Source organism: Pseudomonas sp. E1MeOHC2 (assembly GCF_058745025.1).
In genome coordinates this window covers 2,158,616-2,214,405 of sequence record NZ_CP196675.1, presented here as the reverse complement: position 1 = coordinate 2,214,405, position 55,790 = coordinate 2,158,616, and the positions used below count along the sequence as shown (strand labels likewise).

Annotated in this window: 52 protein-coding genes, 1 other RNA gene and 1 pseudogene (2 of these 54 running past the window's edge); 34 read left to right on the top strand and 20 right to left on the bottom strand. The window is 62.7% G+C overall.

Translation table 11 applies throughout. The features are described from left to right. Positions 1-450, bottom strand: the 5' end (the start) of a protein-coding gene (gene lysA, locus ACSSU5_RS09870; protein ID WP_264311060.1) for a diaminopimelate decarboxylase. The gene continues 798 nt to the left of window position 1, outside the view; only the first 450 of its 1,248 coding nucleotides appear in the window; its start codon is at positions 448-450; the stop codon falls past the left edge of the window. 9 nt (positions 451-459) lie between these two features. Further along, positions 460-675 carry an LPS translocon maturation chaperone LptM gene (lptM, locus tag ACSSU5_RS09865; protein WP_264311061.1) on the bottom strand — a complete coding sequence of 72 codons (216 nt, stop codon included), beginning with the start codon at positions 673-675 and terminating at the stop codon, positions 460-462. A gap of 191 nt (positions 676-866) precedes the next feature. Between lptM and cyaY the strand changes: the two genes are divergently transcribed. The 3 genes from cyaY to rnk all read left to right on the top strand — a co-directional run bounded on the left by cyaY (position 867) and on the right by rnk (position 1,956). Further along, positions 867-1,199, top strand: a complete 333-nt coding sequence (gene cyaY, locus ACSSU5_RS09860) for an iron donor protein CyaY (protein ID WP_264311062.1) — start codon at positions 867-869, stop codon at positions 1,197-1,199. A 1-nt stretch (position 1,200) separates the two neighbouring features. Beyond that, positions 1,201-1,413: a DUF1289 domain-containing protein gene (locus tag ACSSU5_RS09855; RefSeq protein ID WP_264311063.1), complete on the top strand. Its 213-nt coding sequence runs from the start codon at positions 1,201-1,203 to the stop codon at positions 1,411-1,413. Positions 1,414-1,545: 132 nt separating this feature from the next. Continuing rightward, entirely contained in the window at positions 1,546-1,956 is a 411-nt protein-coding gene (rnk, locus tag ACSSU5_RS09850) for a nucleoside diphosphate kinase regulator (protein WP_264311064.1), read from the top strand. 123 nt (positions 1,957-2,079) lie between these two features. Here rnk and ACSSU5_RS09845 read toward each other — a convergent pair whose 3' ends face one another. Further along, positions 2,080-4,938 (bottom strand): class I adenylate cyclase, encoded by a 2,859-nt coding sequence (locus tag ACSSU5_RS09845; RefSeq protein ID WP_492561082.1) that lies wholly within the window; start codon positions 4,936-4,938, stop codon positions 2,080-2,082. Between the two features lie 196 nt (positions 4,939-5,134). Between ACSSU5_RS09845 and ACSSU5_RS09840 the strand changes: the two genes are divergently transcribed. Beyond that, positions 5,135-5,590, top strand: a complete 456-nt coding sequence (locus ACSSU5_RS09840) for a YaiI/YqxD family protein (protein WP_492561081.1) — start codon at positions 5,135-5,137, stop codon at positions 5,588-5,590. 65 nt (positions 5,591-5,655) lie between these two features. Here the strand turns inward: ACSSU5_RS09840 and elbB are convergent, their stop codons facing one another. Then, positions 5,656-6,324, bottom strand: a complete 669-nt coding sequence (gene elbB / locus ACSSU5_RS09835; RefSeq protein ID WP_264311067.1) for an isoprenoid biosynthesis glyoxalase ElbB — start codon at positions 6,322-6,324, stop codon at positions 5,656-5,658. Positions 6,325-6,436: 112 nt separating this feature from the next. On the opposite strand from elbB, the pseudogene ACSSU5_RS09830 reads away from it, so the two are divergent. Next, positions 6,437-7,063: pseudogene (locus ACSSU5_RS09830) on the top strand (sterol desaturase family protein); the annotation flags it as partial. A gap of 501 nt (positions 7,064-7,564) precedes the next feature. Here the strand turns inward: ACSSU5_RS09830 and ACSSU5_RS09825 are convergent. Next, a complete protein-coding gene (locus ACSSU5_RS09825; protein ID WP_264311068.1) occupies positions 7,565-8,209 on the bottom strand; it encodes a DedA family protein in 645 nt (214 codons plus the stop codon). Between the two features lie 216 nt (positions 8,210-8,425). Between ACSSU5_RS09825 and ppk1 the strand changes: the two genes are divergently transcribed. After that, positions 8,426-10,693, top strand: a complete 2,268-nt coding sequence (gene ppk1 / locus ACSSU5_RS09820; RefSeq protein ID WP_492561080.1) for a polyphosphate kinase 1 — start codon at positions 8,426-8,428, stop codon at positions 10,691-10,693. On the opposite strand, the gene ppx is transcribed toward ppk1, so the two are convergent. Beyond that, positions 10,680-12,182, bottom strand: coding sequence for an exopolyphosphatase (ppx, locus tag ACSSU5_RS09815; protein WP_264311070.1), 1,503 nt, complete (start codon positions 12,180-12,182; stop codon positions 10,680-10,682). The two genes, ppk1 and ppx, sit on opposite strands and share 14 nt — an antisense overlap. A 244-nt stretch (positions 12,183-12,426) precedes the next feature. Between ppx and trxA the strand changes: the two genes are divergently transcribed. The 7 genes from trxA to ACSSU5_RS09780 all read left to right on the top strand — a co-directional run bounded on the left by trxA (position 12,427) and on the right by ACSSU5_RS09780 (position 18,518). Continuing rightward, a complete protein-coding gene (trxA, locus tag ACSSU5_RS09810; RefSeq protein WP_012274768.1) occupies positions 12,427-12,753 on the top strand; it encodes a thioredoxin TrxA in 327 nt (108 codons plus the stop codon). 228 nt (positions 12,754-12,981) lie between these two features. Beyond that, positions 12,982-14,241: a transcription termination factor Rho gene (rho, locus tag ACSSU5_RS09805; RefSeq protein ID WP_003253661.1), complete on the top strand. Its 1,260-nt coding sequence runs from the start codon at positions 12,982-12,984 to the stop codon at positions 14,239-14,241. Positions 14,242-14,454: 213 nt separating this feature from the next. Next, entirely contained in the window at positions 14,455-14,775 is a 321-nt protein-coding gene (locus ACSSU5_RS09800; RefSeq protein ID WP_264311071.1) for a type II toxin-antitoxin system RelE/ParE family toxin, read from the top strand. Beyond that, the gene (locus ACSSU5_RS09795) at positions 14,772-15,104 is read left to right on the top strand and encodes an addiction module antidote protein (RefSeq protein WP_264311072.1); all 333 of its coding nucleotides are present in this window, start codon (positions 14,772-14,774) and stop codon (positions 15,102-15,104) included. Before ACSSU5_RS09800 ends, ACSSU5_RS09795 begins: the two co-directional genes overlap by 4 nt. Positions 15,105-15,186: 82 nt before the next feature. After that, positions 15,187-16,653: a 4-hydroxy-3-polyprenylbenzoate decarboxylase gene (gene ubiD / locus ACSSU5_RS09790; RefSeq protein ID WP_264311073.1), complete on the top strand. Its 1,467-nt coding sequence runs from the start codon at positions 15,187-15,189 to the stop codon at positions 16,651-16,653. Further along, on the top strand, positions 16,653-17,621 hold the full coding sequence (locus tag ACSSU5_RS09785; RefSeq protein WP_264311074.1) for a CDP-6-deoxy-delta-3,4-glucoseen reductase: 969 nt from the start codon (positions 16,653-16,655) through the stop codon (positions 17,619-17,621). Before ubiD ends, ACSSU5_RS09785 begins: the two co-directional genes overlap by 1 nt. A 246-nt stretch (positions 17,622-17,867) precedes the next feature. Next, entirely contained in the window at positions 17,868-18,518 is a 651-nt protein-coding gene (locus tag ACSSU5_RS09780) for a gamma-glutamylcyclotransferase (RefSeq protein WP_264311075.1), read from the top strand. Between the two features lie 141 nt (positions 18,519-18,659). Here the strand turns inward: ACSSU5_RS09780 and ACSSU5_RS09775 are convergent, their stop codons facing one another. Continuing rightward, a complete protein-coding gene (locus ACSSU5_RS09775; protein WP_264311076.1) occupies positions 18,660-19,637 on the bottom strand; it encodes an NADPH:quinone oxidoreductase family protein in 978 nt (325 codons plus the stop codon). 157 nt (positions 19,638-19,794) lie between these two features. Here ACSSU5_RS09775 and ACSSU5_RS09770 point away from each other — a divergent pair, with 157 nt between their 5' ends. Next, positions 19,795-20,199: a flagellar basal body-associated protein FliL gene (locus ACSSU5_RS09770; protein WP_264311077.1), complete on the top strand. Its 405-nt coding sequence runs from the start codon at positions 19,795-19,797 to the stop codon at positions 20,197-20,199. Here ACSSU5_RS09770 and ACSSU5_RS09765 read toward each other — a convergent pair whose 3' ends face one another. From ACSSU5_RS09765 to ACSSU5_RS09750, 4 genes are all read right to left on the bottom strand, one after another. Further along, positions 20,200-21,312: an ABC transporter permease gene (locus ACSSU5_RS09765; protein WP_264311078.1), complete on the bottom strand. Its 1,113-nt coding sequence runs from the start codon at positions 21,310-21,312 to the stop codon at positions 20,200-20,202. It abuts the gene before it with no gap. A gap of 1 nt (position 21,313) precedes the next feature. Continuing rightward, a complete protein-coding gene (gene rbbA / locus ACSSU5_RS09760) occupies positions 21,314-24,034 on the bottom strand; it encodes a ribosome-associated ATPase/putative transporter RbbA (protein WP_492561079.1) in 2,721 nt (906 codons plus the stop codon). Continuing rightward, positions 24,031-24,990, bottom strand: a complete 960-nt coding sequence (locus ACSSU5_RS09755) for an HlyD family secretion protein (protein WP_264311080.1) — start codon at positions 24,988-24,990, stop codon at positions 24,031-24,033. The genes rbbA and ACSSU5_RS09755 overlap by 4 nt, the downstream gene beginning before the upstream one ends. A 95-nt stretch (positions 24,991-25,085) precedes the next feature. Beyond that, positions 25,086-25,535: an EVE domain-containing protein gene (locus tag ACSSU5_RS09750; protein WP_492561078.1), complete on the bottom strand. Its 450-nt coding sequence runs from the start codon at positions 25,533-25,535 to the stop codon at positions 25,086-25,088. Between the two features lie 178 nt (positions 25,536-25,713). On the opposite strand from ACSSU5_RS09750, the gene ACSSU5_RS09745 reads away from it, so the two are divergent. After that, positions 25,714-25,866 (top strand): hypothetical protein, encoded by a 153-nt coding sequence (locus ACSSU5_RS09745; RefSeq protein ID WP_167334468.1) that lies wholly within the window; start codon positions 25,714-25,716, stop codon positions 25,864-25,866. A 19-nt stretch (positions 25,867-25,885) separates the two neighbouring features. On the opposite strand, the gene ACSSU5_RS09740 is transcribed toward ACSSU5_RS09745, so the two are convergent. The 4 genes from ACSSU5_RS09740 to ACSSU5_RS09725 all read right to left on the bottom strand — a co-directional run bounded on the left by ACSSU5_RS09740 (position 25,886) and on the right by ACSSU5_RS09725 (position 27,259). Beyond that, a complete protein-coding gene (locus tag ACSSU5_RS09740) occupies positions 25,886-26,494 on the bottom strand; it encodes a 5-formyltetrahydrofolate cyclo-ligase (RefSeq protein ID WP_264311082.1) in 609 nt (202 codons plus the stop codon). A gap of 68 nt (positions 26,495-26,562) precedes the next feature. After that, a non-coding RNA gene (gene ssrS, locus ACSSU5_RS09735) (6S RNA) lies at positions 26,563-26,742 on the bottom strand. 17 nt (positions 26,743-26,759) lie between these two features. Beyond that, on the bottom strand, positions 26,760-27,080 hold the full coding sequence (locus ACSSU5_RS09730) for a cell division protein ZapA (RefSeq protein ID WP_264311083.1): 321 nt from the start codon (positions 27,078-27,080) through the stop codon (positions 26,760-26,762). Beyond that, positions 27,077-27,259 (bottom strand): TIGR02449 family protein, encoded by a 183-nt coding sequence (locus ACSSU5_RS09725; protein WP_264313999.1) that lies wholly within the window; start codon positions 27,257-27,259, stop codon positions 27,077-27,079. The genes ACSSU5_RS09730 and ACSSU5_RS09725 overlap by 4 nt, the downstream gene beginning before the upstream one ends. Positions 27,260-27,440: 181 nt before the next feature. Between ACSSU5_RS09725 and ACSSU5_RS09720 the strand changes: the two genes are divergently transcribed. The 10 genes from ACSSU5_RS09720 (at position 27,441) to gcvP (ending at position 39,792) form a co-directional block, all read left to right on the top strand. Continuing rightward, complete coding sequence (locus ACSSU5_RS09720) at positions 27,441-27,995, top strand: YecA/YgfB family protein (protein ID WP_099430753.1); 555 nt, start codon at positions 27,441-27,443, stop codon at positions 27,993-27,995. Between the two features lie 21 nt (positions 27,996-28,016). Next, positions 28,017-29,351, top strand: coding sequence for a Xaa-Pro aminopeptidase (pepP, locus tag ACSSU5_RS09715; RefSeq protein WP_264311084.1), 1,335 nt, complete (start codon positions 28,017-28,019; stop codon positions 29,349-29,351). Next, the gene (ubiH, locus tag ACSSU5_RS09710) at positions 29,348-30,547 is read left to right on the top strand and encodes a 2-octaprenyl-6-methoxyphenyl hydroxylase (protein ID WP_264311085.1); all 1,200 of its coding nucleotides are present in this window, start codon (positions 29,348-29,350) and stop codon (positions 30,545-30,547) included. The genes pepP and ubiH overlap by 4 nt, the downstream gene beginning before the upstream one ends. After that, positions 30,544-31,026, top strand: coding sequence for a DUF4442 domain-containing protein (locus tag ACSSU5_RS09705; RefSeq protein ID WP_264311086.1), 483 nt, complete (start codon positions 30,544-30,546; stop codon positions 31,024-31,026). The genes ubiH and ACSSU5_RS09705 overlap by 4 nt, the downstream gene beginning before the upstream one ends. A 9-nt stretch (positions 31,027-31,035) precedes the next feature. Beyond that, entirely contained in the window at positions 31,036-32,253 is a 1,218-nt protein-coding gene (locus ACSSU5_RS09700) for a 2-octaprenyl-3-methyl-6-methoxy-1,4-benzoquinol hydroxylase (RefSeq protein WP_264314000.1), read from the top strand. 116 nt (positions 32,254-32,369) lie between these two features. After that, a complete protein-coding gene (locus ACSSU5_RS09695; RefSeq protein ID WP_264311087.1) occupies positions 32,370-33,371 on the top strand; it encodes an extracellular solute-binding protein in 1,002 nt (333 codons plus the stop codon). Between the two features lie 152 nt (positions 33,372-33,523). Then, positions 33,524-35,140, top strand: a complete 1,617-nt coding sequence (locus ACSSU5_RS09690; protein WP_492561077.1) for an ABC transporter permease — start codon at positions 33,524-33,526, stop codon at positions 35,138-35,140. Between the two features lie 129 nt (positions 35,141-35,269). Then, complete coding sequence (gcvT, locus tag ACSSU5_RS09685) at positions 35,270-36,352, top strand: glycine cleavage system aminomethyltransferase GcvT (RefSeq protein WP_264311089.1); 1,083 nt, start codon at positions 35,270-35,272, stop codon at positions 36,350-36,352. A 51-nt stretch (positions 36,353-36,403) separates the two neighbouring features. Next, the gene (gene gcvH / locus ACSSU5_RS09680; protein WP_492561076.1) at positions 36,404-36,787 is read left to right on the top strand and encodes a glycine cleavage system protein GcvH; all 384 of its coding nucleotides are present in this window, start codon (positions 36,404-36,406) and stop codon (positions 36,785-36,787) included. 131 nt (positions 36,788-36,918) lie between these two features. Then, positions 36,919-39,792: an aminomethyl-transferring glycine dehydrogenase gene (gene gcvP / locus ACSSU5_RS09675; protein ID WP_264311091.1), complete on the top strand. Its 2,874-nt coding sequence runs from the start codon at positions 36,919-36,921 to the stop codon at positions 39,790-39,792. A 29-nt stretch (positions 39,793-39,821) separates the two neighbouring features. Here the strand turns inward: gcvP and ACSSU5_RS09670 are convergent, their stop codons facing one another. The 3 genes from ACSSU5_RS09670 to ACSSU5_RS09660 all read right to left on the bottom strand — a co-directional run bounded on the left by ACSSU5_RS09670 (position 39,822) and on the right by ACSSU5_RS09660 (position 42,325). Next, entirely contained in the window at positions 39,822-40,136 is a 315-nt protein-coding gene (locus ACSSU5_RS09670) for a DUF2388 domain-containing protein (protein ID WP_264311092.1), read from the bottom strand. A gap of 89 nt (positions 40,137-40,225) precedes the next feature. Continuing rightward, positions 40,226-41,911, bottom strand: a complete 1,686-nt coding sequence (locus tag ACSSU5_RS09665; protein WP_492561075.1) for a GspE/PulE family protein — start codon at positions 41,909-41,911, stop codon at positions 40,226-40,228. A 108-nt stretch (positions 41,912-42,019) separates the two neighbouring features. Further along, entirely contained in the window at positions 42,020-42,325 is a 306-nt protein-coding gene (locus ACSSU5_RS09660) for an ACT-like domain-containing protein (protein WP_264311094.1), read from the bottom strand. Between the two features lie 126 nt (positions 42,326-42,451). On the opposite strand from ACSSU5_RS09660, the gene ACSSU5_RS09655 reads away from it, so the two are divergent. Continuing rightward, the gene (locus ACSSU5_RS09655; RefSeq protein ID WP_027592247.1) at positions 42,452-42,922 is read left to right on the top strand and encodes an Lrp/AsnC family transcriptional regulator; all 471 of its coding nucleotides are present in this window, start codon (positions 42,452-42,454) and stop codon (positions 42,920-42,922) included. A 69-nt stretch (positions 42,923-42,991) separates the two neighbouring features. Here the strand turns inward: ACSSU5_RS09655 and ACSSU5_RS09650 are convergent, their stop codons facing one another. Next, positions 42,992-44,368, bottom strand: coding sequence for a CYTH domain-containing protein (locus ACSSU5_RS09650; RefSeq protein WP_492561074.1), 1,377 nt, complete (start codon positions 44,366-44,368; stop codon positions 42,992-42,994). 114 nt (positions 44,369-44,482) lie between these two features. Between ACSSU5_RS09650 and argE the strand changes: the two genes are divergently transcribed. Together argE and argA are read left to right on the top strand one after the other, a co-directional pair. Beyond that, the gene (gene argE / locus ACSSU5_RS09645; protein ID WP_264311096.1) at positions 44,483-45,625 is read left to right on the top strand and encodes an acetylornithine deacetylase; all 1,143 of its coding nucleotides are present in this window, start codon (positions 44,483-44,485) and stop codon (positions 45,623-45,625) included. Positions 45,626-45,749: 124 nt separating this feature from the next. Beyond that, entirely contained in the window at positions 45,750-47,048 is a 1,299-nt protein-coding gene (gene argA, locus ACSSU5_RS09640) for an amino-acid N-acetyltransferase (protein ID WP_264311097.1), read from the top strand. A gap of 150 nt (positions 47,049-47,198) precedes the next feature. On the opposite strand, the gene ACSSU5_RS09635 is transcribed toward argA, so the two are convergent. Further along, positions 47,199-48,575, bottom strand: a complete 1,377-nt coding sequence (locus ACSSU5_RS09635; RefSeq protein ID WP_264311098.1) for a glutamine synthetase family protein — start codon at positions 48,573-48,575, stop codon at positions 47,199-47,201. Between the two features lie 574 nt (positions 48,576-49,149). Here ACSSU5_RS09635 and ACSSU5_RS09630 point away from each other — a divergent pair. From ACSSU5_RS09630 to ACSSU5_RS09605, 6 genes are all read left to right on the top strand, one after another. Beyond that, positions 49,150-50,508, top strand: coding sequence for a glutamine synthetase family protein (locus tag ACSSU5_RS09630; RefSeq protein ID WP_264311099.1), 1,359 nt, complete (start codon positions 49,150-49,152; stop codon positions 50,506-50,508). 48 nt (positions 50,509-50,556) lie between these two features. Continuing rightward, complete coding sequence (locus ACSSU5_RS09625; protein ID WP_264311100.1) at positions 50,557-51,918, top strand: aspartate aminotransferase family protein; 1,362 nt, start codon at positions 50,557-50,559, stop codon at positions 51,916-51,918. Between the two features lie 170 nt (positions 51,919-52,088). Continuing rightward, entirely contained in the window at positions 52,089-53,186 is a 1,098-nt protein-coding gene (locus tag ACSSU5_RS09620) for a polyamine ABC transporter substrate-binding protein (RefSeq protein ID WP_264311101.1), read from the top strand. Positions 53,187-53,345: 159 nt separating this feature from the next. Further along, positions 53,346-54,440: a polyamine ABC transporter substrate-binding protein gene (locus tag ACSSU5_RS09615; protein ID WP_264311102.1), complete on the top strand. Its 1,095-nt coding sequence runs from the start codon at positions 53,346-53,348 to the stop codon at positions 54,438-54,440. Positions 54,441-54,512: 72 nt separating this feature from the next. Further along, on the top strand, positions 54,513-55,655 hold the full coding sequence (gene potA, locus ACSSU5_RS09610) for a polyamine ABC transporter ATP-binding protein (RefSeq protein ID WP_264311103.1): 1,143 nt from the start codon (positions 54,513-54,515) through the stop codon (positions 55,653-55,655). Then, a protein-coding gene (locus tag ACSSU5_RS09605) for an ABC transporter permease subunit (protein ID WP_264311104.1) crosses the window boundary here: on the top strand, positions 55,652-55,790 show its start. 782 nt of this gene lie beyond the right edge of the window; 139 of the gene's 921 nt are visible here — the first part of the coding sequence; its start codon is at positions 55,652-55,654; its stop codon lies off the right edge, out of view. Before potA ends, ACSSU5_RS09605 begins: the two co-directional genes overlap by 4 nt.

The following is a 55,790-nucleotide window of genomic DNA, read 5'->3' as shown; positions in this document are numbered from 1 at the left end:
GACCCGCAGCGAGACCGGGGCAACCTTGCCCATCTCGGCGGCCACCACTTGCAGGCGCTCAAGCTCGTCGGTGGACTCGACGTTGAAGCAATGCACGCCCACTTCCAGGGCACGGCGCATGTCTTCGCGGGTCTTGCCGACACCCGAGAACACCACGCGATCAGCGCGCCCGCCAGCGGCCAGCACGCGCTCCAGCTCACCGCCGGAGACGATGTCGAAGCCTGCGCCAAGGCGCGCCAGGACGTTCAGCACGCCCAGGTTGGAGTTGGCCTTGACGGCAAAGCAGACCAGGCTCGAAATACCTTCGAGGGCGTCGGCGTAGCTGCGGTACTGGGCCTCGATGTGGGCGCGCGAGTACACGTAGGTGGGGGTGCCGAAACGTTCGGCGATGGCCGTCAGGGCCACGCCTTCCGCGAACAGTTCACCGTCGCGGTAGTTGAAAGCGTTCATCTGATTTCCTTACTGCGCTGGCGACTGCTCGGGCTCGGATTGCAGCTCAGGCTGCTGTTCTTGCGTCTGAGCCGGCTTGGCTTTCGGCTGGTGCTGGTGCGTTTTGCGGGTGTCCTTGCCGTCCTTGCCGTCTTCTGGCAGGTACAGAGGGCCTTTCTGGCCGCAGGCAGAAACGAGGCAGGCAACAGCGACCAGCGCCGCGAGGGAGGAAATCAGGCGCTTCATTGGGTGAAATCCTTTGAAATATGCAGTATTGCGCCCGAGTATACCGAGCGACCGGCGGATTGCCTATGCAAGGGCCGGCCCGCCGGGCGGGCTATTCTTACCGCCTTCAATGGCTAATCTTTGCATTCGGCGCCAAGCGCCCGTATCTTGCCCGCCTTGCCTGTAACGCAGCCAATTTCGAGGTTCCTGCAATGAGTTTGAGCGAAGCGCGTTTCCATGATCTGGTCGACGCGACCCAACAGGCGCTGGAAGACCTGTTCGACGAGAGCGGCATGGACCTGGACATGGAGAACTCCGCCGGGGTCCTGACCATCAAGTTCGAAAACGGCAGCCAGCTGATCTTCAGCCGCCAGGAGCCGCTGCGCCAGTTGTGGCTGGCGGACAAGTCCGGTGGTTTTCACTTCGACTACGACGAAGAGAGCAAGAAGTGGGTCTGCGAGAAGAGCGATGAGCTGCTCGGCGAGATGCTTGAGCGCATCGTCTGGGAGCGGGCCGGCGAGAAGCTGGACTTCGACGAGATCTGAGATGAGTGAGCAGCCGCGGCCGCCCAAGCCGCTTTACAGCAATGTCAGCCCCGCAGTGAAGTCGCCGTGCATCAGCGTTTGCCGGCTGGACGAACAGCGTGTCTGTACCGGCTGCCACCGCCCTGTGGAGCATATCCGCGAATGGCGCTCTGCAGACGACGAGCGGCGCCGGCAGATCTGCCGCGAAGCCGAGGCCTTGCGCGCGCGGGCTTGAGTATTTACCCGGCTGTGGTAGTGTCAGGTTCTGCGTCGGTGACGCCAAAGTCATCATAAACCCCGCCCTTGGGCGGGGTTTTGCTTTATTTGCCCGACGAAAATCGCATGTTCAAAGGAGTCTGACTGGATCATGAGCACCAAGCCTTCCCTCATCCTCACCCGATTGGACGTACAACGTCTCGAGCGCCTGATCGAGAGCCTCGACGAAAGTACGCCGGGTGTGCTCGCCCTGCAGGACGAGCTGGACCGCGCCGAGCAGGTGGTCGGTCACGAGGACGTCCCGGCCGGGGTGGTGACCATGAACTCGCGCGTGCATTGCCGTGAAGAGGCCAGCGGTAAGGACTACCACCTGACCCTGGTGTACCCGAAGGATGCAGGGCCAGAAGGCAAGGTATCGATCCTGGCGCCGATTGGCTGTGCATTGTTGGGCCTTTCGGTGGGTGAGCAGATCGACTGGCCGGCGCCGGGTGGCAAGACCCTCAAGCTGAAGCTGTTGGAAGTCGAATACCAGCCGGAAGCGGCGGGCGATTTCGACCTCTGAGTCTTTAGGGCCGCTGCACGCCCCATCGCCAAGTCTCCTGTGGGAGCGGGCTTGCCCGCGAATGGAAGCACGCGGTGCATGGCACCGGCTTTGCCGGTGTTCGCGGGCAAGCCCGCTCCCACATCATCTCCCGACCGCTGCCTGCAACTGCTCCAGCCCTTCATTCAGCGCCTGCTCCAGCTCCCGCTTGTAACGCAGATACAAGACCGTCGCGCCCAACTCATCACCCAGCAGCTCGGACAAATCCAGATCGGTAATGTAGCAGCGGTAATTGCCGGCACTGCGGCGTTGCCCGATGATCTGCCGGGCGACTACCGCATAGAGCTGGTCGCCATGCTCCAGCTCGGAAAACTCCTGTTGGTCACAGTACAAGGTGACATGCACGGCGCCTGCTGTACCGGCCTGGATGATGGCCTGAACCTCGTAATAAGGCTGGCCGCTACCTTCCACCGGCGCAGACCGCAGCTCGATGCTGCGTGCCTTGCCAGCGCCTGAAGGCAGCAACTGCCCGTACTGGATATCCAGCGCAGCGGGCTGCAGGCTGTCGAGCGGCAGTTGGGCATCACGGCGCATCAGCACTGAGCGCAGAAAGCGCTGCAGCGGCAGCAACAAATGGGCTTCATCCTGCAGTGGCAGGTGCTGCTGCCACAGCGCGTTGTACTCATCCAGCACGTACAGATCAGCCCAGTCACCCTGCAGGCGATAGAACACCTGGATGCAAGCGGGCCGGCCTTGCTCCAGTACCAGTGGCAGGTCGTAGTCCTGCAGCGCGTTGGCGTCCAGGTGCAGCGGGCTGTAGGCGCTGCGCTCTTCGCTCAGGTAGCCCAGCACTGCCTCGTGGTCGGCCAGGGTCGCCAGGCTGACCTGGCCGGGCAAAAGCGCCAGCACATGCGTGTGCTGAGCCACCTGCAGCACATAGCGGTGGTTCGCACCCTGGTCGAGCAGCCGCTGCACCGTGGCGAAAATATCCTCGACCCGCTGCTCGATGGCCTGGGCACGGTTGTGGCAGAAGCAGCGCACCCGTAGCTGTGGGCGATGCCCGCGCTGACCGAGGCTGTTGAGGAAATCACGCAGGCAACGCAGCAACGCGTGATCGCCGTCGTAGCGCTGCACCAGCACCTCGTTCCAGCTGTTGAGCGTGACTTGGTCGAGCGTTAGTACCAGGTTTTCGCGCACGCCGGCGTAGCTCAGCGAGTCGGTGCGCTCGGTGGTCATCAGGATGTTCAGGTCGCGCTGGTGACGCAGCGGGTCGACGCCGACGTTGATCAGCAGCAGGATTTGGTCGGCCACACTGGGCTGCAGCAGGCGGACTTCGCTGACCGTGGGCAGCGGTAGGTCGATGGTCTGTTGCAAGCTGCCCAGCAGATTGAACAGCTCGAGCTCCTTCAGGTCGCTGGCGCCAGGGTGCAGGGCAAAGCGTGTGCTGCTGTCGATCACGCCGTTGCGATGGGCCCAAGTGAGCAGTTCGAGCAGCTCGCGGCAGCGTTTTATCGGGCTGAAGTGCTCCACCTCGTGGGTGCTCAGGTTGCCGGCGTAAAGCTCCCAGTGGTGGCTGCCAGGCTCCTTGCGATTGGGAGCCTGGACCAGGGTGAGGGTGCCTTCGGCCAGGTCCGGGGCAATCCCAGGGTTGATCACCTCGGTCTTGCCGGCGCGACGCTCGAAGGCTGCGTACAGGCGTCGTCCCAGCACATTGAGGTCACGCTGGTCGGCGCGGCTGCTGGCGTTGCGGGTCTGGGCGAACTGGCTAAGGAAGCGGTAGCTGTGGTTCAGCTCGGCCACCAGTTCGCGGCGTTCGACGGCGACCTGGCGCACCTTCCACTGGCTACGGCTATCGAGCAGGGCCAGTTGGCGCTCGTCCCAGCCCCATTCGTCAGCCAAGCGTTGCAGCAACTGGCGTTGCCAGCCGTTGGCACGCACCTGGCCGCTGAGTTTCTTGTTGACCTTCAGGTACAGGCTGCGGCGTACCAGCTCAAGGCGTGCAACTTCGCCGCGTTGACGCAGGTAGTGCTCGATCCGCCGGTAGACCATCACATAGGGGTCCAGCGCGTCGAGGTCGAGCTGGTTGGCAAAGACTGCGTGCTTGAAGTCCAGGCTCAGGCAGCGCACAGCGGGGTGCTCACTGGCGTAGGCTTCGGTCAGCAGCAGCTTGAGCAGCGATTTGTAGGGCGAGTCGATGCCTTTGAACAGTTGCCATAGCCCGGCACCGACGAACTCGCCGGGCGGGATATGCGCCAGGTTGCCGAGGTCGAGGACGTCCTGGCTGCGGATGAAGCGCTTGCTGAGCAAGGTTTGGGTATAGGCGCTGTAGTTGTGTTCTTCATACACCGGCACCAGCCACCACAGGGGCGTGCGCCCGGCCAGCCAGATGGCGGTGCGGTAGAACTCGTCCAACAGCAGGTAATGCTGGGTGGTGCCACAGTCGTCGGAGCCGAGCTGGCCATCCCGCTCGCCTTGGGTAAAACCTTGCGGGTCGATCAAAAAGAAGTGCGCCTCGGCGCCCAGGCTTGCGGCCCAGGTTTCCAGCAACTGGCACTTGCGGCGCAGCTCGCCCAACTGGTCATCGCCCAGGTCAGGCGCATGGCAGACCCACAGGTCCATATCGCTCTGTTCGGCCTGAGCCAGGGAGCCCAGGCTGCCCATCAGAAACACCCCGTGGATCGGGCACTGCGCGTGCCCGTGGCGGGCCTTGTAAGCGAACGAACGTGCCAGCCGCTGTGCTTCGGCGACCAGCTCGGCGCCTGGCTCGAAACCGGCCACCCCTGCAGGGGTGCTGCCCGATACATAGCCCGGCAGCAGCGGGTGGTTCACGTGAAACAGCAGCGGCAACAGCGTCAGTACTTGTTGCTGGCGTGTCGACAGGCCCTCCATCGCACGCTGCAGCCGCCCTTGGTTAAGCTGCAGAAAACGCGCACGCAACGTCGCCAGTACCTTGCGGTCGATGCCTTCGTCCAGGTCGGGGCGGATTTCGTGGGGGTGGTTCATTGCACGCTCGGGGCAGGCCAGTGGGCTGCGGCGAGTTTAGCCTGAGCGAAGCAGTCGGATAAGCGCTAAATGGGTTATTGACGCCATTTTTCAAGCGGCTGTATGCGTTCGTCAGGCCCGGCGGCTCCAGCTATCGTCAGGCTTAAGGCATGATGTGAAGCATGAGCGTGGTTTCCCGATTTCGAGGTGTTTCCTGATGCGTGTATGGATCGATGCCGACGCCTGCCCCAAGGCGGCAAAGGATTTGATCGTCAAGTTCGCCCTCAAGCGCAAGCTCGAGGTGGTGATGGTGGCTGGCCAGGCGCAGAGCAAGCCGGCCTTTGCCTGTGTGCGGCTGATCGTGGTGCCCAGTGGCATGGATGCGGCCGATGATTATCTGGTCGACAATGCCGAGCCTGGCGAACTGGTGATCTGCAGCGACGTGCCGCTGGCCGATCGGCTGGTCAAGAAAGGCGTGGCGGCGCTGGACCCGCGCGGGCGTGAGTTTGACGAGCGCAACATGGGCGATCGGCTGGCGGCGCGCAACCTGTGCACCGAGTTGCGCGAGCAGGGGCAGGTGGGGGGAGGGCAGGCGCCTTATGGCGAGCGCGAGAAACAGGCATTCGCCAATGCGCTGGACCGGATTATCGCGCGGTTGTCCAAACCCACCTGACGTGCACGGCTTTTGTAGGAGCGCCCCGGCAAGGCCGCTCCTACAAAGGCAGCACAGTCCAGGGTTTACTGGTCGCCTTCGTGGGTCAATTCCAGCACCCGGTCCACCAGCTTGTAGATCCCACCGGCCGCTTCGCTGATCGACTTGGCAACCATATAGGCCGGGGTAGTCACCAGTTTGCGCTGGGTATCTTCAACGATGTCGTGCACATCGCATTCTTCATGCTTGCCGCCCATCTTTTCCACCGCTGCAGCGGTGCCGGCATCGTTACCGATGGTGCAGACCACGCCAGGGCCGTAGATCTTCGCCGCCAGCGCTGGCGAGATGCAGATCAGCCCAACCGGCTTGCAGGCGTCGGCAAAGGCCTCGGCCAGGGCCAGCACGTCCGGGTTGACGCTGCAGTTGGCGCCTTCGACGGCAAAGTTGGAGAGGTTTTTCGCCGCGCCAAAACCACCGGGCACGATCAGCGCATCGAAGTCCTCGGCATTGGCTTCGCGGATATCCTTGACCTCACCGCGGGCAATGCGCGCCGACTCCACCAGCACGTTGCGCGACTCAGGCATCGGCTCGCCGGTCAGGTGGTCGATCACGTGCATTTGCGCGATGTTCGGCGCAAAGCACTGCACCTGCGCCCCGCGCTGGTCGAGGCGCAGCAGGGTGATCACGCTTTCGTGGATTTCGGCGCCGTCATACACGCCACAGCCGGAAAGAATCACCGCTACTTTTTTTGTCATGCTCATTACTCCAGTGTCGAGGCGCTAAATGTCCTCTAGTTTGGCAGATGTAGCCATAGGGATTCCTGCGGTCGCGGCCTAATCTTTGTGGACAACGCCTGAGGTCGTCACCATGGACCTGATACTGCTGGCCGTGCCGTTCTTCTTCGTATTGATCGCCGTCGAACTGGTGGCCGACCGCGTGCGTGGCCAGCGCAATTTCACGCTGGCCGACTCGATCAACAGCCTGAGTACCGGTGCGTTGTCGACCAGTACCGGCCTGTTGACCAAAGGCGTTGGGCTGGTGACCTATGCCCTGGCCTGGGAGCACCTGGCGTTGCTGCGCTTGCCGCAGCAAGCGTGGTGGGTGTGGGTGCTGGCCTTCGTCCTGTACGATTTCTGCTACTACTGGCTGCACCGTCTGGGGCACGAACGCAATGTGCTGTGGGCGGCCCATTCGGTGCATCACCAGAGCGAGGAGTACAACCTCACCACCGCGCTGCGCCAGACCAGCAGCGGTTTCATCTTTTCGTGGATCTTCTACCTGCCCTTGGCGCTGATCGGTGTGCCGCCGCTGGTGTTCGTCACCGTGGCGTCGCTGAACCTGCTGTACCAGTTCTGGGTGCATACCCGGCACATTCCCAAGCTCGGCTGGCTCGAATGGATACTGATCACGCCATCCAACCATCGCGTCCACCATGCGCAAAATCCTGTTTACTTGGATCGCAATTACGGCGGCGTGTTCATTCTCTGGGACCGTCTGTTTGGAACATTCAAGGAGGAGGACCCGGCCGAGCCCGTGGTGTTCGGCGTAACCACGCCACTGGCCAGCTGGAACCCGTTGTGGGCCAACCTGCAGTTCTATGCCCACCTGTGGCGCGATGCCCGGCACACGCGCAGCGTATGGGACAAACTGCGGATCTGGTTCATGCCCACGGGTTGGCGCCCGGCCGATGTCACGGCCCGTTACCCGCAGGCCAAGCCGGACCTGGCGCTGTTTCGCAAGTTCGAGATTGCCCTGGGCCGGGCGCAGCAGGCCTACGTGGCGGCGCAGTTCGTCGTCTACGTGGCCTTGGGCAGCTACTTGATGGAGGTGGCGCAGCGGGTGCCGACCGCCGCCCTGATACTGGGCTGGTCGGTGATGGCCTTGGGCCTGTTCGTGCTCGGGGCGCTGCTTGAGAACCGGCCTTGGGCCGTGCGCCTGGAGTTGGCGCGGCTGCTGTCGAATGCGCCAGCGCTGTACCTGGCTGGCGCACTGGGCTTAGCGGTGATCACGCCGCTGGGGTGGTTCCTGCTCCTGGCTTACAGCCTGCTCAGCGTCTGGGGCCTGGCCAAGTGCCGCCGCCTTGCGCTCCGCGCGCAGGGTGCGGAAGCGCCGGCGCAGCCAGAGCAGGGCGCCTAGCAACAGCAAGCCGCCGAGCACCCATAGCTCGTACCGCTTCACATTGCCCAGCAGGCCTTCGAGGATGGCGCCGAAGTGATAGGCCGCAGCCCCCAGTGCCAGTGCCCAGATGGCAGCGCCGATGCCGTTGAGCAGCAGGTAGCGGCGCGGCGGATAGCCCGACAGGCCAATGGCCACCGGCATGACCGTGCGCAGGCCATAGACGAAGCGAAAACTCAGCACCCAGATGTCGGGGTGGCGGCGGATGTGGTCCAGCGCCCGATCACCCATGGCCTGCCAGCGCGGCTTGCGTGCCAGGATCTTGCGCCCATGGCGACGGCCCATGAAGTACCACAGCTGATCGCCGGCATAGCTGCCCAAAAAGGCCACCAGGCACACCAGCTTGATGTCCATGTATCCGCGGAACGCGAGAAAACCCGCAAGCACCAGGATGGTCTCGCCTTCAAAGAAGGTGCCTAGAAAAAGGGCAAAGTAGCCGAAATCCTGCAGGAATTGTTGAAGCATTTTCTGAGGTGCTGGCGAAATGAACGCGCAGCCTACCCCTTCGCGCGCGTGGATGAAAGTGTCCAAATGTGTCTCGACGTGAACAATTCCTACAAGGACAATGGCTTCGGCCACAAGTCGCAGGCTTGCCAGTGGGTGTAACACAGGCGTCATAATGGCCGCTTATCGTCCCGCTCAATTGATGATAGGGCGTTAACGTCCTCCAGGAACGTCCAGATGAATAATGAAGTGCTCACCCCTGTCGTGATCAAGGACGCCCAGGCAGTCCCCGAAGAGATGGTGCAGACGCCGCCAGACCTGCCTCCGGCGCCAGAGCCAGAGCCAGAGTTGGAGCCAGAGCCTGTGGTCGAGGCTGCGGCCCCTGCATCGGCACCGGCCCCCGCGCCGGCACCGGCGATCGCCGTCCCCGGCCTGGACGACAGCAGCCTGTACATTCATCGCGAGCTGTCGCAGCTGCAGTTCAACATTCGGGTGCTGGAGCAGGCGCTGGACGAGAGCTACCCGCTGCTCGAGCGCCTGAAATTCCTGCTGATCTTCTCCAGCAACCTCGATGAATTCTTCGAGATCCGCGTCGCCGGCCTGAAGAAGCAGATCAACTTCGCCCGCGAACAGGCCGGTGCCGACGGTTTGCAGCCGCACCAGGCCCTGGCGCGCATCAGCGAGCTGGTGCACACCGAGGTGGATCGTCAGTACGCCATCCTCAACGACGTGCTGTTGCCGGAGCTGGAAAAACACCATATCCGCTTCATCCGCCGCCGTTACTGGACGCCCAAGCTCAAGACCTGGGTGCGGCGTTTCTTCCGCGACGAGATCGCCCCGATCATCACCCCGATCGGCCTTGACCCGACGCACCCGTTCCCATTGCTGGTGAACAAGAGCCTCAACTTTATCGTCGAGCTTGAAGGCGTCGATGCCTTCGGCCGCGATTCGGGCTTGGCGATCATCCCGGCGCCGCGCCTGTTGCCGCGGGTCATCCGAGTACCTGAAGAGGTCGGTGGCCCGGGTGCCAACTACGTATTCCTGTCGTCGATGATCCACGCCCACGCCGACGACCTGTTCCAGGGCATGAAGGTCAAGGGCTGCTATCAGTTCCGCCTGACCCGCAACGCCGACCTGGCGCTGGACTCCGAAGAAGTCGATGACCTGGCACGCGCCCTGCGCGGCGAGCTGTTCTCGCGCCGCTACGGTGATGCCGTGCGCCTTGAGGTGGCCGATACCTGCCCGAAACACCTCTCGGATTACCTGCTCAAGCAGTTCAGCCTGAGCGAGAGTGAGCTGTACCAGGTCAACGGTCCGGTCAACCTGACCCGCCTGTTCAGCATCACCGGCCTCGACAGCCACCCGGAACTGCAATACACGCCGTTCACCCCGGCGATCCCCAAGCTGCTGGTAAATGCCGACAACATCTTCAGCGTGATCAGCAAGCAGGACATCCTGCTGATGCACCCGTTCGAGTCGTTCACGCCGGTGGTCGACCTGCTGCGTCAGGCCGCCAAGGACCCGCATGTGCTCGCCGTGCGCCAGACCTTGTACCGCTCCGGCGCCAACTCGGAGATCGTCGACGCCCTGGTGGACGCCGCCCGTAACGGCAAGGAGGTCACTGCGGTGATCGAGTTGCGTGCGCGCTTCGACGAAGAGTCCAACCTGCAGATGGCCAGCCGCCTGCAAGCCGCGGGTGCGGTGGTGATCTATGGTGTGGTCGGTTTCAAGACCCACGCCAAGATGATGCTGATCTTGCGGCGTGAGCAGGGTGAAATCGTCCGCTACGCGCACCTGGGTACCGGTAACTACCACGCCGGCAACGCCCGTCTGTACACCGACTACAGCCTGCTGACTTCCGACGACGCCCTCACCGAAGACGTCGGCAAGCTGTTCAGCCAGCTGATCGGCATGGGCAAGACCCTGCGCATGAAGAAGCTGCTGCACGCACCCTTCACCCTGAAGAAGGGCATGCTCGACATGATTGCCCGCGAGACCCAGTTCGCGCTCGAAGGCAAGCCCGCGCACATCATCGCCAAGTTCAACTCGCTGACCGATGCCAAGGTTATCAAGGCGCTGTACAAGGCCAGCCAGTCTGGTGTGCGCATCGACCTGGTCGTGCGCGGCATGTGCTGCCTGCGGCCAGGCATTCCGGGGGTGTCGCACAACATTCACGTGCGCTCGATCATCGGCCGCTTCCTGGAGCACACCCGGGTGTTCTACTTCCTCAATGGCGGCGAGGAGCAGATCTACCTGTCCAGTGCCGACTGGATGGAGCGCAACCTCGACAAGCGCGTCGAGACCTGCTTCCCGGTCGAAGGCAAGAAGTTGTTGCTGCGGGTGAAGAAAGAGCTGGAAAGCTACCTGACCGACAACACCCATGCCTGGACGCTGCAGTCGGATGGGCGCTACGTGCGCAGCACCCCGACCGGCAACCAGAACCCGCGCAGTGCCCAGGCGACCCTGCTGGAGCGCCTGAGCAACCCGGTCCTCAACGTACGCTGAGGACGAAGCCGACCCGGGCCAGCCACTCCGCCTCGTTGGCGAAGTCGGCCTGGGTCAGCTGGTTCTGTTCCAGCCAGTCTTGTGGGAAGACTACGTCGAGGCTGTTGTCACCAGCTTGCAACTGCACCTTGGGCATCTGCTGAGTACCACGGATGTGGTGGAACAGGATGGCGAAGCGCAGCAGCACGCACAGGCGAATCAGCTGCACCCCTTCATCACCGAACTCGGCGAACTTGTCCTTGGGGATGTTGCGGCGATGGCCGCGTACCAGCAAGGCCATCATCTGCTGGTCCTCACGGGAGAAGCCCGACAGGTCGGAATGTTCGATCAGGTAGGCGCCGTGCTTGTGGTAGTGGTAGTGGGCGATATCCAGCCCTACTTCGTGCACTTTCGCAGCCCAGCCCAGAAGATCGCGCCAATTGCCGTCTTCCAGGCTCCAGGCCTTCGCGACCTGGTCGAACGCATGCAGCGCCTTGCGTTCGACGCGCGCGGCCTGGCCCTGATCGACGTGGTAGCGCTCCATCAATGAGTTGAGGGTGCGCTCGCGCACGTCTTCGTGGTGATGGCGGCCCAGCAGGTCGAACAGCACCCCTTCGCGCAGGGCGCCGTCGCAGTGATCCATGCGTTGCAGTTCGAGGGCGTCGAAGATGGCTTCGAGAATCGCCAGGCCAGCCGGGAAGATGGTGCGACGGTCCGGCTTTATGCCTTCGAAGTCGATCTTGTCGACCTCCCCCAGCTTGAACAGCTTGCGCTTGACCCACGCCAGCCCCTCGGCGTTGACCTCGCCATTGCCCAGGCCGCTGGCCTTGATGGCCGCGCCGATGGCCCGGATGGTCCCGGACGAGCCGATGGCTTCGTCCCAGGTCAGGCGGTGCAGGGCGTTTTCGATGCTCATCAGCTCCAGGCGTGCGGCAGTGTAGGCCTGGGCATAACGCGCCGGGGTGATTTTGCCGTCGCGGAAGTAGCGCTGGGTGAAGCTGACACAGCCCATCTGCAGGCTCTCGCGCAGCAGTGGCTCGAAGCGCTGGCCGATGATGAACTCGGTACTGCCGCCGCCGATGTCGGCGACCAGGCGCTTGCCGGGGTTGTCGGCCAGGGTGTGCGAGACGCCCAGGTAGATCAGGCGGGCTTCCTCGCGGCCGGAGATCACCTCCACCGGATGGCCGAGAATGGCCTCGGCGCGCTGGATGAATTCGTTGCGGTTGCGCGCTTCGCGCAGGGCGTTGGTGCCCACGATGCGCACGGCCCCTGCAGGCAGGCCGTTAATCAGCTGGGCGAAGCGCTTGAGGCAGTCGAGGCCCCGTTGCATGGCTTCTTCGCTGAGCTTGCGCTCTTCGTCGATGCCGGCGGCCAGCTGAACCTTTTCCCCCAGCCGTTCGAGAATGCGGATCTCGGTGTGGTGGGCCTTGGCCACGACCATGTGAAAACTGTTGGAGCCAAGGTCGATGGCGGCGATCAGAGACAGGTTCTTCGCGTTGGTATGCGGCATGATCTGGATGTTCTCGGTCGTTAACCTGGCAATCGTGCCACGATACGGGGCTGTCGCCAACGCGTGGCACGCCAAGGCTTGATGCAAGGCAATGTGCCATTCGATGTTATGACACGCATATGACAGTTTCGATTCGCGGCGTCTTGCACAACTATAGTTACACTCAATCGCCCGCGACTTCCTGTAGGGCGTGGGTGCGGCTATGATGGGCAACGTTTTTTAGCTTACGACCTTGGAGATTTCCATGAGCGACAAAATCAAACACGTCACCGACGCCAGCTTCGAAGCCGACGTACTGCAGGCTCAAGGCCCGGTGCTGGTTGACTACTGGGCTGAATGGTGCGGCCCATGCAAGATGATCGCTCCGGTGCTGGACGACATCGCTGCCACCTACGAGGGCAAACTGACCGTCGCCAAGCTGAACATTGACGAGAACCAGGAAACCCCCGCCAAGCATGGCGTGCGTGGCATCCCGACGCTGATGCTGTTCAAGAACGGCAACGTCGAGGCCACCAAGGTCGGCGCATTGTCGAAATCGCAGCTGGCCGCGTTCCTCGACGCCCACCTGTGATGTGAAAAAGCCCCGGAAATACCGGGGCTTTTCTTTTCCAACCCACTAGACGTCTAAAAAAGCAAGTGTTACATTCGGCCTTGCACTGCTTTTCCAGTGCCCCCTGCACGCCGTCGCCGACGCACTCCTAATTAGAATCTGTGCGCGATCCTATCGCCTTCTAGCGGCGCGGCTTCATTAAGCCAGAAGCTTAATCCTCCCTTCATACATGATTACGTCACTCCCCTTATGAACCTGACTGAACTCAAGCAAAAGCCGATTACCGATCTGCTGGAAATGGCCGAACAGATGGGCATCGAAAACATGGCCCGTTCGCGCAAACAGGACGTGATTTTCGCCCTGCTGAAGAAGCACGCGAAAAGCGGCGAAGAGATCTCGGGTGACGGCGTGCTGGAGATTCTCCAGGATGGTTTCGGTTTCCTGCGTTCGGCTGATGCGTCCTACCTGGCCGGCCCTGACGACATCTACGTCTCGCCTAGCCAGATCCGCCGTTTCAACCTGCGAACCGGCGACACCATCGTCGGCAAGATCCGCCCGCCGAAGGAAGGGGAGCGTTACTTCGCCCTGCTGAAGGTCGACACGATCAACTTCGATCGCCCGGAAAACGCGAAGAACAAAATCCTGTTCGAGAACCTGACGCCGCTGTTCCCCAACAAGCGTCTGAAGATGGAAGCCGGCAACGGCTCCACCGAGGACCTCACCGGCCGTGTCATCGACCTGTGCGCCCCCATCGGCAAAGGCCAGCGTGGCCTGATCGTCGCCCCGCCGAAAGCGGGTAAAACGATCATGCTGCAGAACATCGCGGCCAACATCACCCGTAACAACCCCGAGTGCCACCTGATCGTCCTGCTGATCGACGAGCGTCCGGAAGAAGTGACCGAAATGCAGCGCACCGTGCGCGGCGAAGTGGTTGCCTCGACCTTCGACGAGCCGCCGACCCGCCACGTGCAGGTTGCCGAAATGGTGATCGAGAAGGCCAAACGCCTGGTCGAGCACAAGAAAGATGTGGTCATCCTGCTCGACTCCATCACCCGTCTGGCGCGTGCCTACAACACCGTGATCCCGAGCTCCGGCAAGGTCCTCACCGGTGGTGTCGACGCCCACGCCCTGGAGAAGCCGAAGCGCTTCTTCGGTGCCGCGCGTAACATCGAGGAAGGCGGTTCGCTGACCATCATCGCCACCGCGCTGGTCGAAACCGGCTCGAAGATGGACGAAGTGATCTACGAAGAGTTCAAGGGTACCGGCAACATGGAACTGCCCCTGGACCGCCGCATCGCCGAGAAGCGTGTGTTCCCGGCCATCAACATCAACCGCTCCGGCACCCGCCGCGAAGAGTTGCTGACCGCCGACGACGAACTGCAGCGCATGTGGATCCTGCGCAAGCTGCTGCACCCAATGGACGAGATCGCTGCCATCGAGTTCCTGGTCGACAAGCTCAAGCAGACCAAGACCAACGACGAGTTCTTCTTGTCGATGAAGCGTAAGTAAGCTTCGCTGCATCACGTAAAAAGCCGGGGAAACCCGGCTTTTTGCTGTTTGTCACAAAAGTTCGTTCGCCAGTAGCCCTAACGCAGGCCACCATGCTGCCTGCGGTTTCCGATCAAGCCCCTGCAAGCATCAGCCTCCCGACGTCATTGAGCCTAGCCCCGGGGGCGGTGGATAAGTCGACACATGGATTGTCTCTTATAAGGTACAATATGGATGTACACAGTTCATCATGTTCTTTCCGTCAACGGTGTAGATCTCTACCAAGCCTGGTTGGACACCATTCGCGACACAAGGTTGAAAGCACGAATTACCACACGCGTCGACCGAGCAGAGCAGGGCCATTTCGGTGTGACCGAGCCAGTGGGTGACGGTGTGTTCGAGATGAAACTGGATTTTGGGCCAGGCTACCGCATCTATTACGCTACCCATGGGCGGAGCATTATTTTCCTGCTCGGCGGCGGCTCGAAAGACCGCCAGCAGGCTGATATCGACCAAGCCAAGTCGCTTTGGCACAGGCACAAGGTAGCGCTATGACCAGCACGCGTTCGCATGAAGAAAGTGTTCTTGAGATGCTTCGCAATGACGAAACCTTCGCCATCGATTATCTCGCCGTGGCACTTGAGGAAATCGATGAGCCTGGTGGTGCTGCGGGCTTTCTGACGGCGGTCCGTCGCGTGGCTGAAGCGCGAGGTGGTATGGGCAATCTTTCGCAGGCCACGGGGCTTGCTCGCCCTAATCTCTATCGCGCCTTGGCTGCGGACGGTGATCCTCGGCTGTCGACTGTGTTGAAGGTACTGCAAGCACTCGGCATCGGGCTGTCAAAGGTGGTTTCGCACAATAGTGAACAGCACCGCAGCGGCTGATCCCCAGACTCCTTTGGCCATTTTGCCCCCTTAGGCGCTACACTCTGCACCCCGACCGATACGGCCAACACGAGGCTCCTGCATGCAGTATCGCGACTTGCGCGACTTCATCCGTGGCCTGGAACAGCGCGGTGAACTCAAGCGCATCCAGGTTCCGATCTCTCCCGTCCTGGAAATGACCGAGGTTTGCGACCGCACACTGCGTGCCAAAGGCCCGGCGTTGCTGTTCGAGAAGCCCACGGGGTACGACATCCCGGTACTGGGGAACCTGTTCGGCACGCCTGAGCGGGTGGCCATGGGCATGGGCGCCGAGTCGGTCGAAGAACTGCGCGAAATCGGCAAGCTGCTGGCGTTCCTCAAAGAACCAGAGCCGCCGAAGGGCCTCAAGGATGCCTGGTCGAAACTGCCGATCTTCAAGAAGGTCGTGTCGATGGCGCCGAAAGTGGTCAAGGATGCGGTGTGTCAGGAAGTCGTGGTCGAAGGTGACGATGTCGACCTTGGCCAGTTGCCGATCCAGCATTGCTGGCCAGGCGATGTGGCACCGCTGATCACCTGGGGCCTGACCGTGACCCGCGGCCCCAACAAGGACCGCCAGAACCTGGGGATCTACCGCCAGCAGGTCATCGGCCGCAACAAGGTCATCATGCGCTGGCTGAGCCACCGTGGTGGCGCGCTGGATTACCGCGAATGGTGCGAGAAGCACCCAGGCCAGTCGTTCCCGGTTGCCGTTGCGCTGGGCGCAGACCCTGCGACCATTCTTGGCGCCGTGACGCCGGTACCCGATACCCTGTCCGAATACGCGTTCGCTGGCCTGCTGCGTGGCAACCGCACCGAGCTGGTCAAATGCCGTGGTAGCAACCTGCAGGTGCCCGCCACCGCCGAGATCATCCTTGAAGGCGTGATCCACCCGGGCGAAATGGCGCCGGAAGGCCCCTACGGCGACCACACCGGCTACTACAACGAAGTGGACAGCTTCCCGGTGTTCACGGTCGAGCGCATCACGCACCGGCAGAAACCGATCTACCACAGCACCTACACCGGCCGGCCGCCGGATGAGCCGGCCATTCTCGGGGTGGCGCTGAACGAAGTGTTCGTGCCGATCCTGCAGAAGCAGTTCCCGGAGATCGTCGACTTCTACCTGCCACCGGAAGGCTGCTCGTACCGCATGGCGGTGGTGACCATGAAGAAGCAGTACCCAGGCCACGCCAAGCGCGTGATGCTGGGGGTGTGGTCGTTCCTGCGACAGTTCATGTACACCAAGTTTGTTATCGTTACCGACGACGACATCAACGCCCGCGACTGGAACGATGTGATCTGGGCCATCACCACACGCATGGACCCCAAGCGTGATACGGTGATGATCGACAACACCCCGATCGACTACCTGGACTTCGCGTCGCCGGTGTCGGGGCTGGGGTCGAAGATGGGCCTGGACGCCACCCACAAGTGGCCGGGCGAGACTACACGCGAATGGGGACGGGTCATCGTCAAGGACGAAGCCGTCACCCGCCGTATCGATGAGCTGTGGGATCAGTTGGGAATAGATTGATGCAGGTAACGTTGCAGCCGTCCGGGGCAGTGCTGGCGCTCGAACCCGGGGAACGGATCCTGGATGGAGCGCGGCGGCTGGGCTATGACTGCCCCAACAGCTGCCGCAATGGCAATTGCCATGTCTGCGCCGCCTTGCTGGTGGAGGGGAGCGTCCGCCAGAACGGCGAAGTACGCGACCATGGCGAGCTGTTTACCTGCATTGCCGAACCGCTGGAGGACTGTGTGTTGCTCTGGGACGGTGTGCTCGCCCTGGGCGAGCTGCCAGTGCGCAAGCTGGCGTGTAGCGTGAGCGAGTGCGTTGATGTCGGTGGCGACGTCTGGCGCGTACGCCTGCGTGCGCCTGCCGGCAAGCCGCTGCGGTATCACGCCGGGCAGTACCTGATGATCGAGCGAGAGGGTGGCAAGCAGGCGGCGTTCTCCCTGGCGTCTGCGCCCCATGGTGGGCGTGAGCTGGAACTGCACGTACTGGCGCGTGAGCCCAGCGCGCTGCAGTTGATCGAGCAACTGCAACGTGATCGCCTGGCGCGCATCGAAATGCCCTTTGGCGATACGCACCTGGCCGAGCTGCCAGATGGCCCGCTGGTGTTGATTGCAGCCGGTACGGGAATGGGCCAGATGCACAGCCTGGTCGAACATTGCCGCGCCCAGGGCTTCAAGCATCCGGTACACCTTTACTGGGGTGTGCGTCGGCCCGAGGACTTCTACCAGATTGAGCACTGGGACGAATGGCAGCGCCTGCCCAACCTGTTCCTGCACAAGGTCGTCAGTGACCTGTGTGGGTGGGAAGGACGTTGCGGCATGCTGCACGAGGCCGTTTGCGAAGACATCCAGGACCTCAATACTGTGCATGTCTATGCCAGCGGCTCGCCAAACATGGTCTATGCCACCCTTGATGCCCTGGTCGAGGCCGGCATGGATGCGCACCGCATGCGTGCGGACGTGTTTGCCTACGCGCCGCGCGGCTAATAACCCAAGTTCAAAAGAGTGGGTATAAGGCGGTAATTGTTACCGCCTTGGCTAATAACTTTTACTCGACTCGAAACTCGACTCTCCAACCGTCGGAAGTTTGCGTGAAACTTTGGCTGTCGGGCTTGAGTGTTGGCGTATTTCTATCCTAAGGTTAATACAGACACCTTAGGTGCGGGGCGTCAGCCCTGACACGCAGCGATTCTCGCTCCATCTGTAGTTCACAGGGAATAATGGCGGCAGCTTATGTCGGCAATTGAAAGTTTGTCCTGGACAAGTGCTTACCCTCCGGCGCTCGACTTCGGCCAGCAATTGACCCGCGAGCAATTGATCAACTCCATGCAAACGACCATGTCTCGCCATGAAGGTGGGCCTGTGTGGCTGTTCGCTTATGGCTCGTTGATCTGGCGCCCGGAGTGCAGTTCGGTAGAGCGTCAACGTGCACGGGTGCACGGTTATCACCGTGGCTTGTACCTGTGGTCGCACGAGCACCGTGGTACGCCGGAAACCCCAGGCCTGGTGTTCGGCCTGGACCGGGGTGGTTCGTGCAGTGGTTTTGCCTATCGGCTGGATGAAAGCAACCTGGATGATTCGCTGATGGCCCTGTGGCAACGCGAGATGCCGTACCCGGCCTACCGGCCGCATTGGCTCAGCTGCCGGTTAGGGGATGGCAGCAAGGTGCAGGCCTTGGGTTTTGTGCTGGAGCGCCACTTGCCGTGTTATGCGGGGAACTTACCTGACACATTGCTCAGCCAGATTCTTGCCAGTGCCAAGGGGCGTTATGGCACCACGCGCGAGTATGTGGAGCAGACGTTGAACGCATTGCGCAATCACCAGATGCCGGATCGCAACCTGGAGGCGCGGTTCAGGCGCTGCCATAACCTGCGCGAAGTCTGATTTATTGACTGGCAGTACCGGCCTCTTCGCGGGGCAAGCCCGCTCCCACAGGCACCCGAGCCGACTTGAAGGCAGTGGATAACTTGTGGGAGCGGGCTTGCCCCGCGAAGAGGCCCGAGCAGGCAACCAAGCAGCCAGACGTTAACTTGTCAGCACCACCAACTTACCCACAGCCTTGCGCTGCCCCAGCAGCTCGATCGCCGCCCCAGCCTCACCCAGTGGATAAGTCTTCGACACCAGCGGCTTCAGCTTGCCTTCAGCATGCCAGGCAAACAGCTGCTGGAAGTTAGCCGCATTGTCCTGTGGCTGACGCTGGGCAAACGCGCCCCAGAACACCCCCACCACCGCCGCGCCCTTGAGTAGCACCAGGTTCGCCGCCATCTGTGGGATAGCCCCGCTGGCAAACCCGACTACCAGCAGCCGGCCATTCCAGGCCAGGCCCCTTACCGCCTGGTCGAACAGCTCACCGCCCACCGGGTCGTAGATCACGTCCACCCCCTGGCCACCGGTCAGTCGTTTTATCTCGTCCTTGAGGCTGGCCTGGCTGTAGTCGATCAGCTCGTCGGCCCCGGCAGCCTTGGCTACGGCCAGCTTTTCGGCGCTGCTGGCAGCGGCGATTACCCGTGCGCCCATGGCCTTGCCTATTTCCACCGCCGCCAGGCCCACCCCACCAGATGCCCCCAGCACCAGCAGGGTTTCCCCGGGCTGCAGTTGGCCACGCTGCTTGAGTGCATGCATCGAGGTGCCATAGGTCATGCCAAAGGCTGCGGCGGTGGTGAAGTCCATGCTTTTGGGGATGGGCATCGCGTTGTAGAAGGGCACCGCCACCTGTTCGGCGAACGCGCCCCAGCCAGTGAGCGCCATGACCCGGTCGCCAACCTTGAACGCACCGGCCCTATCGCCAACCGCCGCAACCACGCCAGCGGCTTCGCCACCTGGGGAGAACGGCAGCGGCGGTTGAAACTGGTATTTACCTTCGATGATCAGGGTGTCTGGGAAGTTGACGCCCGCAGCCTGCACATCAAGCAGGATCTCGTTCTTTTTCGGCACGGGGCTGGCGACGTCTTCCAGTACCAGGTCACGCGCCGGGCCCAGGGTTTTGCACAACACAGCTTTCATCGGGGCTATTCCTTTGCGGGTAGTGGCCGATAAGTGTAGGAGGGCCACCAGCCGGGTCAACGAGCATGGCCTACCCTGATGGGCCGGCATAAGCCTGGGCTTGGGTTTGAGCGGTGTGCTGGGTAAGCTGGCGCCAATTGTATTGAGGAGCGAATTCGTGAAAGCGTGGATCTTGATGGTGCTGGCCCTGATGCTGCCAGTTGCGGCCGTGGCCGAAGAAGCCAAGGAAGGGGCGCCCAAGGTCGCCTACATCACCCTGAGCCCCCCCTTTGTCGGTAATTACGCCCTCGACGGTGGCCCCAAGCTGCGCATCTACAAGGCCGACGTGGCCCTGCGTGTGACCGGTGATGAAGCCGCCAAAGCCGTGAAACACCACGAGCCGCTGATTCGTAACCAGCTGGTGGCGCTGTTCACCCAGCAGACGGTGGACAGCATGAGCAACGTCGACGCCAAGGAGCAACTGCGCCAGGAAGCCCTGAAGCAGGTGCAGCAGGTGATGGAAGCGGAAGAGGGCAAGCCGATTGTCGAAGACCTGCTGTTCAACAACCTGATCGTGCAGTGATCAGGAGGCGAGGGTCCGCCGAAAGCGCGCCAGCGCCACGCTGAAGAACACCAGGCCGATCACCGCCAGAGCCAGGATGTCTGGCCACACCACGGCCAACCCGGCGTCGCGGAACAGAATCGCGGCGCCGAGGCTGACGAAATGCGTCGATGGCGAACCCTGCATGACCCATTGCAGCCACTGCGGCATGCTGTCCAGCGGGGTGCTGCCGCCTGACAGCAACAGCATCGGGATGATGACCGGGATCGCCAGCAGGCCGAATTGAGGCGTCGAGCGCGCCAAGGTGGCCAGGAAGATCCCCAACGCGGTACTGGCGAACAGGTACAGCGCGGTCACGGCCAGGAACAGCCCCATGGAGCCGGACAGCGGCACGCCCAGGGCGCCCTTGACCACCACGATGAGCGAAATCCAGGTACAGATCACCACCACCAGCGCGTTGCTGGCGATTTTCGCCAGCATGATTTCCAGTGCGGTCAGCGGTAGCACCAGCAAGTGATCGAGCGTGCCGTGTTCGCGCTCGCGCAGCAACGCGGTGCCGGTGAGGATGATGGCCAGGATCGTGATGTTGTTGACGATCTGGATCACAGCCAGAAACCAGCCACCCTCCAGATTGGGGTTGAACAGTGCCTTGGGGTTGATCAGCACGGGGCTCTGCGTTGTCGTGCGCTGGGCATAATCGAGCAACTCGCGCTCGAAGATCCGGCCGATGTAGCCGGCGCCCATGAACGCCTGGCTCATGGCCGTGGCGTCGACGTTGATCTGCAGTTCGGGTGAGCGCCCGGCCAGCAGGTCGCTCTGGAAATTCACTGGCACATTGATCACGAAGGTGTACTGGCCGCTGTCCATGGCCTGGTCCAGGCGGTCCGGGGGCAGGGGGACGGCAGGCTGGAACTCGGGCGGTTGCAGTGCCTCGGTGAGCTTGCGCGAAAGCAGGCTGTGGTCTTCGTCCACCACCGCGACACTGGCGTTGTGCACGCCGATCACCGAACCCGCCGCCGGCATGTAGATCGCCACGCTGAAGGCATACAGCAAAAACAACAGCAGCACGCTGTCATGGCGCAGGCTGGTCAGTTCCTTCAGGCCCAGGCGCAAAGTGTGGTTAAGGCGCGACATGTCAGGCCTCCTGCTTCTTGAGCATGGCCAGGCTCAGGCCGGTGAACACGGCAAAGAAGCTCAGCAGGATCAGGCATTGCGGCCACAGCTCGCGCAGGTCCAGCGCTTTGGTGAAGGTGCCGACTGCAATGTCGAGGAAGTAGCCCGCCGGGAACAGCTGGCCCATCACCGCCGCCGCGCCGTCCAGCGACGAGCGCGGCACGATCAGCCCGGAAAACTGGATGGTCGGCAGGCTGGTGATGATCATGGTGCCCAGGATGGCCGCGATCTGGGTGCGGGTGAAAGCCGAAATCAACAAGCCCAGGCTGGTGGTTGCCAGCAGGTAGGCGACCCCGCCGCAGGCCAGGGCCAGCACGCTGCCCTTGAGTGGCACGGCAAACAGCCAGCGGTTCATCGCCACCAGCAACGCCAGGTTGACCAGGCTGACGGCCAGGTAGGGCAGCTGCTTGCCAAGCAGGAACTCCAGGCGGGTGAGCGGGGTGGCGTAGAAGTTGGTGATCGAGCCCAGCTCCTTTTCCCGGACGATGCCCAAGGCCGTGAGCATGGCCGGGATGAAGGCCAGGATCAGCGCCATCACGCCTGGCCCGATGGCATTCACGCTGACCACATCCTGGTTGTAGCGAAAGCGCGTTTCCAGCCGCACCGGGTCCTGACGCTGCACCGGTTGCGGGCCGGACGCGGCAAGCTGTTCGAGGTTCGCCTGGTGCACCGCCTCGACGTAGTTGCGGCTGGTCTCCGCACGAAACGGCATGCCACCGTCCAGCCAGGCCGCCACCACCGGTTGGCGACCGGCGTGCAGATCACGGCCAAAGCCGGGGGGGATTTCTAGGGCCAGTTTGATTTCGGAGCGTTGCAGGCGCTGGTGCATCTCGCGGGTATCACGGATCGGTGCCTGTTCGGCGAAATAGCGTGAACCACGGAACGCTTCGAGGTAGGCGCGGCTTTGTGGGCTCTGGTCCTGATCATGAACGGCGAAGGCGAGGTTCTCTACATCCAGCGAGATGCCATAGCCAAAGATCACCATCATGAACACGGCGCCGAGCAGGGCAAAGGCCAGGCGCACCTTGTCGCGCAGCAGTTCTTTGCCCTCTCGGCTGGCGACCGCCCACAGGCGGCGCAGGCTGAAGCCTTGGCGCAATGGCGGGGTGGCCGTGGCTGCCTGCTCCAATACGGTGCTGTCCGGGGCCTGGGGCGCGGGCTCCTGGGCTTGTTCCAGGCAGCGGACGAAGGCGTCTTCCAGGGTTTTGCCGGTGTACTGGCGCTGCAGGGCATCTGGCGTGTCGCAGGCCAGCACGCGGCCTGCATGCATCAGCGAAATGCGGTCGCAGCGCTGGGCTTCGTTCATGAAGTGGGTGGACAGGAAAATGGTCACGCCTTGCTCGCGCGACAACTCCACCAGCAGCCGCCAGAAGTCATCGCGGGCGGCAGGGTCGACGCCGGAAGTCGGCTCGTCGAGGATCAGCACTTCAGGGCGGTGCAGCACCGCGACCGCCAGCGACAGGCGCTGGCGCAGGCCCAGGGGCAGGGCGCCTGACGGCTGGTCGGCGATGCTGCCGAGGTCGAAGCGTTCGATCAGTTCATCGATTCGCTGGGCGCTTTCGGCCTTCGGCAGGTCGAACAGGCGGGCATGCAGCGTCAGGTTCTGGCGGGTGCTGAGCTCGCCGTACAGCGAGAAGCTTTGCGACATGAACCCAACCCGCTTGCGCGTGGCCAGGTCGCTGGCGTCCACCGGGCGTCCGAGCAGGCTGGCGCTACCCTCGCTGGCAGGCATCAGGCCGGTGAGCACTTTCATGGTGCTGGTCTTGCCGCAGCCGTTGGAACCGAGAAAACCGAAAATCTCGCCCCGGCCAATGGCGAAAGTGACCTTGTTCACTGCCGTAAAATCACCAAAGCGCAGGGTCAGGTCGTGCGCTTCGATGGCCACCGGGCCGTCATTTGCCGGGCGCGGCGGGATGCTCAGCGGCGCGTGTTGCGTTTTGCCAGCGCCCTGGAAGTGGGTAAAGGCATCGTCCAGTTTGCCGCTGGGCGTGACCGCCGCCAGGGTTTGGCTGAGGCCTGCGGCAATCAGTTTGCCGCCATCGAGCATCAGGCAATGCTCGAACTGCTCGGCCTCTTCCATGTAGGCGGTGGCCACCAGCAGCGTCAATTGCGGGCGTTGCGCACGCACCTGCTCGACCAGTTCCCAGAAGCGCCGCCGCGACAGGGGGTCGACCCCGGTCGTGGGTTCGTCGAGGATCAGCAGGTCAGGCTCGTGGATCAAGGCGCAGCACAGGCCCAGTTTCTGCTTCATGCCACCCGACAGCTTGCCCGCCGGGCGCTCGGCGAAACGTTGCAGGTCGGTGGCATGCAGCAGGTTGGCCATGCGTTGCTCGCATTCGCGCCGGCCCAGGCCAAACAGCGTGGCGAAAAAGCGAATGTTCTCGCTGATCGACAGCTCGGGGTAAAGGTTGTTGCCCAGCCCCTGGGGCATGAAGGCCACCTTGGGGTACAGCGCGGCACGATGGCGGCGCTGGCGGATCGAACCGCCCAGTACCTGCAACTCACCTTGCTGCAGGCGTTTCACGCCGGCGATCAGCCCGAGCAGGGTCGATTTGCCGGCCCCATCAGGGCCGATGAGTGCGCAGCGGGTTCCGCTGGGCAGGCTGAAGCCCAGCGTCTGCAGGGCGATCAGGTCGCCATAACGGTGGCTGATGCCCTCGGCCAGCAATGCCGGCGCGTTCATTGCAGGTTGGCCGGCCAGTCCACGTCAGCTGTGCGCACATAGCCAGCACCCGGCATGCCCGGCTTGGCTTGCGGCACGGCGCTTGGGTCGCTCAGGCGCAGTTTGACGCGAAATACCAGTTTCTGCCGCTCGTCGCGGGTTTCGACCTGTTTCGGGGTGAACTGTGCTTTGGCCGCGACAAAGGCCACCTTCGCCGGCAGGGCCTGCTCGGGCAAGGCGTCGAGGACGATGCGTGCCTGATCGCCAACGGTCAGCCGGCCGCTGGTGGACGCCGGCAGGTAAAGGTTCATGTACTGGTCGCTCGGGTCGATCAGCATCAGTACTCGACCGCCAGCACCCAGGACCTCACCCGGTTCGGCCAGGCGCAGCTGGATGATGCCGTCGATGGGCGCGCGCAGGCTGCTGTCGTCGATCTCGCTGGTCAATTGGGCCACCTGGGCCTGGGCGGCGCCGATGGCGGCCTTCACTGCTGCCAGTTGGGCGCGCGCGGCGACCACTGCCGCATTGGCCGTGTCGAAGCGGGCCTGCTGCTGGTCGAGCAACTGTTGGCTGGCAAAGTTGCGCTTGAAGATCTCGCGCACCCGCTTGAGTTCCTGGCCGGCCAGCAATAGCTCACTCTGGCGCAGTTGCACACTGGCCTGGGCTGCGGCGTAGTTTTCCCGGGCGCGCAGCACTTCGGCTTCGGCCTGGTTGCGCTGGGCTTCCATGGTGCGGGTATCGATACGGGCCAGGAGCTGGCCGCGGGTAACCTTGTCGCCTTCGTCGACCCGGACTTCGGCCAAGCGCCCAGGGACCTTGGTGGCAATCTGCACTTCGGTCGCTTCGAGGCGGCCGTTGCCCATGCTCAAGCCTTCCGGCAATTGGTCGTGGAGCGACTTCCAGTAACCCAGCCCGGCTGCGGTCGCCAGTAAGGCGATCAGCGCGGTAGCGAAGATCCTGGGGGCATATCGATTCATCAGTCAGCATCCCTGCTCAATGCACGCCCCTATCGTGGCGTGTGGCTATCCATGGCGTGTTGATATCGGTCAAACCCCTTGATCCTAGCGCATCTTTACCTCAGTGCGACAATTGCCGCCCATTGCTCGGGGGTAACCGGCATCACCGACAGGCGGCTGCCTTTTTGCACCAGTGGCAGTTCGGCAAGGGCGGCCTGTTGTTTGAGCCTGCCAAGGTCGAGCACCTTGGGCAGGGTTTTCACATGCGCCACGTCCACCGCACTCCACGGGTTTTTCTCGGCCGTGGCCTTGGGGTCGTAATAATGGCTTTCTGGGTCCAGTGCGGTGGGGTCCGGGTAGGCCGCCGCAGTGATTCTGGCGATGCCGGCAATGCCCGGTTGCGGGCAGCTGGAGTGGTAGAAGAAGAACTCATCGCCCACGCTCATGGCCCGCAGGAAATTGCGCGCCTGATAGTTACGCACGCCGTCCCAGCGTGCTTCGCCCAGGCGGCCAAGGGCTTCGATCGAGAGCTCGTCGGGCTCGGATTTCATCAGCCAATAGGCCATGCATGCTGCTCCTGAAAAGGTTTGAAATAACCTGTTGCACGAAACCGACAGCCGGTTGGCGCCAATGTTTGCGTGTCGACGCAGGTTGTCGGAAAATGCGCCCCGTTTAAAGCGAGATGCTCTGGCGATACCCAGAAAATCGCCAAGCCGCAACAGTTTGCCTGGGGGGCAATCTTCGATGAATCAACGCAAAAAGCCGGATCTGCTGTGGATCCTGGTGTTCATTTTTGGCCTGGGTGTGGTTACCACTGGTTATGCGCAGGGTTTCTGGGAGCGCAAGCTGGACACCGCCTATCAGATGCCAGTCGACGCCAGCCAGCCGCCACGTTGATGCCCTTCGCTGGCGCCGCTCAATTCGGCGCCAGGTACCAGCCGCAGTCCGAGACCGTCCCCTGCAAGGGTACATCCCAACTGGCCTGCGCCAGCCGTTCGACCTTCTGGCATTCATGCGCCAGCCCCAATAGCAAAGGTTTCTTCCAGGTCTTGCGGCGTGCCTGATAGGCCAGGCTGCGGTCATAGAAACCACCGCCCATGCCAAGGCGCCCACCCACTTCATCGAAGCCCACCAGCGGCAGCAGGATCAGGTCCAGGGACCAGATCGGGCGCTGACGTTTGCGGTCGGTCAGGGGTTCTGGAATACGGAAGCGGTTGCGCTTGAGTTTTTCACCCTGCTCGAAACGCTGAAACACCATGCGCGTGCGCGGCCAGGCGTGCAGTACCGGCAGGTAGGTGCGTTTGCCCCGTCGCTGGGCTTCGCGCAGTAACAGGCAGGGGTCGATTTCGCCGTCGTTGGGCAAGTACAAGGCAATGTGCCGGGCGCGGCGGAACAGCGGGTGTTGCGCCAGCTGGCGATACAGGCCAAGGGTGGCCTGGCGTTGCTGGGCAGGTGTCAGTGCGCGGCGGGCATTGCGGAGCAGGCGACGGAGCTGGGGGCGGGTGAGCGGCGCGGTGTCGGTCATGGCACAGGCGTTCCCAGTTGTCGCGACTGGTGTGGAATTTGCCCGCAGCAAGGGCGAGCAAAAAAATAAGGCTCCCCGATAGGACCGCTATCGGTGTAGCCCTTGAACCCGAAAGTTCAAGGTGGAGATTGCAGGGGGCGTTAAGGCTTTCCGTCGGGCGGACATGCACACCGGCCCCAGCGTGCAACCCCCGTGGTTGTGCGTATCGGCTCAGGGACATAACCGACTGGCGCATCCCCCAGGGAGTGGCGCCAGTATACCAATCTCAGCCGATTTTGGTATCCGTGTCGTCGGACAAAGCCTTATCGACCCGATCGAGCAGGTCGCGCACCTGTTCGCGGTTGGTGCCAGCGGCCGGGGCCGCGCTACGATCTTCCTGGCGGTGCAGCATCTCGTGGGTAATGTTCAACGCCGCCATGACCGCGATGCGGTCGGCGCCAATCACCTTGCCGCTGCTGCGGATCTCGCGCATTTTGCCGTCCAGGTAGCGCGCCGCGCTGACCAGGTTGTTGCGCTCTTCCGGCGGGCAGATGATCGAGTATTCCTTGTCGAGGATCTGCACGGTGACGCTATTGCTTGAACTCATGAGTCTTGCTCCAGAGCCTTGAGGCGCAAAATCATCGACTCGACTTTGCGCTTGGCGATCTCGTTCTTGTCGATGAGGTGGGCGCGCTCTTCGCGCCAGGACTTTTCCTGAGCTACTAAGAGTGCATTTTGCCGTTTTAGTTGCTCGACACGTTCGATCAGCAACTCGAATCGGCTCATCAGCGCTTGCAGGTCGTTCTCTTGCGTGGGTTGCACTCGAATCGCTCCGTCGTTGAGTCACCTGGCGATGATGCCTCTCCCCAGGCCGCGACGGCCAGTGCCGATGGTCTTGGCGCGCCTGCCGGTGCTAGGATACAAGGTCTCCATTCTAGTCATTGCGCCGTCTGGCGCCTAGTTGCCCATGCCCAATACCCAATCGCCCTACATTGCATTCGCCATGCTGCTTGCCAGCAATGGCCACCCTGTCACTCCTGCCGAGCTGCATGGCTTGCTGGTCGGGCGCAGCTGCGCCGGTGCCGGCTTCGATGCCGACGCCTGGCTGGCCGACGCCGCCCAACTGCTGGAAAACGAACCCGGTGATACTGTCCGCAATGCCCTGATCGGCTTGCAGGAGATGGTCAAGGGCGAGCTGACCAGCGATGACATGGCCATCGTCCTGCTGCTGCCAACCGATGACGCTGCGCTGGCCGACCGTGCTGCGGCGCTGGGCCAGTGGTGCCAAGGCTTCATCACCGGTTTTGGCCTGAACGCCGGTGGCAAGGACCTTTCCACCGAGGCCAAGGACGTGCTGCAGGACCTGGTTGCAATCTCCCAGGTACAAGAAGCCCTCGAAGAGTCCGAAGATGGCGAGAGCGACTACATGGAAGTCATGGAGTACCTGCGCGTCGCGCCGCTGCTGCTGTTCTCCGAGCTGGCCAAGCCGGCCGCACCCGCGTCCAAGCCATCGTTGCACTGATCAACCGGGGGTAGTCTGCCCATGAGCCACATTCCCAAGGCCGAGTATGCCCGTCGGCGCAAGGCGCTGATGGCGCAGATGGTCCCCAACAGCATCGCCATCCTGCCCGCCGCCGCGGTTGCCATACGCAACCGTGACGTCGAGCACGTGTACCGCCAGGACAGCGATTTCCAGTACCTCAGCGGCTTCCCCGAGCCTGAGGCGGTGATTGCGCTGATCCCGGGCCGTGAGCATGGCGAGTACGTGTTGTTCTGCCGCGAGCGCAACCCTGAGCGCGAGCAGTGGGAAGGGCTGCGCGCAGGCCAGGAAGGTGCGGTGCGTGATTTCGGCGCCGACGACGCCTTCCCGATCACCGACATCGACGAGATCCTGCCGGGTCTGATCGAAGGCCGGGAGCGGGTGTACAGCGCCATGGGCAGCAACCCCGAGTTCGACCGCCGGCTGATGGACTGGATCAATGTGATCCGCTCAAAGGCACGCCTGGGCGCCCAGCCGCCGAACGAGTTCGTTGCGCTGGATCACCTGCTGCACGACATGCGCCTGTATAAATCGGCGGCGGAAGTGAAGGTGATGCGCGCTGCCGCAGAGATTTCCGCTCGCGCCCACGTGCGCGCCATGCAGGCATGCCGGGCCGGGCTGCATGAGTACAGCCTGGAAGCCGAGCTGGATTACGAATTCCGTAAGGGCGGCGCGAAAATGCCCGCCTACGGCTCGATCGTCGCCGCTGGGCGCAATGGCTGCATCCTGCACTATCAGCAGAATGACGCCCTCCTCAAGGACGGCGACCTGGTGTTGATCGATGCGGGTTGCGAGATCGACTGCTATGCCAGCGACATCACCCGCACGTTCCCAGTCAGCGGGCGGTTTTCGCCTGAGCAGAAGGCCATCTACGAGCTGGTGCTCAAGGCCCAGGCTGCGGCTTTCGCCGAAATCGCCCCCGGCAAGCACTGGAACCACGCCCACGAGGCGACCGTGCAGGTCATCACCGAGGGCCTGGTGGAACTGGGGCTGCTCAAGGGCGATGTGCAGGGGCTGATCGAAAGCGAAGCCTACCGCGCGTTCTACATGCACCGCGCTGGGCACTGGCTGGGCATGGATGTGCACGATGTGGGCGAATACAAAGTGGGCGGCCAGTGGCGCGTGCTGGAGCCCGGCATGGCGCTGACCGTCGAACCGGGCATCTACATCGCCGCCGACAACCAGGCGGTGGCGAAGAAGTGGCGCGGCATCGGCGTAAGGATCGAGGACGACGTGGTAGTGACCAGGCAAGGCTGTGAAATTCTGACCTCGGGCGTGCCCCGCACGGTGGCCGAAATCGAGGCGCTGATGCAGGCTGCGCGCAAGGACGCGGCATGAATCGGGTCAACTTGGCGATCATCGGCGGTGGCCTGGTCGGCGCAAGCCTGGCCTTGGCCTTGCAGGCCGGGGCCAAGGCGCGGGGCTGGAAGATCCTGCTGATCGAGCCGTTTGCGCCTGGGCACACATTCCAGCCCAGCTACGATGCGCGCTCCTCGGCGCTGTCGTTTGGCACACAGCAAATCTACCAGCAGTTGGGGCTGTGGCAGGCCATCAGCCAGCGCGCCGAGCCAATCCTGCAGATTCAGGTCTCCGACCGTGGCCGGTTCGGCGCCACGCGCCTCGATGCCATCGAGGAAGGCGTGCCCGCGCTCGGTTACGTGGTGGAAAACGCCTGGCTTGGCCAGTGCCTGTGGCAGGGGCTGGACCCTGATGTGGTGAGCTGGCGCTGCCCCGCCGAGGTGAGGGCGATGCAGGCCATCGCGGGCGGTTATCGCCTGCAACTGGATGACGATACCAGCCTGGAATGCGACCTGGCGGTGCTGGCCGATGGCGGCCGTTCGGGCTTGCGTGAGCAGTTGGGCATCCATGTGCGCCGCACGCCCTACGAACAAAGCGCACTGATCGCCAATATCACACCGGGCGAAGCGCACCGCGGCCAGGCATTCGAGCGCTTCACCGAAGCCGGCCCGATGGCCCTGCTGCCGCTGCCGGAAAACCGCTGCGCGCTGGTCTGGACCCGTCAGGGCATGGACGCTCAGCGCCTGGCCGAAATCGACGAACGCAGCTTCCTGCGTGAGCTGCAGGACGCCTTTGGCTATCGCCTCGGCGCGTTGCGCCAGGTTGGCGCAAGGCATCTCTACCCGCTGGCATTGGTCGAGGCCCAAGAGCAGGTACGCCCGCATCTCGTAGTGCTGGGCAACGCCGCGCACAGCCTGCACCCCATTGCCGGGCAGGGCTTCAACCTGTCGCTGCGGGATGTCCAGGTGCTTGCGCAAGCGCTGCTGGCGGGGCCGCAACACCCCGGTGACCTGGGCACCTTGCAGGTTTATCACCAGCGTCAGCGCCTGGACCAGGCGCTGACCATCGGCTTTTCCGACCAGGTCACGCGCCTGTTCGGCAGCAACCAGCCGTTGCTGGCCGCAGGGCGCAACATCGGCCTGCTCGGGCTCGACCTGTTGCCCCCGGCTAAAAGCTGGTTTGCCCGCCAGGCCATGGGCCTGGGTACGCGCCCCGACCCGCGGGGCCAGGCATGAGCAATCCGCGCAGAATGGCGCGCCGGGCCCGCATGTTGCGCTGGTTGCTGAACCTCTACCCACCGTACCTGGGCGCCGGCATCCGTGTGCAGCACATCAGCCCGGACATGCGCAGCGTCAAGGTATGCATGAAACTCACCCGCTGGAACCGCAATTACGTCGGTACCCAGTTCGGCGGCAGCCTTTACTCGATGGTCGATCCGTTCTACATGCTGCTGCTGATCGAGCAGCTGGGGCGTGAGTACATCGTCTGGGACAAGGCGGCGAGCATCGATTTCATCTCGCCGGGCAAAGGCCCTGTGTACGCCGAATTCCACCTCGACGATGCCTTGCTTGACGAGATCCGCCAGCAAACGGCCACGGGCAAGAAGTGCCTGCCGCGTTTGCAGGTGGATATCCGCGACGGCGCCGGCGAGCTGGTGGCGCGGGTCGATAAAACCCTATACGTGCGGCTCAAGCCGCAAGCGAGGCAGGCGTAAGGCATGGAAATGCGCGCAGATCTGTTGATTGTCGGTGCCGGTATGGTCGGCAGCGCCCTGGCCCTGGCATTGCGGCACAGTGGCCTGGACATTCTCCTGCTCGACGGCAGCCCGCTGTCGGTAAAACCCTTCGATACCGAGGCACCGTTCGAGCCGCGTGTCAGTGCCCTGTCGGCGGCCAGCCAGCGCATTCTGGAGCGCCTGGGTGCCTGGGACGGCATCGCCCGGCGGCGGGCCACGCCGTATACCGACATGCACGTCTGGGATGGCAGCGGTACGGGCCAGATCCACTTCTCGGCGGCCAGCGTGCATGCCCAGGTGCTCGGCCACATCGTCGAAAACCGGGTGGTGCAGGACGGCTTGCTGGAGCGTCTGCATGACAGCGACATCGGCCTGCTGCCCAACGCGCGGCTGGAGCAAATGCGCCGCTCTGGTGACGAGTGGCTGCTGACCCTGGCTGACGGCCGCCAGCTGCGGGCGCCGTTGGTGGTGGCGGCGGATGGCGCCAACTCGGCGGTACGCCGCCTGACCGGTTGCGAGACCCGTGAGTGGGATTACCTGCACCACGCCATCGTCACCAGCGTGCGCTGCAACGCGGGGCACCAGTCCACGGCCTGGCAGCGCTTCACCGACGAGGGCCCGCTGGCGTTCCTGCCGCTGACGCGCGATGGCCAGCAGGACTGGTGCTCGATTGTCTGGTCGACTACGCCAGAGCACGCCGAGCAATTGATGGCGCTGGACGAGCCGGCCTTCCTCAAGGCCCTGGAGCGCGCCTTCGAGGGGCGCTTGGGCGAGGTACTGCAGGCGGACCCACGGGTGTGCGTGCCACTGCGCCAGCGCCATGCCAAGCGCTATGTGGATGAGGGCCTGGCGTTGATTGGCGATGCCGCGCACACCATTCACCCGTTGGCCGGCCAAGGCGTCAACCTGGGGTTCCTCGATGCCGCCGTGCTGGCCGAGGTGTTGGTGAATGCCTGTGAGCGCGGCGAACGGCTGGCGGATGTGAAGGTGTTGAGCCGCTATGAGCGTCGGCGCATGCCGCACAACCTGGGGCTGATGGCGGCCATGGAAGGTTTCGAGCGGCTGTTCCAGGCCAATCCACTGCCGTTGCGCTGGCTGCGCAACAGTGGTTTGAAGCTGGTGGAACAGATGCCGGAGGCCAAGGCATTGTTCGTGCGCCAGGCATTGGGGTTGAGCGGGGACCTGCCGGAATTGGCCAAACCCTGAGTGTGCCGGGGCTGCGACGCGGCCCCTTGCAACATCCGGTAACGGCTCGAAGGGTGAGTGACAAAATGGGATTCACTACCATTTGCGCCTCTCATACGATCCGAGGAGTGCTTTCCATGTTGCCACGCAAGCCCCTACTGGCCGCCCTGGCCCTGACCCTGTTCGGCGGCACTGCCCAGGCGGCGGAAGAGGTGGTGGTGTACTCCTCGCGCATCGACGAGCTGATCAAGCCAGTGTTCGACGCCTACACCGCCAAGACCGGGGTCAAGATCAAGTTCATCACCGACAAGGAAGCCCCCCTGATGCAACGCATCAAGGCCGAGGGCGAGAACGGTGTGGCCGACCTGCTGCTGACCGTCGATGCCGGCAACCTCTGGCAGGCCGAGCAGATGGGCATCCTGCAGCCGATCAAGTCCGACATCATCGACCAGAACATCCCATCGCAATACCGTGCCTCGTCCCATGACTGGACCGGCCTGAGCCTGCGTGCCCGTACCATCATCTATGCCACCGACCGGGTCAAACCCGAAGAGCTGAGCACCTACGAAGCCCTGGCCGACAAGCAGTGGGAAGGCCGTCTGTGCCTGCGCACCGCGAAGAAGGTCTACAACCAGTCGCTGACCGCCACACTGATCGAGACCCACGGTGAGGCGAAGACCGAAGCGATCGTCAAAGGTTGGGTCAACAACCTGTCCACCGATGTGTTCTCCGATGACAACGCCGTGATCCAGGCCATCGAAGCTGGCCAGTGCGATGTGGGTGTGGTCAACACCTACTACTACGGGCGCCTGCACAAGCAGAACCCCAACCTGCCGATCAAGATCTTCTGGCCCAACCAGGGCGACCGTGGCGTGCACGTGAACCTGTCGGGTATTGGCCTGACCAAACATGCACCGCACCCAGAGGCTGCGAAAAAGCTGGTGGAATGGATGACCGGTGAGGATGCGCAGAAGCTGTTCGCCGACATCAACCAGGAGTTCCCGGCCAACCCGAAGGTCAAGCCGTCGGAAGAGGTTGCAGCCTGGGGCAGCTTCAAGGCTGACAGCATTCCGGTCGAGATCGCTGGCAAGCGCCAGGCAGAAGCGATTCGCTTGATGGATCGGGCTGGCTGGAACTAAGTTGTTCTTCCGGGGCCTGCAAGGGCCCTTTCGCGAGCAAGCCCGCTCCCATAGGTTTCTGAAAGCCTTCTAAGGCTGTGCAGAACCCTGTGGGAGCGGGCTTGCCCGCGAACGACCGCGCAGCGGTCGCAATCGCAATCGAGAGTCTGACCTTGCCCCACACCCCCCAACGTCGCTGGTACCTCCCGGTCTCCCTGATCGCCGCCCTGGTGCTGTTGCCCCTGAGCGTCCTGCTGCTGTCATGGCAGTCGATCGACCTGCAAATCTGGTCACACCTGCTCGACACCCAGATGAGCCGCCTGCTCGGCAACACCCTGACCTTGGTGCTGGGCGTAGGCATCGGCGTCACCGTACTGGGGGTCAGCCTGGCCTGGCTTACCAGCCTCTGCGAATTCCCCGGGCGGCGCTGGCTGGACTGGGCGTTGATGCTGCCGTTCGCCATCCCCGCCTACGTGCTGGCATTCGTCTTCGTCGGCCTGCTGGATTTTGCCGGCCCCGTGCAAAGCGCCCTGCGTGAAGTGTTCGGGCCGATGCGCCTGCCACGCGTGCGCTCCACAGGCGGGGTGATCATCGTGCTGGTGCTGGTGTTCTACCCTTACGTCTACCTGCTCGCGCGCACGGCCTTTCTGGCGCAGGGCAGGGGCCTGATGGAGGCGGCCAGGGTACTGGGGCTGTCGCCGCTGCAGGCGTTTTGGCGCGTCGCGTTGCCCATGGCGCGGCCGGCCATCGGCGCCGGTATCGCCCTGGCATTGATGGAAACCCTGGCCGATTTTGGTGCGGTGGCGGTATTCAATTTCGATACCTTCACCACGGCCATCTACAAGACCTGGTACGGCTTCTTCAGCCTCTCTAGCGCGGCGCAGTTGGCCAGTTTGCTGCTGTTGGCGGTGATGCTGGTGCTCTATGGCGAGCGCCGTGCCCGCGGCGCGAGCCGCACGGGTAATGAGCGACCGCGCGGGCAGGCGCTTTATCACCTGCGTGGGGCCAAGGCACTGCTGGCCAGCGGCTGGTGCCTGCTGGTGTTCGCCTGTGCCTTCGTCATACCGCTGCTGCAACTGCTGGTGTGGTTCTGGCAGCGCGGGCGGCATGACCTGGATGACCGTTATGTTGGCCTGGTGCTGCACACCTTGTACCTGGGCGGCATGGCCGCGTTGATCACGGTCAGCGTGGCACTGCTGCTGGCCTTTGCCCGACGCCAGGCGCCGACAGGCGGCATCCGCGCCGGGGTCGGCCTGGCCAACCTCGGTTATGCCTTGCCCGGCTCGGTGCTGGCAGTGTCGATCATGCTCGCCTTCAGTTACCTCGATAACCAACTGGTGGTGCCCGTCTCCACGTGGCTGGGCGGTGCAGGCAAACCCTTGCTGCTGGGCAGCCTCGCGGCTTTGCTGCTGGCCTATCTGGTGCGCTTCATCGCCGTGGCCTACGGGCCGCTGGAAAGCAGCCTGGAGCGTATCAGGCCCTCGTTACCGGAAGCGTCGCGCAGCTTGGGCGTCGGCGGCGTGGCATTGTTTTTCAAGGTGTATCTGCCGTTGCTGGTGCCCGGTGCACTGAGTGCTGCCTTGCTGGTGTTTGTCGATGTGCTGAAGGAAATGCCGGCCACCTTGCTGATGCGCCCCTTCGGCTGGGACACCCTGGCGGTACGCGTGTTCGAGATGACCAGCGAGGGCGAGTGGGCCCGTGCCTCGCTGCCTGCTTTGACCCTGGTGCTGGTGGGCCTGCTGCCGGTCATCGGGCTGATTCGCCGTTCAGCTCGGCGCCCTGGTCACTGACAGTAAGGGTGCCAGCCCGCGCCCATGCGGCTACAATGCGCGGCATTCGCGCGGCGGGTCCTACAAGAAGAGCTGACGACTAAACGTTATCGACCGCCGCCGCTTCGCCACGCCCGGAAGGAGAAACCCATGGGACAGCGCACGCTTCTGTATGACCTGCACCTGGCGCTTGGCGCCAAGACGGTCGATTTTGGCGGCTGGGACATGCCCCTGCACTATGGCTCGCAAGTCGAGGAGCACCATCAGGTACGCAGTGACTGCGGGGTTTTCGATGTTTCCCATATGACCGTCATCGACGTCAGTGGCCGTGATGCCACCGCTTGGTTGCAGCATTTGCTGGCCAACGATGTCGCCCGCCTCGACGCTGTCGGCAAGGCGCTGTACAGCCCGCTGCTCAACGAAGAGGGCGGGGTCATCGATGACCTGATCGCCTATCGCACCGAAGCCGGCTACCGCCTGGTCACCAACGCCGCTACCCGCGCCAAGGTACTCGCTTGGCTCAAGGCCCAGGAAAGCGGGTTCTCGGTCGATTTCGCGGTGCGCTTGGACCTGGCCATTCTCGCCATACAAGGCCCGCAGGCCCGTGGCAGGGTCGCAGCCCTGCTCAGCCCCTCGCGCGCCGCGCTGATTCGCGAGTTGCGCCCGTTCGAAGGTATTGCCGACGGTGACTGGTTCATTGCCCGCACCGGTTATACCGGTGAAGACGGCCTGGAAATCATCCTGCCAGGCCACGAGGCCGTTACTTTCTACAACGACCTGGTCGGCGCCGGCATTGCCCCCAGTGGCCTGGGCGCCCGCGATACCCTGCGTCTGGAAGCCGGCATGAACCTTTACGGGCAGGACATCGACGAACGCCACACCCCACTGACGTCTAACCTGGGCTGGAGCATCGCCTGGGAGCCGGCCGCGCGCGAATTCATCGGCCGCAAAAAACTGTTGGAGGAAATCGAACAGGGTGTGAAGGAAAAACTGGTTGGCCTGGTGCTGGAAGAGCGCGGCGTTTTGCGTGCCCATCAAGTGGTTCGCGTTGCTGGTATTGGCGAAGGAGAGATCACCAGTGGTAGTTTCTCTCCTACGCTGAGCAAATCCATTGCCCTGGCGCGTTTACCCATGGCCACCGGCGACCGCGCCGAGGTCGAGATTCGCGGCAAGTGGTACCCGGTGCGGGTGGTCAAGCCGACCTTCGTGCGCCACGGCAAAATCCTGATTTGAACCATTTTTAACCGGCGGGCCGACCGCTGAGCCAATCGAGGAATTCAAGACATGAGCAATATCCCCGCCGAACTGCGTTTTGCCGAAAGCCACGAGTGGGCGCGCCTGGAAAGCGACGGCACAGTGACCGTTGGCATCAGCGACCACGCACAAGAAGCCCTGGGTGACGTCGTGTTCGTCGAACTGGCGGAAGTCGGCAAGGTATTCGCCCAGGGCGACGCCGCTGGCGTGGTCGAGTCGGTCAAGGCCGCTTCCGACATCTACGCCCCGATCGGTGGTAAAGTGATCGCGGTCAACGAAGCGTTGGCCGACACCCCGGAGCTGCTCAACGAAGAGCCTTACGGTGCCTGGATCTTCAAGCTCAAGCCAAGCGACAAGGCTGAGCTGGACAAGCTGCTGGATGCTGCGGGTTATCAGGCTGCCATCGGCGAGTAATACCGCGTCGCCTTCTTCGCGGGGTTACCCGCGAAGAGGCCGGGCCTGTACGCAAGTTTCCCCGCAGAATCGGCAATCCTTCCTAGACTTATAAGTCTCCACGAGGCCTGGTTTAGGAAGAGAGCGTCGTCATGTCCCAGTCGCCGTCCCTGCATCAACTGCAAGAGCTCAACCCTTTCCTGCGTCGCCACCTTGGCCCCGATGCCTCGGAGCAGCAGGCCATGCTCAGCGCGTTGGGTGTTGCCAGCCGCAGCGAGCTGATCGAGCAGACGGTCCCGCCGGGGATTCGCCTCAATCGCCCCCTCGACCTGCCGCCGGCGCTGGACGAACAGGCCGCACTGGCCAAGCTTGCCGGTTACGCCGAACAGAACCAGGTCTGGACCAGCCTCATCGGCATGGGCTACCACGGCACCATCACCCCGACCGTCATCCTGCGCAACGTCCTGGAAAACCCCGGCTGGTACACCGCCTATACGCCTTACCAACCGGAAATTGCCCAAGGGCGGCTGGAGGCGTTGTTGAATTTCCAGCAGATGGTCATCGACCTGACTGGCCTGGCCCTGGCCAATGCTTCGCTGCTCGACGAGGCCACCGCCGCCGCCGAAGCCATGGCCTTAGCCAAGCGCGTGGCGCGCAACAAGAGCAATGCCTTTTTCGCTGACGAGCACTGCCACCCGCAAACCCTCTCGGTACTGAAAACCCGCGCCGAGGGTTTTGGCTTTGAACTGATCGTCGATTCTGTGGATAACCTGGCCAAGCACGCGGTCTTCGGTGCTTTGTTGCAGTACCCGGACACCCATGGCGAAGTGCGCGACCTGCGCCCGTTGATCGATCAGTTGCACAGTCAGCACGCCTTGGCCTGTGTTGCCGCCGACCTGCTCAGCCTGGTGGTGCTGGCGCCACCCGGTGAGCTGGGCGCCGATGTGGTCTTGGGCTCGACCCAGCGCTTTGGCGTACCGATGGGCTACGGCGGCCCACACGCGGCCTATTTCGCCTGCCGTGACGACTTCAAACGGGCCATGCCGGGGCGCATCATCGGTGTGTCGCGCGATGCCAGGGGCAATACTGCGCTGCGCATGGCCCTGCAGACCCGCGAGCAACACATTCGCCGCGAAAAGGCCAACTCCAACATCTGCACGGCCCAGGTACTGCTGGCCAACATTGCCGGCTTCTATGCCGTCTACCATGGCCCTGAGGGCTTGCAGCGCATCGCCCAGCGCGTGCATCGGCTGACGTTCATTCTGGCTGCAGGCCTTGAAGCCAAGGGCATCAAGCGGCTCAATCAGCATTTTTTCGACACCCTGACACTGGACGTGGGCGGCGCGCAGGCGGCGATCATTGAAAGTGCCGAGCACGCGCATATCAACCTGCGCATCCTCGGGCGCGGGCACCTGGGCGTGAGCCTAGACGAAACGTGCAGCGAACAGACCGTGTTGCGCCTGTTGGACATTTTCCTGGGCGTCGACCACGGCCTGGACATCGCCACCCTCGACCAGTTGGCGCTGCCCGAAGGCATTCCCGCAGGGCTGGTACGGCGCACGCCGTTCCTTGCGCATCCGGTCTTCAACCTGCACCACAGCGAAACCGAGATGCTGCGCTACCTCAAGCAGCTGGAAAACAAGGACCTGGCGCTGAACCAATCGATGATCCCGCTGGGCTCCTGCACCATGAAACTCAACGCCACCAGCGAGATGATCCCCATCACCTGGCCTGCCTTCGCCCAGCTTCACCCCTTCGCGCCGGTTGCTCAGGCGGCGGGCTACAAGGCGATGATCGACGAACTGGAAAGCTGGTTATGCGCCATCACGGGTTTTGACGCCATCTGCATGCAGCCCAACTCCGGCGCCCAGGGCGAATACGCCGGCCTCATGGCCATTACCCGCTATCACCGCAGCCGCCACCAGCCGCAGCGCACCTTGTGCCTGATACCGTCCTCGGCCCACGGCACCAACCCGGCCTCGGCGCAAATGGCCGGCATGGAGGTGGTGATTGTCGAATGCGATGAAGACGGCAACATCGATCTCGCTGACCTCAAGGCCAAGGCGCAAGCGGCCGGGGATCGGCTGTCGTGCCTGATGGTCACTTACCCCTCGACCCACGGGGTGTATGAAGAGGGTATTCGCGAAATCTGCGACGTGGTGCACCAGCACGGTGGCCAGGTGTACATGGACGGCGCCAACCTCAACGCCCAGGTTGGCCTGGCGCGCCCAGCGGACATCGGCGCCGACGTCTCGCACATGAACCTGCACAAGACCTTCTGCATCCCCCATGGGGGCGGCGGCCCCGGCATGGGGCCGATCGGTATTCGCGCCCATCTCAAGCCCTTTGTCGCCAGCCACCCGGTGGTGCCGGTGCCGGGCCTGGACCCGAACAACAGCGCGGTCAGTGCCGCACCCTGGGGCAGCGCGAGCATTTTGCCGATCAGCTGGATGTACATCGCCATGATGGGGCCGCAACTGGCCGATGCCAGCGAGGTGGCGATCCTCTCGGCCAACTACCTGGCCAGCCAGCTGGGTGGTGCCTTCCCGGTGCTCTATCGCGGGCGCAACCAGCGCGTGGCCCACGAATGCATCCTCGACCTGCGGCCACTCAAGGCACAGACCGGCATCAGTGAGGAGGATGTGGCCAAGCGCTTGATGGACTACGGCTTCCACGCCCCGACCATGTCATTCCCGGTACCGGGTACGTTGATGGTCGAGCCGACCGAGAGTGAATCCAAAGCCGAGCTGGATCGCTTCGTCGAGGCGATGCTGGCGATCCGTGCGGAAATCGCCCAGGTGCAGGAGGGCAACTGGCCGGCTGAAGACAACCCGCTCAAGCATGCACCGCATACCCTGGCCGACGTGTTGGCACCGTGGAACAGGCCGTACAGCCTGGAGCAGGGGATCGCGCCCAGCGCTCACGTACGCCAGCACAAGTATTGGCCAGCGGTGAACCGGGTCGACAATGTGTATGGGGACAGGAATCTGTTCTGTGCGTGTGTGCCGGTGGAGGCTTACCGCTGATTATGGGGGGCCTTGGCCCCCCATAACAATCACTCGGCTACTGCGTTCTTGGCCAGAATGGCATTGGCCAGTTCCATGTCGCTGGCCTGCATCCCTGGGTTTTCAGCGCGCACCTGGCGCATTGCTGACTCAAGGAACGGGCCACGAATTGCGCCTTCACTGGCGACGAAGCTGCCAGCGTCATCCTGCGCGGCCAGCACCAGCTTGTGATCCCTCGACGTCAGGTAGGTCGATGCGGTAGTTGCACCCGAAGAAATCACGTTACGCCAGAAGGTATCGGCCATGGCGGAGCCGATCGGCAGCGAAAGCAAGGCAGCGGTCGCGATGGCGGTTTTGAGACGCATGTTGAAACACCTCTAAGGGTGAGGGTTGAAGATGCGCGATTTGATCGTGCTGAGGGGGTGCAAGTTCCTTGAATACAAGGGAATTTTGCTCAGGAACAGGCCCTGAGCACTTCCTCTGTGCGGGTCAACCCGCGGGCCACTTTCGCCTCCCCGCAGCGGCGTAGGTCTAGCAGGCCTTCTGTCAGTGCCTGGCATCGTAGCTGCGCAAGGTCGGTGTGTGGGCCAATCTGCGCGCGCAGGCTTTCGCTGGGTATCAACAACTCGTAAAGGCCCGTGCGGCCTTGAAACCCGGTACCGCGACAGGTACGGCAGGGTTGGCCACTGCGGGCCGAGGCGCAGCCCTGGCAATCGTTGCAAAGGGTACGTATCAGCCGTTGCGCCATGACCCCGATCAGCGTCGCCTTGATCAGGTAGTCGGCAACGCCCAGCTCCTGCAGGCGGGTGATCGCGCCGCAGGCATCGTTGGTGTGCAGGGTCGAGAGTACCAGGTGCCCGGTGAGGGCTGCTTGCACGGCCACCAGGGCGGTTTCCCGGTCGCGGATCTCACCGATCATGATGATGTCCGGGTCCTGGCGCAGCATCGCCCGCACGCCGTTGGCGAAGCACAGGCCCAGGGTTGGCTGGACTTGCAACTGGTTGAAGGCCGGCTCCAGCCTTTCGATGGGGTCTTCGATGGTGCACAGGTTTATTTGCGGGGTGGCCAGCAGCTTGAGGCTGGCGTAGAGCGTGCTGGTTTTGCCGGAGCCGGTGGGGCCGGTCACCAGGATGATGCCTTGGCGATGACGCAGCAGCGCCTGCCATTGCTCGCGTTGCTGTCCTTCAAGGCCGAGGCGGTCGAAGTCTTCGTGGAGTTGTTGCGGGTCGAACAGGCGCAATACCAGTTTTTCGCCAAACGGCGTCGGCAGGGTCGACAGGCGCAGCTCCACCTCGCCGCCGCTTGGCAGGCGACTTTGCAGCCGACCGTCCTGTGGCCGGCGTTTCTCCGCTACATCCATGCGCCCCAAGTGTTTGAAGCGGCTGACCAGCGCCAGTGTCACGCCTGCGGGGAACGCGTAGACGGTGTGCAGCAGGCCATCGATGCGGTAACGCAGCTGCCCCTGTTCGCGGCGGGGTTCCAGGTGGATATCGCTGGCGCGTTGTTCGATGGCGTACTGCAGCAGCCAGTCGACGATGTGCACGATATGCGCATCATCGGCGTTGGCCTCGGCCTGGCGTTTGCCCAGTTCCAGCAGGTGTTCTAGCTCCCCCAGGCTGGCCGACTGCTGGTGTTGCGCGCCCTGTACCGACTGGGCCAGGCGGAAAAACGATTGCCCCAGCTGACGAATCTGTAGCGGGCTGGCCAGCACGCGCCGGATCGGCCTGCCCAGGCTGCGGGCCAGGTCTGCCTGCCAGTCATTCTGATACGGCTGTGCGCTGGCCACCGTAACCCCGGTGGTGTCAGCGGCTACCACAAGGATGCCGTGGCGCTGGGCGAACGCCGGGGAAATCAGCCCGCTGACCTGGGCCATGTCGAGCTGCATCGGGTCGATGCGCAAAAAGGGTTGGCCGACTTTATCGGCCAACCATTGGCAGAGGCGGTCAAGGTCCAGAGGCTGGCCAGGGTGCTTGCGGTCTTCGAGGCCCGGCGCGGCGATGAGTTCCAGGGGGTGGCAGGTCGGGCGTGAGGCGGCCTGTTCGAGGACCCGTAGGGTGTCGCTGGCGTCCAGGTGCTGGTCAGTGAGCAGGGCCTGGAGCAGGCGGTTGAGGTCGAGTGCTTGATTGTCGGGGGTGTGCATGGCGGCGTCCTTGCCAGGAGGGGAGTCCTGACAAAGGCTAGCCGGGTGCAGTGGGCTTACTGCAGGCAAAGGGTTTCGGGATCTTGCGATGCCGGTAACAGGGTGGGATCAGACCACCGCCAGCTCCACGCGCGCCAGGTTCACCAGGCTCACCTCAGCCACGCACACCAGGTTGCGCAATTTTTGCGCAATCACCTCGGCGCGGTGCCAGCTAAGGCCGCCAATACCGATCTCGATAGCGAGCCAGTCATCCTGTTGGCTGACCTGCACGTGGTGCGGGGTCAAAAACTGCAAGGCAAACAGGTTGAGCACCCGGCACAGGCTGTCGGGCTCGGCTTCGGCCTGCAGGCGGTAGTGCACGGTGCTGTGGGCGTTGCTGGCGGCCCAGGCGTCGGTACGTGGCAGTGCGTTCATGCTGGTCTCCGCGAATGTGGGAGAAATTCTTGCACGTCGAGGCGGGTATTTTTTCGCTATGATTCGATCAATTGGCCGGTATGGCGGATTGGACTATTCGGGTTATCGTGATTTGGAGAATCATTTATGCACAGCGAGCTGGATGCCTATGATCGGCGCATCCTCGAATTGCTGCAGGAGGACGCTTCGCTGTCCAGCGCACAGATCGCCGAACGGGTGGGGCTTTCGCAATCGCCTTGCTGGCGGCGCATTCAGCGGCTGAAAGAGGAGGGGGTGATACGCGGGCAGGTGACCTTGCTCGACCGCAAGAAGATCGGCCTGAACACGCAGATTTTTGCAGAGGTGAAGCTCAACGCGCACGGTCGCTCCAATTTCACCGAGTTCACCGAGGCGATCCGGGGTTTCCCAGAGGTGCTGGAGTGCTACGTGCTGATGGGCTCGGTGGACTTTCTCTTGCGCATCGTCACCTCGGACATTGAAGCGTACGAACGGTTCTTCTTCGAAAAACTGTCGAATGTGCCGGGGATTCAGGAAGTGAACTCGATCGTGGCGCTTTCAGAGATCAAGTCCACGACCAGCCTGCCACTGTCGAGGTAATGGGCTGCTGTGCAGCCCATTGCACTAAACCTGTGGGAGCGGGCTTGCCCGCGAAGCAGGCGACGCCGATCAAGCCTTGAGCAGGTACTTCCAGCCGCGGCTCTGATCAACCGCACGGGCCTGCTCGATACGGGCTTCAAGCAGCTCGTCGGGCGTTTCGGACAGCGGCAGTTCAGCCAGCTCGTGCAGCTTTTTCAGGTCGCCATACAGGCGGTCCATCTGCGGTGCTTCGAGCACCTGGCGGGCATGGTGCAGCCAGGTGAGCAACTGCTCGAGGCGCGGCAGCTGTTCGGCCAGGTCTTCGGGGCGCTGGGTGTACAGCGGCAGTTTCAACGCGCGGCCTTCTTCGCCGAGCAAATGCGCCATCCAGCTGGCCAGCTGCGCCTTGCCCTGGCGTTCGCCACGGCCTTTGCGCTCGACGGTCCAGCCGCGGGCCAGCAGCCAGCGCGAGGTTTCCAGGGAGAACTGGCCCCAGCGTACGTCTTCCAGCTCTTCGGCGAATTGCTCCGGTGCGGCGCGGCGGATGTCTTCGTCATCGTTACCGGCCTGCACCAGTGGGCGCCAGTCTTCGAGCAGCGCGTCAAGGCTGGCGCGCAGCTCGCGGGTGGTGGCGCGCGGTGCGGCCTGGCCCAGGCTGGCGACCAGTGCGCGCAGTTCGGCCAGGGACTGCACCCAGTCCTGCAGCAGGCGCCAGTGGCCATTGTGGCGGTATTGCTCGGCCAGGCGCTGGCTGCTGCCGAGCAACTGCCAGGCGAGGGCGGCGAAGGCATCGTCCAGGGCCATTTCGGCGTCCAGCTCGGTCTGGGGCAGGCCCAGTTCGTAGCTTTCGGGCTCCAGCAGGCGGTAGCCCCGCTCGGCCTTGCTGATGTCGCAGGGCATCAGTGGCAGGCTAGCGGCAAGCTCCGCAGCTAACTCCAGCAGGGCTTCGGGCGCACCTTCGCGCAGTTCGAGCTCCAACTCGCAGATTTCTTCCTTGCGCTTGCCGGCGATCACGAAGCCCTGGTCCAGCGCGGCCTCGATCACGACCTTGCTCTTGCCACGGCCCCAGGCGATTTCGGCGTATTCACGGCTGAAGTCGGTGGTGAACAGCGGTTTGATGGTTTTTTTGTCGAGCGCTGCCAGTTGCTCGGGCCAGCAGGTGGCGTCGAGTTTTTTCAGGTCGAGCTTGACCTTGTCCAGGTGCCACTCGTACTCGTTGCGTTCGGACAGCCCGGCCACGCTTTGCCCGCGGCACTTCAAGGTCTGGATGATTGCATCACCATCGCGGCGCAGGCGCAGGGCGACACGGGCGGCGGAAAGCTCGCGTTCCGGGGTGTCGAAGTACTGGTTGAGCAGTTCACGGGTCTGCCAACCGGACTTGTTGCGCTTTTTCAGCAAGGGGTGCTCGCGCAGGGCGGCAAGGGTCTCGCGGCTGGCGCGGAGCTTGAGTTCGGTTTCTTTGTGCATCGCAGGCTCGAAGGAGGGGCTCGTTGGCAGAGAGTCTACAGGAGTCGGCCGCCAACGGTTTATTCCAGACGGCAGATGGTCCTATGATGGGCAACGCTTCCGAGGAGTACGGGCATGCCGTTGCCGACGCTGAAAGACCAGTTCGCCGCTTTGATTGCCGCGCCTTCGGTCAGTTGTACCCAGCCTGCGCTGGATCAGTCCAATCGCCAGGTCATCGACCTGCTGGCCGGCTGGTTGGGTGACCTGGGTTTCACGTGCGACATCCAGCAGGTCAGCCCCGGCAAGTTCAACCTGCTGGCCAGCCGTGGCACCGGCCCGGGTGGCCTGGTGCTGGCGGGGCACAGCGACACCGTGCCCTACGACGAGCAACTGTGGTCGAGCGACCCGCTGAAGCTGACCGAAATCGATGGCCGCTGGGTAGGCCTGGGCAGTTGCGACATGAAGGGCTTCTTTGCCCTGGTCATCGAGGCTGTGCTGCCGTTGCTGGAGCATGACTTCAAGCAGCCGCTGCTGATTCTCGCCACCTGCGACGAAGAAAGCTCCATGTCCGGCGCCCGTGCTCTGGCCGAGGCCGGCCAGCCGCTGGGCCGTGCCGCAGTCATCGGCGAGCCCACCGGCCTGCGGCCAATCCGCATGCACAAGGGCATCCTCATGGACCGCATCGACATCCTCGGGCGCAGCGGCCATTCATCGGACCCGACCCTGGGGCGCAGCGCCCTGGAAGCCATGCACGCGGTGATGGGCGAGCTGATGCAACTGCGCGGCCAATGGCAGCAGACCTACCGCAACCCACAGTTCACGGTGCCTACACCGACGATGAACTTCGGCTGCATCCATGGCGGTGACAACCCCAACCGCATCTGCGGCCAGTGCGCGCTGGAGTTCGACCTGCGGCCGTTGCCGGGGATGGATGTCGAGCAACTGCGGGCAGCGATCCGCCAGAAGCTGGTGCCCGTGGCGGAGCGCTTCGAGGTGCGCATCGACTATGCGCCGCTGTTCCCTGAAGTGCCCCCGTTCGAGCAGGCCGCGGACGCCGAGCTGGTACAAGTGGCCGAGCGCCTGACCGGTCACCGCGCCGAAGCGGTAGCGTTTGGCACAGAAGCGCCTTATCTTCAGCAGCTGGGCTGCCAGACCATCGTGCTAGGCCCTGGCGACATCGCCTGTGCCCATCAGCCTGGCGAGTACCTTGAAATGTCACGAATCGAGCCTACCGTGCGTCTATTACGTGACCTGATCCGGCACTATTGCCTGCACTAAACGTCCATTGAGCTTATTCGTTACTGCCTAGAGGAGACCGCGCGTGACCGCAAGCCTGTTCCGACGATGATCTTGAACGCCCCCTGTATCGCCGTTCTCCGTCCACTTATCCACAGGCCCTGTCATGCCCGACTACGTCAACTGGCTGCGTCATGCCTCCCCGTACATCAATGCCCATCGCGACTGCACCTTTGTGGTCATGCTCCCCGGTGATGGGGTGGAGCACCCTAATTTCGGCAACATCGTCCACGACCTGGTGCTGCTGCACAGCCTTGGCGTGCGGCTGGTGCTGGTGCATGGCTCGCGCCCACAGATCGAAAGCCGTCTGGCCGAGCGTGGCCTGACCCCGCATTACCACCGTGGCATGCGTATCACCGATGCGGCGACCCTGGATTGTGTGATCGACGCCGTGGGCGCCCTGCGCCTGGCCATCGAAGCACGCCTGTCGATGGACATCGCCGCCTCGCCGATGCAGGGCTCGCGCCTGCGCGTGGCGTCCGGCAACCTGGTCACTGCCCGGCCGATCGGTGTGCTCGAAGGCGTGGACTACCACCACACCGGCGAAGTGCGCCGGGTCGATCGCAAAGGCATCAGCCGCTTGCTCGACGAACGCTCCATCGTGTTGCTGTCGCCGCTGGGTTACTCGCCCACCGGTGAAATCTTCAACTTGGCCTGCGAAGATGTCGCCACCCGCGCGGCCATCGAGCTGGGTGCCGACAAGCTGCTGCTGTTCGGCGCCGAGCCGGGCCTGCTGGATGAACAGGGCAAGCTGGTGCGTGAGCTACGCCCGCAACAGGTTGCCCCGCATCTGCTGCGCCTGGGCAGTGACTACCAGGGCGAATTGTTGGATGCCGCCGCCGAGGCCTGCAAGGGGGGTGTGGCGCGTAGCCATATTGTCAGTTATGCCGAAGACGGCGCGCTGCTGACCGAGCTGTTCACCCGTGGTGGTGGCGGCACGCTGGTGTCCCAGGAGCAGTTCGAAGTGGTGCGTGAGGCGACCATTGAAGACGTTGGTGGCCTGTTGGAGCTGATCAGCCCGTTGGAAGAGCAGGGCATCCTGGTGCGCCGTTCGCGTGAGGTGCTGGAGCGGGAGATCGAGCAGTTCAGTGTGGTCGAGCGCGAGGGCATGATCATCGCGTGTGCGGCGTTGTACCCGATTGCCGATTCCGAGGCGGGCGAGCTGGCGTGCCTGGCGGTGAACCCGGAGTACCGGCATGGCGGGCGGGGTGATGAGTTGCTCGAGCGCATCGAGAGCCGCGCGCGGCAGATGGGGTTGAATACGCTGTTCGTGCTGACTACGCGCACCGCGCACTGGTTCCGCGAGCGTGGCTTTGCGCCCAGTGGCGTGGAGCGGATGCCGGCGGCGCGGGCATCGCTGTACAACTACCAGCGTAATTCGAAGATTTTCGAGAAATCGCTGTAAACCTGTAGCGGCCTCTTCGCGGGCAAGCCCGCTCCCACAGGAAACTCACAAGGCTTGAAGCTTGTGGAATACCTGTGGGAGCGGGCTTGCCCGCGAAGCAGGCGACGTGGTCTCGAATAAAAACGCCGCCCTGATGGGCGGCGTTTTCATTTACACCGTGTGCAGATACCAGTTGTACTCAAGGTCGGAGATCGAATGCTCGAACTCCTCCAGCTCGCTCTCCTTGCACGCGACAAAGATGTCGATGTACTTCGGATCGATGTACTTGTTGAGGATCTCGCTGTCGTCCAGCTCGCGCAGAGCATCGCGCAGGTTGTTCGGCAGGCTCTGCTCCAGCTGCTCGTACGAGTTGCCTTCGATCGGCGCGCCTGGCTCGACCTTGTTGGTCAGGCCGTGGTGCACGCCGGCCAGCACGGCCGCCATCATCAGGTACGGGTTGGCATCGGCACCGGCAACCCGGTGCTCGAGGCGCACGGCATCGGCAGAGCCGGTCGGCACACGCAGCGCCACGGTGCGGTTGTCCAGGCCCCAGCTCGGCGCATTTGGCACATAGAACTGCGCGCCAAAGCGACGGTACGAGTTGACGTTCGGGCAGAGGAACGCCATGGACGCGGGCAGGGTCTCGAGCACACCGCCGACAGCGTGACGTAACGCGGCGTTCTGCTCGGGATCCTCGCTGGTGAAGATGTTGTTACCTTCTTTGTCCAGCACGGAAATGTGAACGTGCAGGCCGTTGCCTGCCTGGCCCGGGTAGGGCTTGGCCATGAAGGTGGTGTCCATTTCATGGTCGTAGGCGATGTTCTTGATCAAGCGCTTGAGCAGCACCGCGTAGTCACAGGCCTTGAGCGGGTCGGCGACGTGGTGCAGGTTGACTTCGAACTGCGCCGGGGCGCTTTCCTTGACGATGGCGTCAGCTGGAATGCCCTGCTCTTTGGCACCTTCGAGGATGTCCTGCAGGCAGTCGGCGTATTCGTCGAGGTCGTCGATCAGGTACACCTGGGTCGACTGTGGGCGCTTGCCCGAGATCGGCGAGCGGGGCGGTTGTGGGCGGCCATTCACGTTCTCCTGGTCGATCAGGTAGAACTCCAGCTCGAACGCGGCGCAGATGGTCAGGCCCAGGTCGTCGAACTTGCTGACAACCTGACGCAACACTTCACGGGGGTCGGCGAAGAAAGGCTCGCCTTCGATCTCGTGCATGGTCATGAGCAGCTGTGCAGTGGGGCGTTTTTGCCACGGCTCGTTGCACAGCGTGTCGGGGATCGGATAGCAAATGCGGTCGGCGTCGCCGATGTCCAGGCCAAGGCCGGTGCTTTCGACGGTGGAACCGTTGATATCCAGGGCGAAAAGGGAGGCCGGCAGGTTGATGCCTTTCTCGTAAACCTTGTGGAGGCTGGTGCGCTCTATGCGCTTGCCGCGCACCACACCATTCATATCTGCAATCAGAAGGTCAACGTAGAGAACCTCAGGATGTTCCTTAAGGAACGCGTTCGCTTCGTTAAGCTGAACGGCACGCGGGGGTACCGACATGATGCAACACCTTTGTTGTTAAAAATATCAATCAAGGGGGGCTTGCAGGACCAGTCAATCGAAAACCCATACTGATGTCAAGCCAACCCCATGATGCCCTGAAATGGCACATCTACGGCAGATTTGCTGCATATCGGGGCGTGCCATTATCCGCTATTTACCGCGTGAAGGGCTATCTCAAGCTTGCCGTGTTTTATTTTTTACGGAGGTGTTGTGTAAAAAAATGAACAAGGCTAAGCTCGGTCACAACCCAAAACACAATAATACGAGGGTCATATGGTCCGCTTGTCGCGACCTGAAAGCGCTGCCTGCGCAGTGCAGTCGGGTATCCCTGTCGTTCATGCACGCATCGTCAACGGTGTGGCCGCCCTGGCCGCAATAATTGACGTTTGGCGCACCCGGACCCTCCCTCGTAGCGGCTTTACGCCCTTCGATTCGTCTTCCTGCCCTTCAAACTCATTACGGACACGCTTGTTTTCAGTGTATCCACTGTGCTCCTGCGTGGGGGTTTTTGCTTTAGCAATCTTCTCCATCCAGAATCAATGCGCGGACCACCTTACCTCCTGAGGTATTTATGAGTAACAACCTCGACCAGCTCACCGATTGGTTGAAAGAGCACAAGATCACCGAAGTCGAATGCATGATCAGTGACCTGACCGGCATCACGCGGGGCAAGATCTCGCCGACCAACAAGTTCATCGCCGAAAAAGGCATGCGCCTGCCCGAGAGCGTGCTGCTGCAGACCGTCACGGGCGACTACGTCGACGACGACATCTATTACGAACTGCTCGACCCGGCCGACATCGACATGATCTGCCGCCCCGACGAAGACGCCGTGTTCCTGGTGCCCTGGGCCATCGAGCCGACGGCGCAGGTGATCCACGACACCTACGACAAGAAGGGCAACCCGGTCGAACTGTCGCCGCGCAACGTGTTGAAGAAAGTGCTCAAGCTCTACACCGACAAAGGCTGGCAGCCGATCGTCGCGCCAGAGATGGAGTTCTACCTGACCAAGCGTAGCGAAGACCCGGACTTCCCGCTGCAGCCGCCGGTAGGCCGCTCGGGCCGCCCGGAAACCGGGCGGCAGTCGTTCTCGATCGAGGCCGCCAACGAATTCGACCCGCTGTTCGAGGACGTCTATGACTGGTGCGAACTGCAACAGCTGGACCTCGACACGCTGATCCACGAAGACGGCACGGCGCAGATGGAGATCAACTTCCGTCACGGCAACGCGCTGCACCTGGCCGACCAGATTTTGGTGTTCAAGCGCACCATGCGCGAGGCCGCGCTCAAGCACAACGTGGCCGCGACATTCATGGCCAAGCCCATGACCGGCGAGCCGGGCAGTGCCATGCACCTGCACCAGAGCGTGATCGACGTGGCCACCGGCAAGAACATCTTCAGCAACGAAGACGGCAGCATGAGCGAGCTGTTCCTGCACCACATCGGTGGCCTGCAGAAGTTCATCCCTGAGGCGCTGCCGCTGTTCGCCCCCAACGTCAACTCGTTCCGCCGCTTCCTGCCCGACACCTCGGCGCCAGTAAACGTCGAATGGGGCGAGGAGAACCGCACCGTCGGCCTGCGCGTGCCGGATGCCGGCCCACAAAACCGCCGGGTCGAGAACCGCCTGCCGGGCGCCGATGCCAACCCTTACCTGGCCATCGCCGCCAGCCTGCTGTGCGGCTACATCGGCATGGTCGAAGGCATCGAGGCCAGCGCGCCGGTGCAGGGCCGCGGTTATGAGCGCCGCAACCTGCGCCTGCCGCTGACCATTGAAGACGCCCTGGAACGCATGGAAATCAGCCGCGCGCTGGTCCAGTACCTGGGCAAGAAGTTCATCACCGGCTACGTCGCCACCAAACGCGCCGAGCACGAAAACTTCAAACGCGTCATCAGTTCCTGGGAGCGTGAGTTCCTGCTGTTTGCTGTCTGATCAACCCTGGTGCCGCAGGAGCGCGGCTGTCGGATAACGGAGAAGCACATGAGCGTCAAAAACCCGCAAACCCGTGAATGGCAAACCCTGAGCGGCGAGCACCACCTCGCACCCTTCAGCGACTACAAACAGCTGAAGGCGAAGGGGCCGCGCATCATCACCAAGGCCCAGGGCGTGCATTTGTGGGACAGCGAGGGGAACAAGATCCTCGACGGCATGGCCGGCTTGTGGTGCGTGGCCGTCGGTTACGGTCGTGAAGAGCTGGTGCAGGCTGCCGAAAAGCAGATGCGCGAGCTGCCGTACTACAACCTGTTCTTCCAGACCGCTCACCCGCCAGCACTGGAGCTGGCCAAGGCGATCACCGACGTCGCGCCCGACGGCATGACCCATGTGTTCTTCACCGGCTCCGGCTCCGAAGGTAACGACACCGTGCTGCGCATGGTCCGTCACTACTGGGCGCTCAAGGGTAAACCGCACAAGCAGACCATCATCGGCCGCATCAACGGCTACCACGGCTCCACCTTCGCCGGTGCGTGCCTGGGTGGCATGAGTGGCATGCACGAGCAGGGCGGCCTGCCGATCCCGGGCATCGTGCACATCCCGCAGCCGTACTGGTTCGGCGAGGGCGGCGACATGAGCCCAGACGAATTCGGTGTGTGGGCTGCCGAGCAACTGGAGAAGAAAATCCTCGAAGTTGGCGAAGACAATGTCGCCGCCTTCATCGCCGAGCCGATCCAGGGCGCCGGCGGGGTGATCATTCCGCCAGAAACCTACTGGCCGAAGATCAAAGAGATCCTCGCCAAGTACGACATCCTGTTCGTGGCCGACGAAGTCATCTGCGGTTTCGGCCGCACCGGCGAGTGGTTCGGCTCCGACTACTACGACCTCAAGCCAGACCTGATGACCATCGCCAAGGGCCTGACCTCCGGTTACATCCCCATGGGCGGTGTGATCGTGCGTGACACCGTGGCCAAGGTGATCAGCGAAGGCGGCGACTTCAACCACGGCTTCACCTATTCCGGGCACCCGGTCGCGGCCGCGGTGGGCCTGGAAAACCTGCGCATTCTGCGCGACGAGCACATCGTCGAGCAGGCGCGCACGGAAGCGGCACCGTATTTGCAAAAGCGTTTGCGTGAGCTGCAAGACCACCCGCTGGTGGGTGAGGTACGCGGCCTGGGCCTGCTCGGCGCAATCGAGCTGGTCAAGGACAAAGCGACCCGCAGCCGTTACGAAGGCAAAGGCGTGGGCATGATCTGCCGCAACTTCTGCTTCGAGAACGGCCTGATCATGCGTGCGGTGGGTGACACCATGATCATCGCGCCGCCACTGGTGATCAGCCATGCAGAGATCGACGAGCTGGTGGAAAAGGCGCGTAAGTGCCTCGACCTGACCCTCGAAGCGATCAGATGAGCACCTGCTAGGCTAGCGTTGTGACATTAGTTGGTTACAAGGGGCTGCTTTCCTTGAAACAGCGCCTTGTAACTTGCCAGACTAGCGGCTGTTTCAGTCGCCCGACGCGTGTACTACGGGACCTGGCAGCTGAACGGATGGCTAATCAAAAAAAATCTGGAGCATGACGCATGAAGAAAATGGGCAAGACGTTGCTGGCCGCCGCCCTGATGGGTGCCATGGCGACCGCTGTTCAGGCTGAAGACAAGGTATTGAACGTCTACAACTGGTCGGATTACATCGCTCCGGACACCATCGCCAAGTTCGAGAAGCAGTCTGGCATCAAGGTCAAGTACGACGTATTCGACAGCAACGAAACCCTCGAAGCCAAACTGCTGGCGGGCAAGTCGGGCTATGACATCGTCGTGCCGTCCAACAACTTCCTGGCCAAGCAGATCAAGGCTGGCGTGTACGAGGAACTGGACCGTTCCAAACTGCCGAACTGGAAGAACCTCGACCCCGACCTGCTCAAGGCCGTTGGCGATGCCAGCGACAAGGACAACAAGCACGCCTTCCCGTACATGTGGGGCTCCATCGGCATTGGCTACAACCCAGAGAAAGTCAAGGCCGCGCTGGGCGTGGACAAGATCGATTCGTGGGACGTGGTGTTCAAGCCTGAGAACATCGCCAAGCTCAAGAGCTGCGGCGTAAGCTTCCTCGACGCCCCGACCGAAATGCTGCCGGCCGCGCTGCACTACCTCGGCCTGCCAAGCAATAGCACCAAGAAGGAAGACCTGAAGGCCGCTGAGGACCTGTTCCTCAAAATCCGTCCTTCGATCACCTACTTCCACTCGTCCAAGTACATCGGCGACATGGCCAACGGCGACATCTGCGTGGCCGTCGGTTACTCGGGTGACCTGGAGCAGTCCAAGGCCCGCGCCCACGAAGCCGGCGACAAGGTCAAAGTGGACTACGTCATTCCCAAAGAAGGTGCCGGTACCTTCTACGACATGGTCGCCATCCCGAAAGATGCCGAGCATAAAGACGCTGCCTACCAGTTCATGGACTTCCTGATGCAGCCAGAAATCATGGCTGAAATCACCAACGCCGTGCGCTTCCCGAACGGCAACGCTGCTGCCACCCCGTTCGTGGACAAGGACATCACCAGCGACCCGAGCATCTACCCGCCTGCCGAAGTGAAGAAGCAGCTGTACGCGATTGCTGCGCCTGACGCTTCTGTGCAGCGTGTGATTACCCGCAGCTGGACCAAGATCAAGTCGGGCAAGTAAGCCTGATGCGAGGCCCTCTGGGCCGGGGTTGCCCGGCCCAGAGGCGGTGAAAGGCAATTGATGATTGCGGCATCGAAGCTGCGAAGGTAAGTTGCGCGCCGGTTTTGCGTGTGCGGCCCTATTGCCGCTACCCATGCACTGATTGTGAGGACCACCCACTTGTCTATTTCTGTATTACGCAAGGCCTTGATGGCTGGAGCGGGCCTGACGCTGGCATGCAGCGTCCAAGCGGCGCCTACGGTGCATTTCTACAACTGGTCCGACTATATCGGCCCGACCACACTCGCGGACTTCGAGAAGGCAACGGGTATCAAGCCCGTGCAGGATGTTTTCGATTCCAACGAAACCCTGGAAGGCAAGCTGCTGGCCGGCAACACCGGCTATGACGTGGTGGTGCCGTCCAACCATTTCCTGGGCAAGCAGATCAAGGCGGGCGCGTTCCAAAAGCTCGACAAGGGCCTGCTGCCCAATTATTCCAACCTGGATCCGGCCCTGATGAAGCGCCTGGAAAAGAACGATCCGGGCAACCAGTACGCCGTGCCTTACCTGTGGGGCACCAACGGCATTGGTTACAACGTTGAAAAGGTCAAGGCCGCGCTGGGCGTCGACACCATCGACTCCTGGGCCGTGCTGTTCGAACCCGAGAACATGAAGAAGCTCTCCAAGTGCGGCGTGGCCTTCCTCGACTCGGCGGACGAAATGCTCCCGGCGGTGCTCAACTACATGGGGCTGGACCCCAACAGCAGCAACCCCAAGGACTATCAGGCTGCCGAGCAGAAGTTGCTGGCGGTACGCCCGTACGTGACCTACTTCCACTCGTCCAAGTACATCACCGACCTTGCCAACGGCGACATCTGCGTCGCGGCGGGCTTCTCTGGCGATATCTTCCAGGCCAAGGCCCGTGCGGAAGAAGCCAAAAAGGGCGTGAACCTGGCGTATGCGATTCCCAAGGAAGGCGGCAACCTCTGGTTCGACGTGCTGGCGATCCCCAAGGACGCCAAGAACGTCAAAGAGGCCCATGCCTTCATCAACTATTTGCTGAAACCTGAGGTTATCGCCCAGGTCAGTGATTACGTCGGTTACGCCAACCCGAACCCCAAGGCTGGCGACCTGATGGACCAGGCCGTGAGGACTGACGCCGCGGTGTACCCACCGCAGGAAGTGCTGGACAAGATGTTCGTCAACAGTGAGTTGCCGCCCAAGGTGCAACGTTTGATGACCCGTAGCTGGACCAAGGTCAAGTCGGGCAAGTAACCATCCAGGCCCGCCGCAGCCCCCTGCAGAACAGGTTGCGCGGGTACACAAATCTTGTTGGGAGTTTCACTCATGGCAGTTGCCTCCGGTGCCTATAAGAAAGCCCTCGAGGGTGGCCAGCAACCCAAGCAGGTGCTGGTCAAAATCGACCGGGTCACGAAAAAGTTCGACGAAACGGTAGCGGTGGACGATGTGTCCCTGGAAATCCGCAAGGGCGAGATCTTCGCCCTGCTGGGTGGCTCCGGCTCCGGCAAATCGACCTTGCTGCGTATGCTGGCCGGTTTCGAGCGTCCGACCGAAGGGCGGATCATGCTCGATGGCGTCGACATCACCGACATGCCGCCCTATGAGCGGCCGATCAACATGATGTTCCAGTCCTACGCGCTGTTCCCGCACATGACCGTGGCGCAGAACATCGCCTTCGGCCTGCAGCAGGACAAGCTGCCCAAGGCCGACATCGACGCCCGTGTGGCCGAGATGCTCAAGCTGGTGCACATGACCCAGTACGCCAAGCGCAAGCCCCACCAGCTTTCGGGTGGCCAGCGTCAGCGTGTGGCCCTGGCCCGCTCGCTGGCCAAACGCCCGAAACTGCTGTTGCTTGATGAGCCAATGGGCGCTCTGGACAAAAAGCTGCGTTCGCAAATGCAGCTTGAACTGGTGGAAATCATTGAGCGCGTGGGTGTGACCTGCGTGATGGTGACCCACGACCAGGAAGAGGCCATGACCATGGCCCAGCGCATCGCCATCATGCACCTGGGCTGGATCGCCCAGATCGGCTCGCCGGTGGATATCTACGAGACGCCGACCAGCCGCCTGGTGTGCGAGTTCATCGGCAACGTCAACCTGTTCGAGGGTGAAGTGGTCGACGACGCCGAAGGCCACGCGATCATTGCCAGCCCAGAACTTGAGCGCAAGATCTACGTCGGCCACGGCATCACCACCTCGGTCGAAGACAAGCACATCACCTACGCGCTGCGCCCGGAGAAAATGCTGGTCACCACCCAACAGCCGACCTGCGAGCACAACTGGTCGCGCGGCAAGGTCCACGACATCGCCTACCTGGGCGGCCACTCGGTGTTCTACGTCGAGCTGCCGAGCGGCAAGGTAGTGCAGTCGTTCGTCGCCAACGCCGAGCGCCAGGGCACCCGTCCGACCTGGGGCGATGAAGTGTACGTGTGGTGGGAAGACGACAGCGGCGTGGTACTGCGGTCATGAAACTGCGCAAGCTCAAGCGAGCCTTCCAGCGCTTGACCCCGGAGGGGCGGCACCTGGTGATCGGCGTGCCGTTCATCTGGCTGTTCCTGTTCTTCATGCTGCCGTTCTTCATCGTGTTGAAGATCAGCTTCGCCG

Bases quoted from the DNA above. Each gene is read 5' to 3' on its own strand.
- lptM (WP_264311061.1), bottom strand. From the start codon at position 675: ATGAAGCGCCTGATTTCCTCCCTCGCGGCGCTGGTCGCTGTTGCCTGC.
- ACSSU5_RS09695 (WP_264311087.1), top strand. From the start codon at position 32,370: ATGTTGCCACGCAAGCCCCTACTGGCCGCCCTGGCCCTGACCCTGTTC.
- elbB (WP_264311067.1), bottom strand. From the start codon at position 6,324: ATGACAAAAAAAGTAGCGGTGATTCTTTCCGGCTGTGGCGTGTATGAC.
- argE (WP_264311096.1), top strand. From the start codon at position 44,483: ATGCCGTTGCCGACGCTGAAAGACCAGTTCGCCGCTTTGATTGCCGCG.
- pepP (WP_264311084.1), top strand. From the start codon at position 28,017: ATGAGCCACATTCCCAAGGCCGAGTATGCCCGTCGGCGCAAGGCGCTG.
- ACSSU5_RS09755 (WP_264311080.1), bottom strand. From the start codon at position 24,990: ATGAATCGATATGCCCCCAGGATCTTCGCTACCGCGCTGATCGCCTTA.
- ACSSU5_RS09800 (WP_264311071.1), top strand. From the start codon at position 14,455: ATGTACACAGTTCATCATGTTCTTTCCGTCAACGGTGTAGATCTCTAC.
- gcvT (WP_264311089.1), top strand. From the start codon at position 35,270: ATGGGACAGCGCACGCTTCTGTATGACCTGCACCTGGCGCTTGGCGCC.
- trxA (WP_012274768.1), top strand. From the start codon at position 12,427: ATGAGCGACAAAATCAAACACGTCACCGACGCCAGCTTCGAAGCCGAC.
- ACSSU5_RS09750 (WP_492561078.1), bottom strand. From the start codon at position 25,535: ATGGCCTATTGGCTGATGAAATCCGAGCCCGACGAGCTCTCGATCGAA.
- ppk1 (WP_492561080.1), top strand. From the start codon at position 8,426: ATGAATAATGAAGTGCTCACCCCTGTCGTGATCAAGGACGCCCAGGCA.
- ACSSU5_RS09700 (WP_264314000.1), top strand. From the start codon at position 31,036: ATGCGCGCAGATCTGTTGATTGTCGGTGCCGGTATGGTCGGCAGCGCC.
- ACSSU5_RS09855 (WP_264311063.1), top strand. From the start codon at position 1,201: ATGAGTGAGCAGCCGCGGCCGCCCAAGCCGCTTTACAGCAATGTCAGC.
- ACSSU5_RS09620 (WP_264311101.1), top strand. From the start codon at position 52,089: ATGAAGAAAATGGGCAAGACGTTGCTGGCCGCCGCCCTGATGGGTGCC.
- ACSSU5_RS09775 (WP_264311076.1), bottom strand. From the start codon at position 19,637: ATGAAAGCTGTGTTGTGCAAAACCCTGGGCCCGGCGCGTGACCTGGTA.
- rnk (WP_264311064.1), top strand. From the start codon at position 1,546: ATGAGCACCAAGCCTTCCCTCATCCTCACCCGATTGGACGTACAACGT.
- ACSSU5_RS09705 (WP_264311086.1), top strand. From the start codon at position 30,544: ATGAGCAATCCGCGCAGAATGGCGCGCCGGGCCCGCATGTTGCGCTGG.
- ACSSU5_RS09630 (WP_264311099.1), top strand. From the start codon at position 49,150: ATGAGTAACAACCTCGACCAGCTCACCGATTGGTTGAAAGAGCACAAG.
- ACSSU5_RS09730 (WP_264311083.1), bottom strand. From the start codon at position 27,080: ATGAGTTCAAGCAATAGCGTCACCGTGCAGATCCTCGACAAGGAATAC.
- ACSSU5_RS09785 (WP_264311074.1), top strand. From the start codon at position 16,653: ATGCAGGTAACGTTGCAGCCGTCCGGGGCAGTGCTGGCGCTCGAACCC.
- ACSSU5_RS09665 (WP_492561075.1), bottom strand. From the start codon at position 41,911: ATGCACACCCCCGACAATCAAGCACTCGACCTCAACCGCCTGCTCCAG.
- ACSSU5_RS09780 (WP_264311075.1), top strand. From the start codon at position 17,868: ATGTCGGCAATTGAAAGTTTGTCCTGGACAAGTGCTTACCCTCCGGCG.
- ACSSU5_RS09625 (WP_264311100.1), top strand. From the start codon at position 50,557: ATGAGCGTCAAAAACCCGCAAACCCGTGAATGGCAAACCCTGAGCGGC.
- ACSSU5_RS09825 (WP_264311068.1), bottom strand. From the start codon at position 8,209: ATGCTTCAACAATTCCTGCAGGATTTCGGCTACTTTGCCCTTTTTCTA.
- ACSSU5_RS09660 (WP_264311094.1), bottom strand. From the start codon at position 42,325: ATGAACGCACTGCCACGTACCGACGCCTGGGCCGCCAGCAACGCCCAC.
- ACSSU5_RS09635 (WP_264311098.1), bottom strand. From the start codon at position 48,575: ATGTCGGTACCCCCGCGTGCCGTTCAGCTTAACGAAGCGAACGCGTTC.
- ACSSU5_RS09655 (WP_027592247.1), top strand. From the start codon at position 42,452: ATGCACAGCGAGCTGGATGCCTATGATCGGCGCATCCTCGAATTGCTG.
- potA (WP_264311103.1), top strand. From the start codon at position 54,513: ATGGCAGTTGCCTCCGGTGCCTATAAGAAAGCCCTCGAGGGTGGCCAG.
- ACSSU5_RS09795 (WP_264311072.1), top strand. From the start codon at position 14,772: ATGACCAGCACGCGTTCGCATGAAGAAAGTGTTCTTGAGATGCTTCGC.
- ubiD (WP_264311073.1), top strand. From the start codon at position 15,187: ATGCAGTATCGCGACTTGCGCGACTTCATCCGTGGCCTGGAACAGCGC.
- rho (WP_003253661.1), top strand. From the start codon at position 12,982: ATGAACCTGACTGAACTCAAGCAAAAGCCGATTACCGATCTGCTGGAA.
- ppx (WP_264311070.1), bottom strand. From the start codon at position 12,182: ATGCCGCATACCAACGCGAAGAACCTGTCTCTGATCGCCGCCATCGAC.
- ACSSU5_RS09745 (WP_167334468.1), top strand. From the start codon at position 25,714: ATGAATCAACGCAAAAAGCCGGATCTGCTGTGGATCCTGGTGTTCATT.
- ACSSU5_RS09670 (WP_264311092.1), bottom strand. From the start codon at position 40,136: ATGCGTCTCAAAACCGCCATCGCGACCGCTGCCTTGCTTTCGCTGCCG.
- gcvH (WP_492561076.1), top strand. From the start codon at position 36,404: ATGAGCAATATCCCCGCCGAACTGCGTTTTGCCGAAAGCCACGAGTGG.
- cyaY (WP_264311062.1), top strand. From the start codon at position 867: ATGAGTTTGAGCGAAGCGCGTTTCCATGATCTGGTCGACGCGACCCAA.
- ACSSU5_RS09840 (WP_492561081.1), top strand. From the start codon at position 5,135: ATGCGTGTATGGATCGATGCCGACGCCTGCCCCAAGGCGGCAAAGGAT.
- argA (WP_264311097.1), top strand. From the start codon at position 45,750: ATGCCCGACTACGTCAACTGGCTGCGTCATGCCTCCCCGTACATCAAT.
- gcvP (WP_264311091.1), top strand. From the start codon at position 36,919: ATGTCCCAGTCGCCGTCCCTGCATCAACTGCAAGAGCTCAACCCTTTC.
- ACSSU5_RS09740 (WP_264311082.1), bottom strand. From the start codon at position 26,494: ATGACCGACACCGCGCCGCTCACCCGCCCCCAGCTCCGTCGCCTGCTC.
- ACSSU5_RS09765 (WP_264311078.1), bottom strand. From the start codon at position 21,312: ATGTCGCGCCTTAACCACACTTTGCGCCTGGGCCTGAAGGAACTGACC.
- ACSSU5_RS09720 (WP_099430753.1), top strand. From the start codon at position 27,441: ATGCCCAATACCCAATCGCCCTACATTGCATTCGCCATGCTGCTTGCC.
- ubiH (WP_264311085.1), top strand. From the start codon at position 29,348: ATGAATCGGGTCAACTTGGCGATCATCGGCGGTGGCCTGGTCGGCGCA.
- ACSSU5_RS09650 (WP_492561074.1), bottom strand. From the start codon at position 44,368: ATGCACAAAGAAACCGAACTCAAGCTCCGCGCCAGCCGCGAGACCCTT.
- ACSSU5_RS09845 (WP_492561082.1), bottom strand. From the start codon at position 4,938: ATGAACCACCCCCACGAAATCCGCCCCGACCTGGACGAAGGCATCGAC.
- ACSSU5_RS09725 (WP_264313999.1), bottom strand. From the start codon at position 27,259: ATGAGCCGATTCGAGTTGCTGATCGAACGTGTCGAGCAACTAAAACGG.
- rbbA (WP_492561079.1), bottom strand. From the start codon at position 24,034: ATGAACGCGCCGGCATTGCTGGCCGAGGGCATCAGCCACCGTTATGGC.